General features: G+C 51.8%; 65 protein-coding genes, 1 tRNA gene, 1 other RNA gene and 1 pseudogene (1 of these 68 cut by a window edge). 33 read left to right on the top strand and 35 right to left on the bottom strand.

The window, feature by feature from the left end; translation table 11 throughout:
• Positions 1-670: pseudogene (locus ABJM21_RS07215) on the bottom strand (hypothetical protein); the annotation flags it as partial.
• A gap of 199 nt (positions 671-869) precedes the next feature.
• Here ABJM21_RS07215 and ABJM21_RS07220 point away from each other — a divergent pair.
• Together ABJM21_RS07220 and ABJM21_RS07225 are read left to right on the top strand one after the other, a co-directional pair.
• The gene (locus ABJM21_RS07220; protein WP_348303666.1) at positions 870-1349 is read left to right on the top strand and encodes a hypothetical protein; all 480 of its coding nucleotides are present in this window, start codon (positions 870-872) and stop codon (positions 1347-1349) included.
• Between the two features lie 195 nt (positions 1350-1544).
• Positions 1545-1979 carry a TfoX/Sxy family protein gene (locus ABJM21_RS07225; protein ID WP_348303664.1) on the top strand — a complete coding sequence of 145 codons (435 nt, stop codon included), beginning with the start codon at positions 1545-1547 and terminating at the stop codon, positions 1977-1979.
• Here the strand turns inward: ABJM21_RS07225 and ABJM21_RS07230 are convergent, their stop codons facing one another.
• The 3 genes from ABJM21_RS07230 to ABJM21_RS07240 all read right to left on the bottom strand — a co-directional run bounded on the left by ABJM21_RS07230 (position 1980) and on the right by ABJM21_RS07240 (position 5180).
• A complete protein-coding gene (locus ABJM21_RS07230; RefSeq protein WP_348303662.1) occupies positions 1980-2414 on the bottom strand; it encodes a DUF6010 family protein in 435 nt (144 codons plus the stop codon).
• A gap of 98 nt (positions 2415-2512) precedes the next feature.
• The gene (locus tag ABJM21_RS07235) at positions 2513-3778 is read right to left on the bottom strand and encodes an acyl-CoA dehydrogenase family protein (RefSeq protein WP_348303660.1); all 1266 of its coding nucleotides are present in this window, start codon (positions 3776-3778) and stop codon (positions 2513-2515) included.
• A 1-nt stretch (position 3779) separates the two neighbouring features.
• Positions 3780-5180: a phosphotransferase family protein gene (locus ABJM21_RS07240; RefSeq protein ID WP_348303658.1), complete on the bottom strand. Its 1401-nt coding sequence runs from the start codon at positions 5178-5180 to the stop codon at positions 3780-3782.
• 147 nt (positions 5181-5327) lie between these two features.
• On the opposite strand from ABJM21_RS07240, the gene fabD reads away from it, so the two are divergent.
• From fabD to ABJM21_RS07275, 7 genes are all read left to right on the top strand, one after another.
• Positions 5328-6263, top strand: a complete 936-nt coding sequence (gene fabD / locus ABJM21_RS07245) for an ACP S-malonyltransferase (RefSeq protein WP_348303656.1) — start codon at positions 5328-5330, stop codon at positions 6261-6263.
• A 33-nt stretch (positions 6264-6296) separates the two neighbouring features.
• On the top strand, positions 6297-7040 hold the full coding sequence (fabG, locus tag ABJM21_RS07250) for a 3-oxoacyl-[acyl-carrier-protein] reductase (protein ID WP_348303654.1): 744 nt from the start codon (positions 6297-6299) through the stop codon (positions 7038-7040).
• A gap of 11 nt (positions 7041-7051) precedes the next feature.
• A complete protein-coding gene (locus tag ABJM21_RS07255; RefSeq protein WP_348303652.1) occupies positions 7052-7588 on the top strand; it encodes a hypothetical protein in 537 nt (178 codons plus the stop codon).
• A gap of 108 nt (positions 7589-7696) precedes the next feature.
• Complete coding sequence (locus ABJM21_RS07260; protein WP_074205387.1) at positions 7697-7933, top strand: acyl carrier protein; 237 nt, start codon at positions 7697-7699, stop codon at positions 7931-7933.
• A gap of 155 nt (positions 7934-8088) precedes the next feature.
• A complete protein-coding gene (fabF, locus tag ABJM21_RS07265) occupies positions 8089-9345 on the top strand; it encodes a beta-ketoacyl-ACP synthase II (RefSeq protein ID WP_348303650.1) in 1257 nt (418 codons plus the stop codon).
• A gap of 7 nt (positions 9346-9352) precedes the next feature.
• Positions 9353-10324, top strand: coding sequence for an endolytic transglycosylase MltG (mltG, locus tag ABJM21_RS07270; protein ID WP_348303648.1), 972 nt, complete (start codon positions 9353-9355; stop codon positions 10322-10324).
• Positions 10325-10333: 9 nt separating this feature from the next.
• On the top strand, positions 10334-10771 hold the full coding sequence (locus tag ABJM21_RS07275) for a hypothetical protein (protein WP_348303646.1): 438 nt from the start codon (positions 10334-10336) through the stop codon (positions 10769-10771).
• A 6-nt stretch (positions 10772-10777) separates the two neighbouring features.
• Here ABJM21_RS07275 and ABJM21_RS07280 read toward each other — a convergent pair whose 3' ends face one another.
• The 3 genes from ABJM21_RS07280 to leuA all read right to left on the bottom strand — a co-directional run bounded on the left by ABJM21_RS07280 (position 10778) and on the right by leuA (position 14148).
• On the bottom strand, positions 10778-11368 hold the full coding sequence (locus ABJM21_RS07280; protein WP_348303644.1) for a hypothetical protein: 591 nt from the start codon (positions 11366-11368) through the stop codon (positions 10778-10780).
• 45 nt (positions 11369-11413) lie between these two features.
• Positions 11414-12385 carry a nitronate monooxygenase family protein gene (locus tag ABJM21_RS07285; protein WP_348303642.1) on the bottom strand — a complete coding sequence of 324 codons (972 nt, stop codon included), beginning with the start codon at positions 12383-12385 and terminating at the stop codon, positions 11414-11416.
• A gap of 104 nt (positions 12386-12489) precedes the next feature.
• Positions 12490-14148: a 2-isopropylmalate synthase gene (gene leuA, locus ABJM21_RS07290; protein WP_348303640.1), complete on the bottom strand. Its 1659-nt coding sequence runs from the start codon at positions 14146-14148 to the stop codon at positions 12490-12492.
• Between the two features lie 341 nt (positions 14149-14489).
• Between leuA and ABJM21_RS07295 the strand changes: the two genes are divergently transcribed.
• From ABJM21_RS07295 to ABJM21_RS07310, 4 genes are all read left to right on the top strand, one after another.
• Positions 14490-14975, top strand: a complete 486-nt coding sequence (locus ABJM21_RS07295) for a YHS domain-containing (seleno)protein (RefSeq protein ID WP_348303639.1) — start codon at positions 14490-14492, stop codon at positions 14973-14975.
• Between the two features lie 61 nt (positions 14976-15036).
• Positions 15037-15330 (top strand): hypothetical protein, encoded by a 294-nt coding sequence (locus ABJM21_RS07300; RefSeq protein ID WP_348371894.1) that lies wholly within the window; start codon positions 15037-15039, stop codon positions 15328-15330.
• 77 nt (positions 15331-15407) lie between these two features.
• A complete protein-coding gene (locus ABJM21_RS07305) occupies positions 15408-15947 on the top strand; it encodes a YHS domain-containing (seleno)protein (RefSeq protein WP_348303635.1) in 540 nt (179 codons plus the stop codon).
• A gap of 126 nt (positions 15948-16073) precedes the next feature.
• Positions 16074-16472: a BLUF domain-containing protein gene (locus tag ABJM21_RS07310; RefSeq protein ID WP_348303633.1), complete on the top strand. Its 399-nt coding sequence runs from the start codon at positions 16074-16076 to the stop codon at positions 16470-16472.
• A gap of 38 nt (positions 16473-16510) precedes the next feature.
• Here the strand turns inward: ABJM21_RS07310 and ilvC are convergent, their stop codons facing one another.
• The 5 genes from ilvC to miaA all read right to left on the bottom strand — a co-directional run bounded on the left by ilvC (position 16511) and on the right by miaA (position 21268).
• Positions 16511-17530: a ketol-acid reductoisomerase gene (gene ilvC / locus ABJM21_RS07315; protein WP_348303631.1), complete on the bottom strand. Its 1020-nt coding sequence runs from the start codon at positions 17528-17530 to the stop codon at positions 16511-16513.
• Between the two features lie 15 nt (positions 17531-17545).
• Positions 17546-17917 carry a hypothetical protein gene (locus ABJM21_RS07320; protein WP_348303629.1) on the bottom strand — a complete coding sequence of 124 codons (372 nt, stop codon included), beginning with the start codon at positions 17915-17917 and terminating at the stop codon, positions 17546-17548.
• Positions 17914-18429 (bottom strand): acetolactate synthase small subunit, encoded by a 516-nt coding sequence (gene ilvN, locus ABJM21_RS07325; protein ID WP_108810166.1) that lies wholly within the window; start codon positions 18427-18429, stop codon positions 17914-17916. Before ilvN ends, ABJM21_RS07320 begins: the two co-directional genes overlap by 4 nt.
• Positions 18429-20174 carry an acetolactate synthase 3 large subunit gene (locus ABJM21_RS07330; protein WP_348303627.1) on the bottom strand — a complete coding sequence of 582 codons (1746 nt, stop codon included), beginning with the start codon at positions 20172-20174 and terminating at the stop codon, positions 18429-18431. The genes ilvN and ABJM21_RS07330 overlap by 1 nt, the downstream gene beginning before the upstream one ends.
• A 146-nt stretch (positions 20175-20320) precedes the next feature.
• Complete coding sequence (gene miaA / locus ABJM21_RS07335; protein ID WP_348303625.1) at positions 20321-21268, bottom strand: tRNA (adenosine(37)-N6)-dimethylallyltransferase MiaA; 948 nt, start codon at positions 21266-21268, stop codon at positions 20321-20323.
• On the opposite strand from miaA, the gene serB reads away from it, so the two are divergent.
• Positions 21261-22142, top strand: coding sequence for a phosphoserine phosphatase SerB (gene serB / locus ABJM21_RS07340; RefSeq protein ID WP_348303624.1), 882 nt, complete (start codon positions 21261-21263; stop codon positions 22140-22142). The two genes, miaA and serB, sit on opposite strands and share 8 nt — an antisense overlap.
• A gap of 19 nt (positions 22143-22161) precedes the next feature.
• Here the strand turns inward: serB and ABJM21_RS07345 are convergent, their stop codons facing one another.
• Positions 22162-23211 carry an SPOR domain-containing protein gene (locus ABJM21_RS07345; protein ID WP_348303622.1) on the bottom strand — a complete coding sequence of 350 codons (1050 nt, stop codon included), beginning with the start codon at positions 23209-23211 and terminating at the stop codon, positions 22162-22164.
• A gap of 263 nt (positions 23212-23474) precedes the next feature.
• Here ABJM21_RS07345 and ABJM21_RS07350 point away from each other — a divergent pair, with 263 nt between their 5' ends.
• The 3 genes from ABJM21_RS07350 to ABJM21_RS07360 are packed head-to-tail and all read left to right on the top strand — an operon-like array spanning position 23475 to position 26389.
• Positions 23475-24197, top strand: a complete 723-nt coding sequence (locus tag ABJM21_RS07350; protein WP_348303620.1) for a ParA family protein — start codon at positions 23475-23477, stop codon at positions 24195-24197.
• A 17-nt stretch (positions 24198-24214) separates the two neighbouring features.
• A complete protein-coding gene (locus tag ABJM21_RS07355; protein WP_348303618.1) occupies positions 24215-24922 on the top strand; it encodes a hypothetical protein in 708 nt (235 codons plus the stop codon).
• A gap of 36 nt (positions 24923-24958) precedes the next feature.
• Positions 24959-26389 (top strand): SPOR domain-containing protein, encoded by a 1431-nt coding sequence (locus ABJM21_RS07360; RefSeq protein ID WP_348303616.1) that lies wholly within the window; start codon positions 24959-24961, stop codon positions 26387-26389.
• Between the two features lie 36 nt (positions 26390-26425).
• Here ABJM21_RS07360 and ABJM21_RS07365 read toward each other — a convergent pair whose 3' ends face one another.
• The 4 genes from ABJM21_RS07365 to ABJM21_RS07380 are packed head-to-tail and all read right to left on the bottom strand — an operon-like array spanning position 26426 to position 30267.
• Positions 26426-27646 carry a dihydroorotase gene (locus ABJM21_RS07365; protein ID WP_348303614.1) on the bottom strand — a complete coding sequence of 407 codons (1221 nt, stop codon included), beginning with the start codon at positions 27644-27646 and terminating at the stop codon, positions 26426-26428.
• The gene (locus tag ABJM21_RS07370; protein WP_348303612.1) at positions 27643-28659 is read right to left on the bottom strand and encodes an aspartate carbamoyltransferase catalytic subunit; all 1017 of its coding nucleotides are present in this window, start codon (positions 28657-28659) and stop codon (positions 27643-27645) included. The genes ABJM21_RS07365 and ABJM21_RS07370 overlap by 4 nt, the downstream gene beginning before the upstream one ends.
• Before the next feature lie 22 nt (positions 28660-28681).
• Positions 28682-29143, bottom strand: coding sequence for a Holliday junction resolvase RuvX (gene ruvX / locus ABJM21_RS07375; protein ID WP_348303610.1), 462 nt, complete (start codon positions 29141-29143; stop codon positions 28682-28684).
• A complete protein-coding gene (locus tag ABJM21_RS07380) occupies positions 29143-30267 on the bottom strand; it encodes a DUF3089 domain-containing protein (protein ID WP_348303608.1) in 1125 nt (374 codons plus the stop codon). Before ABJM21_RS07380 ends, ruvX begins: the two co-directional genes overlap by 1 nt.
• 129 nt (positions 30268-30396) lie before the next feature.
• Here ABJM21_RS07380 and gatC point away from each other — a divergent pair, with 129 nt between their 5' ends.
• From gatC to tig, 5 genes are all read left to right on the top strand, one after another.
• Entirely contained in the window at positions 30397-30684 is a 288-nt protein-coding gene (gene gatC, locus ABJM21_RS07385) for an Asp-tRNA(Asn)/Glu-tRNA(Gln) amidotransferase subunit GatC (protein WP_348303606.1), read from the top strand.
• Positions 30684-32168 (top strand): Asp-tRNA(Asn)/Glu-tRNA(Gln) amidotransferase subunit GatA, encoded by a 1485-nt coding sequence (gene gatA / locus ABJM21_RS07390; RefSeq protein ID WP_348303604.1) that lies wholly within the window; start codon positions 30684-30686, stop codon positions 32166-32168. Before gatC ends, gatA begins: the two co-directional genes overlap by 1 nt.
• Before the next feature lie 2 nt (positions 32169-32170).
• Positions 32171-33667 carry an Asp-tRNA(Asn)/Glu-tRNA(Gln) amidotransferase subunit GatB gene (gatB, locus tag ABJM21_RS07395; RefSeq protein WP_348303603.1) on the top strand — a complete coding sequence of 499 codons (1497 nt, stop codon included), beginning with the start codon at positions 32171-32173 and terminating at the stop codon, positions 33665-33667.
• 114 nt (positions 33668-33781) lie between these two features.
• Positions 33782-33866, top strand: a tRNA-Leu gene (locus ABJM21_RS07400).
• A 54-nt stretch (positions 33867-33920) separates the two neighbouring features.
• Entirely contained in the window at positions 33921-35474 is a 1554-nt protein-coding gene (gene tig, locus ABJM21_RS07405; protein ID WP_348303601.1) for a trigger factor, read from the top strand.
• 73 nt (positions 35475-35547) lie between these two features.
• Here the strand turns inward: tig and ABJM21_RS07410 are convergent, their stop codons facing one another.
• Complete coding sequence (locus ABJM21_RS07410) at positions 35548-36159, bottom strand: ATP-dependent Clp protease proteolytic subunit (protein ID WP_348303599.1); 612 nt, start codon at positions 36157-36159, stop codon at positions 35548-35550.
• 222 nt (positions 36160-36381) lie between these two features.
• Between ABJM21_RS07410 and ABJM21_RS07415 the strand changes: the two genes are divergently transcribed.
• From ABJM21_RS07415 to ABJM21_RS07425, 3 genes are all read left to right on the top strand, one after another.
• Positions 36382-37008 carry an ATP-dependent Clp protease proteolytic subunit gene (locus ABJM21_RS07415; protein ID WP_108810148.1) on the top strand — a complete coding sequence of 209 codons (627 nt, stop codon included), beginning with the start codon at positions 36382-36384 and terminating at the stop codon, positions 37006-37008.
• A gap of 140 nt (positions 37009-37148) precedes the next feature.
• On the top strand, positions 37149-38420 hold the full coding sequence (clpX, locus tag ABJM21_RS07420) for an ATP-dependent Clp protease ATP-binding subunit ClpX (protein WP_348303597.1): 1272 nt from the start codon (positions 37149-37151) through the stop codon (positions 38418-38420).
• Positions 38421-39130: 710 nt separating this feature from the next.
• Entirely contained in the window at positions 39131-39634 is a 504-nt protein-coding gene (locus ABJM21_RS07425) for a GNAT family N-acetyltransferase (protein WP_348303595.1), read from the top strand.
• Positions 39635-39696: 62 nt separating this feature from the next.
• On the opposite strand, the gene mtgA is transcribed toward ABJM21_RS07425, so the two are convergent.
• The 3 genes from mtgA to ABJM21_RS07440 all read right to left on the bottom strand — a co-directional run bounded on the left by mtgA (position 39697) and on the right by ABJM21_RS07440 (position 42423).
• Positions 39697-40401 carry a monofunctional biosynthetic peptidoglycan transglycosylase gene (gene mtgA, locus ABJM21_RS07430; protein ID WP_348303593.1) on the bottom strand — a complete coding sequence of 235 codons (705 nt, stop codon included), beginning with the start codon at positions 40399-40401 and terminating at the stop codon, positions 39697-39699.
• Between the two features lie 85 nt (positions 40402-40486).
• Complete coding sequence (gene rpoH / locus ABJM21_RS07435) at positions 40487-41395, bottom strand: RNA polymerase sigma factor RpoH (RefSeq protein ID WP_348303591.1); 909 nt, start codon at positions 41393-41395, stop codon at positions 40487-40489.
• A gap of 74 nt (positions 41396-41469) precedes the next feature.
• The gene (locus tag ABJM21_RS07440; RefSeq protein WP_348303589.1) at positions 41470-42423 is read right to left on the bottom strand and encodes an RluA family pseudouridine synthase; all 954 of its coding nucleotides are present in this window, start codon (positions 42421-42423) and stop codon (positions 41470-41472) included.
• Between the two features lie 16 nt (positions 42424-42439).
• Here ABJM21_RS07440 and ABJM21_RS07445 point away from each other — a divergent pair, with 16 nt between their 5' ends.
• From ABJM21_RS07445 to rnpB, 4 genes are all read left to right on the top strand, one after another.
• Positions 42440-42871 carry a M67 family metallopeptidase gene (locus tag ABJM21_RS07445; protein ID WP_348303587.1) on the top strand — a complete coding sequence of 144 codons (432 nt, stop codon included), beginning with the start codon at positions 42440-42442 and terminating at the stop codon, positions 42869-42871.
• 27 nt (positions 42872-42898) lie between these two features.
• Positions 42899-43537: a histidine phosphotransferase family protein gene (locus ABJM21_RS07450; RefSeq protein WP_348303585.1), complete on the top strand. Its 639-nt coding sequence runs from the start codon at positions 42899-42901 to the stop codon at positions 43535-43537.
• A 34-nt stretch (positions 43538-43571) separates the two neighbouring features.
• Entirely contained in the window at positions 43572-44258 is a 687-nt protein-coding gene (locus ABJM21_RS07455) for an N-acetylmuramoyl-L-alanine amidase (RefSeq protein WP_348303670.1), read from the top strand.
• A 6-nt stretch (positions 44259-44264) separates the two neighbouring features.
• Positions 44265-44642: RNase P RNA component class A (gene rnpB / locus ABJM21_RS07460), an RNA gene on the top strand.
• Between the two features lie 113 nt (positions 44643-44755).
• Here rnpB and ABJM21_RS07465 read toward each other — a convergent pair.
• Complete coding sequence (locus ABJM21_RS07465) at positions 44756-45814, bottom strand: DUF4238 domain-containing protein (protein WP_348303583.1); 1059 nt, start codon at positions 45812-45814, stop codon at positions 44756-44758.
• 145 nt (positions 45815-45959) lie between these two features.
• Here ABJM21_RS07465 and ABJM21_RS07470 point away from each other — a divergent pair, with 145 nt between their 5' ends.
• A complete protein-coding gene (locus ABJM21_RS07470) occupies positions 45960-46496 on the top strand; it encodes a DnaJ domain-containing protein (protein ID WP_348303581.1) in 537 nt (178 codons plus the stop codon).
• Here ABJM21_RS07470 and ABJM21_RS07475 read toward each other — a convergent pair.
• The 12 genes from ABJM21_RS07475 to ABJM21_RS07530 form a co-directional block, all read right to left on the bottom strand.
• On the bottom strand, positions 46493-46879 hold the full coding sequence (locus ABJM21_RS07475) for a hypothetical protein (protein ID WP_348371911.1): 387 nt from the start codon (positions 46877-46879) through the stop codon (positions 46493-46495). The genes ABJM21_RS07470 and ABJM21_RS07475 overlap by 4 nt on opposite strands.
• Before the next feature lie 20 nt (positions 46880-46899).
• On the bottom strand, positions 46900-47307 hold the full coding sequence (locus tag ABJM21_RS07480) for a SufE family protein (RefSeq protein WP_348303578.1): 408 nt from the start codon (positions 47305-47307) through the stop codon (positions 46900-46902).
• A 54-nt stretch (positions 47308-47361) separates the two neighbouring features.
• Complete coding sequence (locus ABJM21_RS07485) at positions 47362-47592, bottom strand: hypothetical protein (protein ID WP_348303576.1); 231 nt, start codon at positions 47590-47592, stop codon at positions 47362-47364.
• Between the two features lie 42 nt (positions 47593-47634).
• On the bottom strand, positions 47635-47895 hold the full coding sequence (locus tag ABJM21_RS07490; RefSeq protein WP_348303574.1) for a hypothetical protein: 261 nt from the start codon (positions 47893-47895) through the stop codon (positions 47635-47637).
• Between the two features lie 30 nt (positions 47896-47925).
• The gene (locus tag ABJM21_RS07495) at positions 47926-48192 is read right to left on the bottom strand and encodes a hypothetical protein (protein ID WP_348303572.1); all 267 of its coding nucleotides are present in this window, start codon (positions 48190-48192) and stop codon (positions 47926-47928) included.
• Complete coding sequence (locus ABJM21_RS07500; protein WP_348303570.1) at positions 48192-48452, bottom strand: hypothetical protein; 261 nt, start codon at positions 48450-48452, stop codon at positions 48192-48194. The genes ABJM21_RS07495 and ABJM21_RS07500 overlap by 1 nt, the downstream gene beginning before the upstream one ends.
• A 10-nt stretch (positions 48453-48462) precedes the next feature.
• The gene (locus tag ABJM21_RS07505) at positions 48463-48789 is read right to left on the bottom strand and encodes a hypothetical protein (protein WP_348303568.1); all 327 of its coding nucleotides are present in this window, start codon (positions 48787-48789) and stop codon (positions 48463-48465) included.
• A complete protein-coding gene (locus ABJM21_RS07510; protein WP_348303566.1) occupies positions 48789-49088 on the bottom strand; it encodes a hypothetical protein in 300 nt (99 codons plus the stop codon). Before ABJM21_RS07510 ends, ABJM21_RS07505 begins: the two co-directional genes overlap by 1 nt.
• 28 nt (positions 49089-49116) lie before the next feature.
• A complete protein-coding gene (gene pspC / locus ABJM21_RS07515; RefSeq protein ID WP_348303564.1) occupies positions 49117-49497 on the bottom strand; it encodes an envelope stress response membrane protein PspC in 381 nt (126 codons plus the stop codon).
• Between the two features lie 2 nt (positions 49498-49499).
• A complete protein-coding gene (gene pspB / locus ABJM21_RS07520; RefSeq protein WP_348303562.1) occupies positions 49500-49799 on the bottom strand; it encodes an envelope stress response membrane protein PspB in 300 nt (99 codons plus the stop codon).
• Positions 49799-50470, bottom strand: a complete 672-nt coding sequence (pspA, locus tag ABJM21_RS07525; RefSeq protein ID WP_348303560.1) for a phage shock protein PspA — start codon at positions 50468-50470, stop codon at positions 49799-49801. The genes pspB and pspA overlap by 1 nt, the downstream gene beginning before the upstream one ends.
• Before the next feature lie 149 nt (positions 50471-50619).
• Positions 50620-50802, bottom strand: a complete 183-nt coding sequence (locus tag ABJM21_RS07530) for a hypothetical protein (RefSeq protein WP_348303559.1) — start codon at positions 50800-50802, stop codon at positions 50620-50622.
• A 167-nt stretch (positions 50803-50969) separates the two neighbouring features.
• Between ABJM21_RS07530 and pspF the strand changes: the two genes are divergently transcribed.
• Together pspF and ABJM21_RS07540 are read left to right on the top strand one after the other, a co-directional pair.
• Complete coding sequence (pspF, locus tag ABJM21_RS07535) at positions 50970-52019, top strand: phage shock protein operon transcriptional activator (protein WP_348303557.1); 1050 nt, start codon at positions 50970-50972, stop codon at positions 52017-52019.
• Between the two features lie 116 nt (positions 52020-52135).
• Entirely contained in the window at positions 52136-53494 is a 1359-nt protein-coding gene (locus ABJM21_RS07540) for an acyltransferase (protein WP_348303555.1), read from the top strand.
• A 73-nt stretch (positions 53495-53567) separates the two neighbouring features.
• Here the strand turns inward: ABJM21_RS07540 and ABJM21_RS07545 are convergent, their stop codons facing one another.
• Complete coding sequence (locus tag ABJM21_RS07545) at positions 53568-54134, bottom strand: urate hydroxylase PuuD (protein ID WP_348303553.1); 567 nt, start codon at positions 54132-54134, stop codon at positions 53568-53570.
• A 176-nt stretch (positions 54135-54310) separates the two neighbouring features.
• Between ABJM21_RS07545 and ABJM21_RS07550 the strand changes: the two genes are divergently transcribed.
• Positions 54311-54355, top strand: the start of a protein-coding gene (locus ABJM21_RS07550) for a superoxide dismutase (RefSeq protein WP_348303551.1). Its footprint extends 561 nt past the window's final position; the window shows 45 of its 606 coding nt (coding positions 1-45); the start codon lies at positions 54311-54313; its stop codon lies off the right edge, out of view.

Consider the following 54355-nt stretch of genomic DNA (forward strand, 5'->3'; position numbering starts at 1 on the left):
ACTCCTCACAATCTGCGATATTCAGATCCGACACATCAATATCCTCCGGTGCCATCGCCTGTATCCGATCGCGTTCGGAATGGAGAGAGATGGTCGCTAGCAAATCGCTATTAGACAGGGATGGTTGTGGCGGCGAACTGGTTGTCCGGCCAGCCCCATCAATCTCGTTTACCAGCTCTGCGCAATCATCGCCCTTGCCAATGCCCTCTAACAAATCATCAAACTTCTCTGCTGCCACCCGTGCCGGCTTGCCCGCCAGGTCAACCCCGTCCGCCATCTTGTCGAGCCGGGATAGCGCTGCGAGAAACAAAGGCGCGCTCCAGCGCTCTCTGGTCCCCACTTCCTCCCCCTGATGCCACACCGCTTCGTTCCAGCCATTGAGGCCCTTGTCCATCAGCTCATCCTGAAAAATATCCCGCGCATGGATGATCGCTGCATCCCACGCCCGGGCAAAGGCCCGCGCATCGGGCCTGCGCCTGAGCTTATACGCACTCTCCCGCGACAGCCCGGCATAGCGCGCCGCCGCCCTAACATTGCCGGTCCGCGCCAAAGCTTCGAGAAACACCACCTGCCTATCCGGCGACCAGCCATCATGGCGCTCCCGGGGCTGGGCCAGATCATCGGCATCAGGGATGTCGGTGAAATCTTCATGAGAAGGTTGATCGGTCATAGCTTATGTTCCTTATGTTGGGGGGGACAGACAGATATAACCTATATGGTACATTGTAGGAAAGAGGTTGGGGGAAGAGAACGATTGACGGATGGCGCAGCGTGAAAACGGGTTTTAGATCTGTGTATGTTGCTTGATCATTTATAGGTGATTGTTCATTGCCCAGATGCCTATTTATCGGTCGCAAAGGAAATCCAGGTTGGCTTCAGAAGACGACATACTCAAAATTTTCGAACCAAGACGATCTAGGAAGCCAATCGAAACTGTTTCGGCTCTTGCAAGTTGGATGAGCAGCGAATGCGCAAACAAGACCAGTTATGGAATAGGCTGGGATATTAGCGAAGGAATGAGGATAGATAGATTTGGCGCGACTTGGCGCTGGCAGTATACTGAGCGCAGTGAAGTGCGAACAATAAAAACCTTTGAATCGGAATCAGAAATCGCGGCTTGCGCTTATGAGCAAATCAGAAAGGATCCATGGGCTTGGACCCATTGCGTAGGATGGTTCAAATTCGAGTGCCATAAAAAGGCGTACACAGAGACATTGGAAGATCGAGGCATTGCGTTTTACCAGGATCAAATTCCTTTTGGCGGGCCTGAAGACCCTAGATATCGGATTTTTGTTTTTGGTCGCGATGTTTTGGAACTGAAAAAAGTCAACTCAATATATGGCAACTGACATCTGCTTATTTATCCACAAAAACCCCTGCCAATCCGGTAGTGACGGCGGTGGTGGTAGATATGTTTGAACGTTTGATGACAAGAACAGCCCGAAAGCAGACGCTCGCCTGAAGTGTGAATTATTCAAAACACCTTTTCGGGCTTCAAATTCAGATCCCGGAATCGAAGGATGATCAAGATCACTTAACATGTTATGGCTGGGCTTAGTCGAACAAGTGGGCGATCAAACATCTTTGAAATATGGGAGTACTGGATGCCCGTCAGCCCTGAATATAAAGAATTTTTGCAAGAGCTATTTGAACCACTCGGCCCGATCAAGACAAAGAGCATGTTTGGTGTGGACGGCGTTTTCATAACGCTGCCTGACGGTGATTTGATGTTTGGCCTAATCGCAAGCGAAACTCTCTACCTAAAGGTCGATGATACCAACAGGGCGGATTTCGAAGCAGAAAACAAGCGGCCATTCGTTTTCGAATCAAAGAACGGAAAACAGGACGTAAAATCCTACTATGAATTACCCGACGCGCTGTATGATGAGCCTGATGCGTTCACGGATTGGGCGAGAAAGTCCTTTGATGTGGCGCTACGGGGAAGAAAATCCAAGAATAAGCGCAAGAAGGAAAGGTAATCAGAGAGAACTTACATTTCCTTGATGCGTGGCATGCAGAAGCGTCTGCGATCTGGCTAGCAGGTAGATTCCGACCAAAATGTCAAAGCCAAGGCACATAGGTGCGGCCCATTCTGGCATGTAGCTTACATCCGAAAAATGGGGACTGGCAAAATCCCAGGTGGCATGGATCATCCAGCCAATGCCTGGGAAAAATAGAGACCGAGTGAACCCCAAATAGCCCAGAACTGCGAAAAACAATCCACCTAAGACTTGTGGGATTAGCGCGGTCAGCGTCGCCCCTTCGAAGATACCGAAACCCAAATACCAGAGGCCAATGCTCATAAGGAGGCCTGCGCCTAACAGCTTTTCGACCACAGCGGATTTGCTTGCAGACCAGATGTAAAGTGTCGCCAAGCCGATGCCTATCCAAAAAGCCGTTGCGAAACTAAACATTGAAATTGCCCCCCTTGATCAATCCATTGTCATTTATCGCATAGTTGATATCTGAAGACATCCTTTGTCAGCAAATGGGACGGATGCAGAAACCTGCATCACTTGATAAATTTAAACATATGCCCACCAATTTTGCGCATCTGGATTTCTTCCGAACCCTCGGTAATCCGGTAGCGGCGGTGGTGGCGATAGATATGTTCGAACGGTTTGTGACGGGAATAGCCCATGCCGCCATGGACCTGCATCGCGCGGTCGGCGGCGTCGCAGCATAGGCGGTTGGCGCGATAGTTACACATGGAGACCTGTGCCGAGAGATATTTCGCGACGTCAACCTTGGGCATGCCGTCCATTTGTGACGCGGTCTTGTAGATTAGCTGACGGAGCATTGCTGCCTCTGTATGCAGCTCAACCAAAGGGAATTGGATTGCCTGATTGACGGCCAATGGCTTGCCGAACGGTTTGCGTTCTCCGGCATATTTTACCGATTCATCGATGCAATATTGCGCGGCACCCAAAGAGGATGCGGCTTGGCGGATGCGGTTTTCATGCACAAAATGCTGGGCTGCGGCGAGGCCCATGTCGAGGTCACCCAATATCTGGTCTGCAGGGATCCAGACATTGGTAAAGCTGCATTTCGGGTGGTCGGTGGGCATGTTGAATGTCCACATATATTCGCCAACTTCAAAGCCCTCGGCGTCGGTCGGGACGATGAAGCAGCCAATGCCTTGCGCGTCGCCATCCTTGCCACGGTGGCGGGCAAAGGTCATCACATGGCTCGCGACGTGCAGGCCGGTAGTCCACATTTTATTGCCGTTGATCAGCCAGCCATCGACGCCATCGCGCTGCTCGGGAACGGCCGTCGTGTCCATCCATGTGGCATCGGATCCGTGATCTTCCTCGGTCAGGCCAAAGCACCATTTCATCTCGCCCGCAAGCATGGCGGGGATGCATTCCTGCTTCTGCTTGTCCGTTCCGAAATCGCGGACCATCAAGGGCTGGACGAGATTACCGACGATCGAGTTTTCATTCTGCAGATCATTGTGGAGGCCAAGTCCCTTGTGTGCGAGATGCTCGCGGATCCGGGCCATGCCAAGGTTGGAGCCGTCCTGGCCACCAAATTCCTTGGGCAGAGCATAACGGAAATGGCCGGCGGCATCGGCAGTGCGCCGCATTTCGTCGAGCAGATCTTCCCATTCCTTGGTCGGTAGCCCCTGATTGTCCCAATCGGTCCGGCTGTCTTCGCGGCGATGATCGAAAAAGCGGATATTGTCGTCGCGCTGCTCAATCGGCTTGATTTCAGCTTCGATAAAATCGTCGAGAACGGTGAGATAATCTTCGATGTCCTGGGGAATTTCAAAACTCATATCATGGCTTCCATTTGTTGAGGGCGACGGCGAGGCCGGCATATTTGGGCTGGTCGATAGACAGGCGTTCCAGTGCGGATAGCCTGAGATGATCCCACAGGCCCGGATGACCCGCGTCTATGCTTCCTTCTGATAGGGCGGCACAAAGCTGTCCATGGTCAAATCCAATAGCGGCAAGGCGCTGGTCTGAGGCGTCACGAAAGCCCGGACCAAAGCTGGCCTGCCGCGTTGCGATACCCAAAGCATTGCCTGCCACTCTCGACTGGAACCGATCATGCCCTTTCAGATCAGGTTGAACTATATCCTTGTTCCACTCGGAAAGCGCCGTCAGCAATTCATCATAACTGGTTTCGCCTTTGATATCTTGCGCTTCGGGCATTTGCCAATCCAGCGGAGCGCAGATATTTGCTGGTAAAATATCCTCGAACAATAGTGCGAGATCAATTTCGACCTCGGAAACGCGGCGGCCAATAACGGTGCGTTCCAGAGACCGATCACCGCCAGTGCGCCATATTTCACCCATCACCATACAGGCGACGCCCCACCATAATGTCGAGTAGATCAGCCAGAAGCGGAAGCGGGCAGGGTCAACGCTTTCACCACTATATTTGGCATAGGCAGCAAGAAAGGTCTCTGCAGTGTCAAAGCCGCCAGCGATTTTTTCATAATGGCCGAAACGCCAGCTAGGTGTGCAAAGATAGGCGAGATCCTGTACCGGATCGCCCAATCGCGCCAATTCCCAATCTAACACGGCCGAGATACCCGATTGGGTTATCATAAGGTTGCCCATCCGAAAATCACCGTGCACCAGCTTTTTGGTGTCACTATCCGGCGCGTTTTCTTTCAGCCAGTGAAACGTATATTCATAGATGGGTATCGCGCCGCCAATCTCGTCATATTTGTCTTTCTGAAGGTTGATAAGCTCCAGCGGTGAGAAATATTCCAGCGTATCTGGGGCGTCTTCAGGGTCAATATTGTGGATATTCCAGAGTTCCGCCGCGCATTGATCGGTCAGTTTGCTCTCGGCTTCGGCAAAGTCCGGGTTGCCGAGAATTTTATGGGGCAGGGTTTCTCCCTCTGCCTTGTCCATGATGAACCCTTCGCCAACACCATCTTCGGGCGCTAACCGCCCGCGAACGGTAGGTGCAGTCACGCCGGATTGTACTGCGACGTCGATGATATCGGCCTGGGTTGCCAGCGATATGCCGCGCAGTCCTTCGTCATCCGGTGAAATTCCGCTCGGCAATCGGCGCAGGACAAAGTCTTCCTTGCCATAGGAAAAGGCCCAGCTTTCCATGCTGGCCCCGCCAGAGAGTCGTTTCAAACCGGAAAGGCGGCCACTAGCGTCAAATATTTTGTCGCAAAAAATGGCTAATTTCTGTTCGAAATCCGATTGGTCCATAGGCAAGGCTTAATTGGCCAATTAAAATTTGGCAATCGTAATAGTGCTAGCGATTTACGTCGTGATACTTGATGGTGATACTTGCATGCTGGGCCAATCCCTCTTACCTGCGGCTACAGTAAATTGAAAAACTGATAAGGGGCGACGATGAGGGCGTTTATTTTTCCGGGACAGGGCAGTCAGGCCGTCGGCATGGGCAAAGCTCTGGCTGAGGCCAGCAATACGGCTCGCGAAGTCTTTGAAGAAGTCGATCATGCGTTGGAGCAAAATCTCTTCAAGCTCATGTGCGAAGGGCCGGAAGATGAGTTGACCCTCACGGAAAATGCGCAACCAGCCATCATGGCCAATGCCATTGCAACATTGCGGGTCATGGAAAAAGAAGGCGGTAAATCGCTTGCGGACCTATGCTCTTATGTGGCGGGTCACAGTCTAGGCGAATATACCGCGCTTTGTGCTGCCGGAGCCTTGAATTTGACCACGACGGCCGAACTTTTGAAACTGCGTGGTCAATCGATGCAGAAAGCGGTTCCAGTGGGTGAGGGCGGTATGGCGGCTCTCTTGGGCGCTGACATCAAAAAAGCTGCGGGGCTTGCGAAAGCGGCGGCACAAGGTGATGTTTGCACCGTCGCCAATGATAATGATCCAACACAGGTGGTCATTTCTGGTCATATGGCAGCAATTGAGCGTGCGATTGCTCTGGTAAAAGAGCATGAAATTAAGCGTGGCGTGCTGTTACCTGTTTCTGCGCCTTTTCATTGTTCGTTGATGAAACCCGCTGCCGAGGCGATGGAGGAAGCACTGGCGGAAGCCAGCATCCTGCCTCCGGTTGTACCCGTCTTTGCTAATGTCACTGCGAATGCTGTCGCGGATGTCGATGAAATTCGCCAGTTGCTCGTGGAACAGGTGACAGGGACGGTGCGCTGGCGGGAATCTGTGGTCAATCTTTCAGATGCCGGTGTGGATCAATTTGTCGAACTTGGCGGCAAGGTGCTGAGTGGCATGGTGAAACGGATCAACAAGGAAGTGGAAACAACCAACTTGATCTCCATGGAAGATATTGAAGCCTTTCTGGCTTCCGTTTGAACGCTTTTCCGATATTTTTAGATAGGAACGAAAATGTTTGATCTCACAGGAATGACAGCGCTGGTAACCGGTGCATCTGGTGGAATTGGCTCGGAAATTGCCAAGGCTTTGGCGGAACGCGGTGCGACGATCGCATTGTCGGGTACGCGTAAGCTGACACTGATGGATCTGATTCCGGAGTTAAAAGGCGAAGGTCATATCGTTGTACCGTGCAATCTTTCTGATGCAGAAGAGGTCAACGGACTGGTTCCCGAAGTCATCGAAAAGCTGGGCAAGCTTGATATATTGGTCAACAACGCCGGTATCACCCGCGATGGTCTGGCGATGCGGATGTCAGACGAAGACTGGTCCGATGTCCTGAACGTTAATCTAGAATCTGCTTTTCGCCTGGCTCGCGCGGCGGCACGGCCAATGATGAAGGCCCGTTTTGGCCGGATCATTTCGATTACCTCTGTTGTTGGTGCCACGGGCAATCCGGGGCAGGTCAATTATGTTGCCTCAAAGGCGGGTCTGGTGGGCATGTCCAAGGCATTGGCACAGGAACTGGCCTCGCGCGGCATCACAGTAAATTGCGTGGCCCCCGGGTTCATTGCCTCTCCCATGACTGATACCCTGACGGACGCGCAAAAGGACGACATTAATCGAAAGATTCCTGCTGGAAAAATGGGCGCAGGCGAAGATATCGGTGCGGCTGTGACTTATCTTGCCAGTAACGAAGCATCTTATGTCACAGGACAGACGCTGCACGTGAACGGCGGCATGGCGATGATCAGTTAGGACCACTTGAAATGTCCTTCAGCCTTTTCCTGATGGCGATGGTCGCAAACCCTCAACCGCCTTTGCCAACGGACGGATTGTTGACGGTCGAAAATCTCGATTGTGTGAGTAAGAAAGTTTCGGCAGATCAGGCGCAATCTTATTATGCCATGGCACGCAAGGGCAAAGAAATTGATGCCTTTCAATCTGCCAGTACGCTGACAAAGGCCTGTCAGGCCAAATATGGCTGGACCGATATCCAGACCCGGAGCGCATTCAGGATTTCCATGATGGATGGTTGGCTGCTGCAGGAGGGCTTAGTCGGAAAAATTCAGGCTTTGGGTGATTTCAAGCCATTTCTGGACCGATATTATCGCGATAATGTGAAGCCAACGGGTCGGTATATGCTGGAGGATGTCTTCCTATCCGGCAAAATGGACAAGGATTTGACCGCGGCAGGCTATCCGGAAGACAAGGAATTGCGTGAACTGGCGTATAATTATTGGGAATGGCGCGGTGCGCTTTTCGGTATCGAGGAAGATTTTCGGAACGGCGAACTGCGACAATAGCCAGTAATGTTATACATACATTCACAAAGCCGCGCTTGCCCTCTTGCAAGCGGCGCGCCATGCCACTAGGACAAAATGGAAATTAATACCAAAGAAGAAGGAACTCTCATGAGTGAGACTGCAGACCGCGTAAAAAAGATTGTTGTTGAGCATCTCGGCGTTGAAGCCGACAAAGTGACCGAAGAAGCGGCATTCATCGATGATCTGGGCGCTGACAGCCTCGACATTGTTGAGCTTGTGATGGCTTTTGAAGAAGAATTCAGCGTCGAAATTCCTGACGATGCAGCTGAAAAAATCGCCACCGTCAAAGACGCGATTGATTTCATCGACAACAATAAGGGCTAATTGATTTTGGAATGCAGCCTGATATCCGGGCTGCTATTCCGGGGCCAATGATCGCTAAATGATTACAAAGCGGCTCACCGGCCTGGGAAGCATTTCCTGAACCGGTGGCCGCTTTTGAATTGGGGCTTAGCTAAGCCTGAGATAAGGAGCAGAACATGCGTCGTGTTGTAGTGACCGGACTGGGTTTGGTAACGCCTCTTGGCGGAGATGTAGAAACAAGTTGGAGCAATATTCTGGCTTCGAAATCCGGTGCCGGGAAGATCACGCGCTTTGATGCTTCCGATCAGAAATGCCACATTGCCTGTGAAGTCAAACCCGCCGACCATGAATATGGTTTCGATCCCAATTTGCGCGTCGATCACAAGGTTCAGCGTCAGGTTGATCCGTTCATTGTTTACGGCATTGATGCTGCAGGACAGGCATTGGAAGATGCTGGCCTGACCGAGATGAGCGATGAGGATAAACTGCGTACCGGTTGCTCTATTGGCTCAGGTATTGGCGGATTGCCGGGGATTGAGAAAGAATCACTCGTTCTCCATGAGCGCGGTCCGGGCCGCGTTAGTCCGCATTTTGTGCATGGGCGGCTGATCAATCTGATCTCTGGTCAGGTTTCGATTAAATATGGCCTGATGGGCCCCAATCATGCCGTCGTCACAGCCTGTTCTACAGGGGCGCACAGCATTGGTGATGCAGCCCGGATGATTGCGCTGGATGATGCCGACGTGATGTTGGCTGGCGGCGCAGAAGCGACAATTTGCCCGATTGGTATCGCGGGGTTTGCGCAGGCCAAGGCGCTGTCCACAAAACGCAATGATGATCCGACAGCGGCGTCTCGGCCTTATGACAAAGACCGCGATGGTTTTGTCATGGGCGAGGGCGCCGGCGTGGTTGTTCTGGAAGAATATGAGCGGGCCAAGGCACGCGGCGCGAATATCTATGCCGAAGTTGTTGGTTACGGCCTTTCTGGTGATGCCCATCACGTAACGGCGCCGCATCCTGATGGCGTAGGTGCTTATCGTTCCATGGAAATGGCACTGAAACGCTCTGGTCTGACCACGGCGGATATTGATTATGTCAATGCGCATGGCACCTCGACCATGGCGGATGTGCTGGAACTGGCCGCCGTACGCCGCCTGTTCGGCGATGACATCGCGACCATGTCGATGAGTTCGACGAAATCCGCCATTGGCCATTTGCTTGGCGGTGCCGGTGCTGTGGAGGCGATTTTCTCTATCCTTGCACTACGCGACCAGACCGTGCCGCCGACATTGAATCTGGATGATCCGGAGGAAAGCTGTGCTGACGTTGATCTAGTGCCGCATGTCGCGAAAAAGCGCGAAGTCAAGGCGGTGCTTAGCAACAGCTTCGGCTTTGGCGGCACCAATGCCAGCGTCATCATGAAGGCGGTATAGAGCTATCATGCGGCGCTTCGGTTGCCTGATCCTGATTATTGCAACGGTTATCGTTGGCCTGATGGCGGGCAACTTTATTTACGGTTGGAACGCTGGCGGACCGCTGGAAAATGAACGTCAAATTATTATCAAGGCGGGCTCCAGCCTTGGCATGGCAGCCAACACCCTAGAGGAAGAGGGAGCGATCAAGTCCGCCGATGCTTTCCTCAATCGCGCCAAGATTTTCGGTGGATCCGAACCGATAAAGGCCGGCGAATTTGTTATTCCTGCTGGTGCCAGCAATGCTTCAATCTTGAGCATCCTGCAGGGCGGAAAAACAGTGCAACGACTTATCACCATTCCAGAGGGTACGCCGTCCATCATCGTGCATGAAAAGCTGATGGCGGAAAAACTGCTGACCGGTGACATCTCGGTCCCGGCGGAAGGGTCGATATTGCCCGACAGCTATAGTTTTGAGCGCGGTGAAAAGCGGGCAGCTGTGGTCGGGCGCATGCAAAAAGCGATGAAGGATACGATGGCCGAGCTATGGCCCAAAAAGACGGCTGCCAGTGTCGTGAAGACCCCGGAAGAGGCGATCATATTGGCGGCGATTGTCGAAAAAGAAACAGCTCTGGCTCGCGAGCGGCGGACTGTTGCTGCGGTATATAGTAACCGGGTTACACGCAATATGATGTTGCAGGCTGATCCGACGATTATCTATCCGATTACAAAGGGCAAGCCGCTGGGACGCCGCATAAGACAATCCGAAATTGCCGCGGTAAACGACTATAATACATATTCGATGGTTGGGTTGCCCAAAGGCCCCATTGCCAATCCTGGTCGTGCGTCGATTGAAGCCGTGCTCAACCCGGCCAAAAGTGATTTTCTGTTCTTTGTGGCAGACGGCAAAGGCGGGCATGTTTTTGCCAAAACACTAGCTGAGCACAATGCCAATGTCGAAAAATGGTTCGCGATCCGCCGCCAACGGGGCGAGATGTAGGAAAAATTTATGGCAGGTGTCTTGATCAGTAGTTTTATGACATCGATACTGGTTTTTTTTGGGCCTCAATCGCTCGATAGCTCTGATAAAATGCCTGATGAAAAGGTTCAAACCTCTCCGGATGAGCGGGATTCTGAAGCATCGCAAAAACTGCTGGGGCGCTATTATTTGCGCGGTGCAATGGAAACTGCCTCAGGCTTGCAATTGGCAGAAGATCGCAGTTTTCTATGGTATCTGAGCGTTGGAGCTCTGGACATTTTGACAGGTGGTCGCTGGAGCCATCAAGAGGGCCAGGTAACACTGGTCTATGATCCGCCCAAAGAAGGCGCACGATATGACCCTCTCGGTACGGTGATCATGAAAATCGAGGGTGATAATCTCGTTCCGCCGGGCAATATGAGCGGCGGCGTATACGTAAAAGCAAAGCCCCGACCCGAGAGTGAGTGAGTCGCGTCAGTCTTCTTTGCTGTTGACGCCCGCGGCTACAACAATGAGCCCCGCGTCGACCATTTTCTGATCTTCCACACCATCTGTGGGCATCACCACCATTCTGAGCCCCGACCTGCCATCTTCATCAGGCGCACGCCATGACATCGTATGGAGCGGTGAAAAAGGTCCGGGCATATCGTTTTTGGTCATACCAGCGGCATCGGCGCGCTTGGACAGTCTTTCAGGAAAACCGGCCCGTTCGACCCCTAGCATCATCGGTCGGTCGGAAGGCCGTGATGTGAGGAGGATGCAGTAACGATCCTCACTATCCTCTCCCCAAGCGACGACATAGCGGTCGGAAAAAAGATGATAAACTGGTCCGCTCTCGGCGTAGCGAGCGCGCAGCATATCTTTGCCTTTGGCGGTAATGGGTAACAGCGTCAAACCTTCAAAAGGTGCAACATCCTTGTAGACGAAGCTGAGACAATCATCGAAAATGATCCGCATAACTGTCGGTTCATTGTCTTCTATTGCTTGCGGCTCAGATGCGGATACCGATGGGCTAGCTAGAATAGATCCCAACAGGGTTAGTCCCGCCCATTTTGATCTTTGCATATCAATTGCACTCCATGCCCAATCCTGAGCATATCACGAATATGATCAGTAGTTAAAGCGGGTCGCCAAGCTATCCCGAGCTTCCTGATATTCGGAAATCAGAATATCTACCATATCCTGAACCGACCGGACCTCATCAATGGCACCGATGCCCTGACCACTGCCCCAGATATCTTTCCAGGCCTTTTTCTCGGTATTGCCACCGGAACCGAAGTTCATCGTCTTATAGTCACCTTGCGGAAGGTCATCGGGATCGAGACCGGCATTTTCAATCGAACCGCGCAGATAGTTGCCGCTGACGCCAGTAAACAGGTCGGAATAGACAATGTCCTTTGCGCGTCCTTCGACAATACCGTCTTTATAGCCTTGATCGGCATTGGCTTCCTTGGTCGCGATAAAGGCAGAACCCATATAGCCGAAATCAGCGCCCATGGCTTGGGCGCCCAAGATGGAGGCGCCGCAACCGATGGAACCAGACAGCGCGACGGGACCGTCGAACCACTGACGAATTTCCTGCATCAGCGCGAAAGGAGAGATAACGCCCGCATGGCCGCCAGCGCCCGCAGCGACCGGGATCAGGCCGTCGGCGCCTTTTTCAATCGCTTTATGGGCGAAACGGTCGTTGATAATGTCGTGCATGGTGATGCCGCCCCAGCCATGAACGGCGGTGTTGAGATCTTCAATGGCACCCAATGACGTGATGATCAGCGGTACTTTCCACTTTTCGCAAGTTGCCATGTCCTGATCCAAACGATCGTTGGATTTATGGACAATCTGATTCACGGCAAAAGGCGCAGCAGGCTTGTCGGGATTGTCCCGGTTCCATGCGGCCAGTTCTTCGGTAATCTGGTGCATCCACTCATCGAGCAGAGTTTGTGGCCGCGCATTGAGGGCAGGGAAGGAACCAACGATACCGGCTTTACACTGCGCTATGACCAATTCCGGGCCCGATACGATAAAAAGAGGTGAACCGATAAGCGGCAGGCGAAGATTGTCGAATATGGCAGGTAAAGTCATAAGGTCCCCAATAGAAAAGGCTAAACAGAAAAGCTTAGAAGTCCGACATACCGAAAGCGGCAGCGGATTCCACTGTTATTTTAATCGATTGCTTAATCTAGGCGTTAAATCCGGTTTACGGCGCTGAGTAACGCTTCAACCGAGGCTCGTGCAACGTCGCTGTTGATCCCGACGCCATAGAATTCCTGACCATCACCCGTCTTGCATTCGACATAGGCTGCTGCCTGTGCATCTTTGCCCGATCCCAGCGCATGTTCCTGATAATCCATGATTTCCAGCGTGATGCCAAGCGAAGAGGTGAGGGCGTCGACGACGCTAGATATCAGGCCATTGCCGCGACCACTGACCGAAGTCTCTCCGTCCGGTCCCTTAACCTTGCCGACAAAGATACGTTCACCGCCTGTCTGGCTCTCCTGATAATCGATCAGGCTATACTTGCCGCTGCCGTCAAGATGATATCGTTTTTGGAAAGCGCCCCAGATATCCTCGGACGACAATTCTCGGCTTGTCTCGTCGGCCAACTCCTGCACCGTGCGGCTAAAATTGGCTTGCAAGCGCTTGGGCAGCTTCAACCCCTGATCCTGTTCCAATATCCAGGCGATCCCGCCTTTGCCGGACTGGCTGTTGACGCGGATCACCGCCTCATAGTCACGGCCAATGTCACGCGGATCAATCGGCAGATAAGGAACATTCCACAACTCGTCATTGCGCTGTTCCTGCGCCGCAAAACCCTTTTTGATTGCGTCCTGATGGGAACCGGAAAATGCGGTAAAGACCAGCTCACCGGCATAGGGATGCCGCTCTGGCACGGGGAGTTGATTACAATATTCCACGGTGTTGACGATTTCATCCATATCGGAAAAATCAAGTTTCGGGTCAACGCCCTGCGTGTACATATTGAGGCCCAGCGTCACCAGATCGACATTACCGGTACGCTCGCCATTGCCGAACAGACAACCTTCCACGCGGTCCGCCCCAGCCATCAAGCCGAGTTCCGATGCCGCAATGCCAGAACCACGATCATTATGTGTGTGGAGGCTGACCACAACGTGATCGCGCTTGCTGATATGCTTGCACATCCATTCCACCTGATCGGCATAGATATTGGGTGTGGAAGCTTCGACCGTCGCAGGGAGGTTGAGGATCAGCGGTTTTTCAGCCGTCGGCTCAATAATATCCATCACCACTTCGCAGACTTCCAGACTGAAATCGATCTCTGCGGTGGAGAATGTTTCCGGCGAATATTCAAAATGCCAGTCGGTGTCAGGATATTTTTCCGCTTGTTCACGCAGGATTGTCGCGCCTTCTTTGGCGATATCCTTGACGCCTTCTTTGCCCAACTTGAACACAACGTCCCGCCACGCCGGGGATACGGCATTATAGAGATGAACAATGGCCTGTTTGGCGCCTTCGAGGCTGGCGAAGCTGGTTTCGATCAGGTCACGACGCGACTGGGTCAGCACCTGCACCATGACATCGTCGGGAATGCTGCCTGATTTCACGAGGCCCGAGATAAAATCAAAATCTGTTGCCCCTGCTGAAGGAAAGCCGACTTCAATTTCCTTGATCCCGATTTTGACCAGCAGATCAAAGAAACGCTGCTTCTTTTGCGCATCCATCGGATCGATCAGCGCCTGATTACCATCCCGCAGATCGGTGGAAAGCCATCGCGGGGCTTTTTCTATGGTACGGGACGGCCATTGCCGGTCAGGCAAATCAATCTGGCCAAAGGGGTGATATTTTTGGGATGGAATAGGATGCATGGTCGATACTCTTATGCTGCAAGCCATTTCGCGCAAGGCGGAAATTGCTAGTTAATTTCAATTTTCTGAAAAAATAATCCCTTAGACGGGGCCGCCGCATCATGCAGCAGCACAGCTACGCCTAAGGGCGCATAAGTCGGTGTAGCTCTAGGTTTGAGACACTTGCCATAACCATTGTTCATATCTTTTGCGGTGCAAAAATCAACCATGCAGGTGAATTTATTTTGCGGTCGGTGAAACTTTTTTGCCCAACCTCGCGAAACCATCAACGAGCATGACGGCTCAACGAAATTATTTTTACCCTCCATCACATGAACTTAAATCTTACCAAGGATCAAAAAATGAAAAACTTCATTGTACCATTGGCCCTAGCACTGGCCGCGACCACCGGAACCTTCGCTCTTCCAATTGACGCGGCCATCGCTGGCCCAACCTACACCGGCGTAAAAGGCGGTAACACAGCAGTTGGCGGCTATGACGTCACCTCTTACTTCACTGGAAATGGTGTTCCAGTCAAAGGCAGCAAGGCGCATAAAGTGACCTACAAGGGCGCTGACTATTTTTTCAGTAACGCCGCCAACGCCAAAAAATTCAAAGGAAAGCCAGCACAATTTGCACCACAATATGGTGGTCACTGTGCATGGGCTCTTTCCCGTGGTTCGCTCGCACCGGGTGATCCGCTGGTCTACAAATTGGTGAACGGAAAACTCTATTTCAACGTTAATAAACAGGTTCAGAAAAACTGGCTGACCGACATTGCCGGATTCATCAAAAAGGCCGACATCCAATGGCCGAAATTCCCGGATGATGCCAAATTTGGCGGTTGATCCGGTCCCCTATTCGTCACGTAAACTTCAAACTTAGACTGAAAACTCAAAGGAAAATATCATGAATAATCAACGCAAACTCTCCGCAATGCTTGCTGTCATGGGCGGCCTGTCTCTTGCAACTCCTTCCGCAGCTCTTGCTACCTGTACGGCTGCTGCTCCGGCGGCCCAGGCTGCTTGTAGCGCCTGTGCAGCGGCGGCATGTGCCGCATCTTGCGGGGCTTGTGCCGCAGCGGCCTGTGGAGCGTGCGCAGCCGCAGACTGTTCCGCCGCCGCATGTGCCGCATATGCCGGAGCCTGCGCTGCTCAACCCGCCGCTTGTGGTGCATGTGCCGCCGCCTGTGCACCTCAATAATTAACAGTAGTTTGAGGGGGTTAGGTTGTGTTAAGAAACAACTCCCCCTCAGTTAAATTGCTTTAAAGGACTTACCAATGAACAAAACATTTCTAGCAGCGATCATGATGGCCACACTGCCGATCGCTTGTTCAGCCCCTTCGTCTGAAACGGCAGAGACAACAGAAACGGTTGAAGCTGCGATCGCAGAAGTTTCCGACGATATGAAACTCCCCGTCTTCACCGGTCCTGCTGGATCTGAAAATGTTGCTGTCAGCGGTTATGACGCGGTCAGCTATTTTGAAGGCGACGGTGTGCCGGTTGAAGGCAGCAAAGACCATCGCGTTAAATATAACGGCGTTGAATATCATTTCGCTTCTGCAGAAAATGCAGCGAAATTCCAAGCTGAGCCAGCCAAGTTTGCTCCCCAATATGGCGGACACTGTGCTTGGGCTGCATCTCGCGGTAAGCTCGCCTCCGGTGATCCAACACTCTACGCAATTGTCGACGGCAAGCTGTACCTGAATTTCAATCAGAAGGTTCAGGATACCTGGAACGAAGATATCCCCGGCTTCATCGAGAAAGCTGACAAGGCGTTTCCCGAAATTCCTGCGGATGCGCGTTACGACGACGCTTAATCGCGAAACCAATAATCATGAAAAGGCGGTGGAACATTGTTCTGCCGCCTTTTTTTGTTTTGAGGATAGGTGAAAATTAACGGATACCGATTAAGCTCGCTCTCCCAAGAGTTTATAGGGTTGATTATGTACAGGCTCGTCTACATCAGCACACCAAAGCAGGATATCAGCCGAGTAGAAGTGGCAAGTATTTTGCGGGCTGGCCGCAAGAATAATGTTAAAAATGGCATTACCGGGCTGTTGATACAGGACCGGCGGCGCTTTCTGCAGTATTTGGAAGGCGAACAGACAGATGTGGAACAGACATTTGCTCGCATATCGAACGACCGGCGGCATTCGGCCATAATCCCGCTAAAAAGCGGTTATATTGGTCGCCGCCAATTTCCAAAATGGGAAATGGCTTCGAAATATGTCGATGCTGAAACCGACCTCTTACCAGTTGTTAGAGAGTTGGTGAGAGACTGTGATCGTGATGTGGCGAGTGAGTTAATGAGCTTCGCCGAAGCACGAGACCGCGCCGCATAGCTTTTACAGCTGACGCAGGCACGGTCTGGTATGTTGGCTTAGTTCTTTGCTTTATCGACCAATTGATTAGCACCAATCCATGGCATCATAGCGCGAAGCTCTGCACCGGTTTTCTCGATTGGATGCGCTTCGGCCTGTTTCCGGGCTGCCTTCAATTCTGGCTGGCCAGCACGATTATCGAGCACGAAGTCTTTGACGAAACGACCAGACTGAATGTCGGCCAATACACGTTTCATTTCCGCTTTCGTCTCATCGGTGATAATCCGCGGACCGGTTGTGATATCGCCATATTCAGCAGTGTTGGAGATGGAATAGCGCATGTTTGCAATTCCGCCTTCATAAAGCAGGTCAACAATCAGCTTGGTTTCGTGCAGACACTCGAAATAAGCCATTTCAGGGGCATAACCAGCTTCGGTCAGGGTTTCGAAGCCTGCCTGGATCAGATGGGTGATACCGCCGCATAGGACTGCTTGCTCACCGAATAGGTCGGTTTCACACTCTTCGCGGAAATTCGTTTCGATAATGCCTGAGCGACCGCCGCCAACGCCGGAAGCATAGGCGAGGGCAACATCATGGGCATTGCCGCTCTTGTCGGCGTGGATAGCGACAAGGCAAGGAACACCGCCACCGCGCTGATATTCGCTGCGTACCGTGTGGCCGGGGCCTTTTGGTGCGATCATGATGACGTCGAGATCGTCGCGCGGTTCTATCAGGCCGAAATGTACGTTGAGGCCATGAGCGAAGGCGAGGGCGGCGCCCGGTTTCATATTGTCGTGATAATCTGCGGCATAGATGGCGGCCTGATGCTCATCTGGTGCCAGGATCATAACAATATCGGCCCAAGCGGCGGCGTCTGCGTTGCTGAGCACTTTGAAATCAGCGCCTTCGGCCTTTTTAGCGGTCGCTGAACCTTCACGCAGAGCAATCGCGACTTCTTTGACGCCGCTGTCGCGCAGGTTTTGTGCGTGGGCATGACCTTGGCTGCCATAGCCGACAATCGCGATTTTCTTGTCTTTGATAAGGCCTAAGTCGGCATCTGCGTCATAATAGACTTTCATTTTTCTTCCTTATATTCAGATATATAGAGCAGTGAATGTAACAATTCCAACGCTGGACAAGATGATCCAGCCTGGATGTTTGAATTTAGCTAAAACCGCGTTGGCGGTACCAAGGCAGACGAAGGTTACCGCTATGGCCGCTAACAAGATGTCGTTGCCATTGGTGAAATCGCCAGCGACTAGCGCCAGATATAGTGCAATCAGCAGGAGCAGGGCCGTTGTTGAATGCCAACCGAAATAGATAATCGCCCGCCATGTCGGATCAGACAATATTTCGGTGTTTTCTTTTAACAGGGGTCCAATGAGCGCTTTCTGACCGGCTATCGAATGAAACAGTGCCAGAATGACTATTATGCCAGCTGCAATAAAGAGGAGCGTACCGCTCATGCCGAATCTGGTCCCCGGCCAATGGCGACAACGCCGGTCCGGCCAACTTCAACCAATCCAACTTCACGCATCAGTCCAACAAATGTCTGAATTTTGTCAGGAGCTCCGGTAATCTCGAAGACAAAGCTCTCGGTCGTCGCATCAACGACGCGTGCACGATAAACATCAGCGAGACGCATAGCTTCGATACGATTTTCACCTTTGCCCGCGACTTTAACCAACGCCAGCTCGCGCTGCACATGGGGACCTGCTTCGGTCAAGTCACGGACACTGTGCACGGGAACCAACCGATCGAGCTGCGCAATAATCTGCTCAATCACATGCGGCGGGCCATTGGTGGCAATCGTAATCCGGCTGATTGCGTGGTCAGCGCTGATGTCGGCCACGGTCAGGCTTTCAATATTATAACCGCGCGCGGTAAACATACCGGCGATGCGGGCCAATATGCCTGCTTCATTGTCAACCAATACCGCGAGAACGTGGCGTTCGACTTGCTCTTCTTTGATATGCATTATACCAGCGCCTTTGCGTTATCGTCCATCGTGCCTTTGACATCTTCGGGTGTCAGCAGCATTTCGGTATGGGCGGCTCCAGACGGGATCATCGGGAAACAATTGGCCAGTTTCGCGACGCGGCAGTCGACCAATACTGGTCCATCGGTTTCGAGCATTTTCTGGATACCGGCTTCTAGGTCAGCAGGATCTTCAATCAAGATACCGGTCCAGCCGTAGCTTTCAGCTAACTTGATAAAGTCTGGGAGACTATCGGAATAACTGTTTGAATAACGGCTTTCATAGGTCAGTTCCTGCCATTGCCGGACCATACCCATATATTCGTTATTGAGGATGAAAATCTTCACGGGCAGGCGATATTGGCTCGCCGTACCCAGTTCCTGAATATTCATCTGGATGGACGCTTCACCGGCAATATCAATAACCAGAGCGTCGGGATCACCCAGCTGCGCACCAATGGCTGCGGGCAGGCCATAGCCCATGGTGCCCAGACCACCGCTGGTCAGCCATTTATTGGGTTTCTCAAAATCAAAATGTTGCGCCGCCCACATTTGGTGCTGGCCAACTTCGGTGGTGATAATCGGATGACGCTCATGTGTAGCGTCCCATAGTTTCCGAATAGCCTCTTGCGGCATGATTTCGGTCTTGCTTTCCGGATAATCAAGACAATTGGTCGCGCGCCAGCCTTTGATCCGCGCCCACCATTCTTCATAATCAGGAGCGCTGAACTTCCGGCCTTTGAGGACCGCGAGCAATTGTTCCATCACCCGGCCAACATCGCCAATAACTGGGAGATCAACGCGGATTGTTTTGTTCACGGACGACCGATCAATATCGACGTGGATTTTCTTGCTATTGGGGGAGAAAGCATCGATCCGGCCTGTAATCCGGTCATCAAAGCGTGCGCCCAAGCAGACGACAAGATCGGCCCTATTCATAGCCATATTGGCTTCATAGGTGCCGTGCATGCCAAGCATACCTAGCCATTGTTCGGAAGCCGCGGGAAAAGCACCAAGGCCCATGAGCGTTGATGTCACTGGCGCGCCCAGAAGTTTTGCCAGTTCGCGCAAGGTTTCACTGGCTTTCGGGCCACTGTTGATGATGCCGCCGCCGGTATAGAGTATCGGCGCTTTGGCCTGCATGATCATCTCAGCAGCTTCGTTTATGGCTTTGAAATCGCCATCAACTTGCGGCTGATAACGGGAGTTTACTTTTCCGTTATGAGAGCGGAATTCAGCCTCCGCGACCTGAACATTTTTTGGAATATCGACAACAACAGGTCCGGGACGGCCTTCCGTTGCGATATGGAATGCCTCATTCAAAGTACCAGCCAGATCAGATGGCTGCTTCACCAGATAATTATGTTTGGTGCAGTGGCGCGTAATGCCAACCGTGTCCGCTTCCTGAAAAGCATCCGAACCGATCAGATTTGTGGCAACTTGACCGGTAATCACAACCATGGGGATGGAATCCATCAAAGCATCGGTGATGCCGGTAACCGCATTGGTCGCGCCGGGGCCGGATGTGACCAGAACAACGCCGGGTTTACCAGTTGAACGCGCATAGCCTTCCGCGGCATGGGTTGCGGCTTGCTCATGGCGGACAAGAATATGTTTTATCTTGGGATGATCATAAAGCGCATCGTAAATCGGTAGCACAGCGCCGCCGGGATAGCCGAATACAGTGTCGACACCCAGATCAAGCAGCGTTTGAACCAATATTTCTGCACCGCTTTTTTCGGCCACTTTAAGCTCCATTACCATAGTTAAACCCGCGGGTGGGCGGGCGTTTGATAGGCGATGCTGCACTGCAAGGCAATCTACAAGATTAGGCGCAGCATCCGCTCGAACTGGGCGGCGCTACATATTTATATATATTATGTCAAGGATGATTATTGTAATAATCTAACAATATTATTAAGATTATCATTATTTATATTCTCATCCCAGCGTGGCCAATTGGCCGGACATTGATTGCGAAACCAGGTATATTGGCGTTTCGCATATTGGCGGGTAGCGGCCATGGTCTGCGCCGCAGCTTCCTCCTGACTGCTATCTCCCTTAATCATTGCGATAATCTCTGGAACGCCGATCGCGCGCATGACCGGGCAATCTTTCGCCAAATTCCGATCTAGCAGCTGCGCGACTTCGTCGCGGGCGCCACTATCCAGCATGATCTGAAACCGGCGATCGCAGCGTTCATAAAGCCAGTCTCGTGGCGGGAGTAGGACCAGCGGATGCAAAACTATCTGGTCAGCTATGCCGCCGGCCATATGAGCGTGCCAATAATCCATAGGCTTACCGGATGACCGCACAACTTCCAGGGCGCGCATGATCCGGCTCGAATCACGGGGTTTTAATTTCCCGGCAGATACGGGATCTTCTTCGAGCAGGACTTCATAAGCATCCGCGACCTCCAGATCGCGCACTTGCGCGCGAACGGCGGGGTCAATTTCGGGAATGGGCGCAATACCATCCAGTAGCGTTCGGACATAAAGCCCCGTACCGCCAACCAATATCGGCAACTCGTCGCGATCATGGGCGGCGGCTATCTCTGCCTTTGCATCGCTGGCCCAACGAGCGGCGGAACAGGTGTCTGCACCGTCAATATAGCCGTAGAGCCTATGCGTTATGCCTTCCATTTCCTCTTCGCTCGGCCGCGCACTGAGGACTTGCAGATCAGCATAAACCTGAGCACTGTCCGCATTGATGACCACAGAGGGTTGCTTTTTGGCGAGCTCCAGTGCCAATGCGGATTTGCCGCTGGCCGTTGGGCCAACGATCAACGCCACGTCCTTTTTATCTTTTGGCTTTTTATCTTTCGGAGAATATATGCTCATCGCCACGCTAATAGCAGCAGATCAGTTGCAAAAGGGAGAGCTAAGTTCGGCTGCCGATCGATTGGTAGATGCGGGCGGGCAAATTACCCGCACAGGAGATATTATCGACGGTAAGGTGGCCGATATTTTCTTTGATGGTGACTTGGCGGCGGCGCGGCATGCATTGCCGATAACAAGTGCTGCGATAGATTTTGTCGTCCAGCCTGCCGAGAATCGCGAGAAAAAGCTGCTGATATCCGACATGGATAGCACGATGATCACGGTCGAGTGTATCGATGAACTGGCAAGCTATGCGGGTATTAAGGACCAGATCGTGGAGATTACCGAACGCGCGATGCTTGGTGAGCTTGATTTTGAAGAAGCACTTAGGGGCAGGGTGGCTCTGCTCGCAGGGCTTGATCTTTCGGCAATTGATCGGTGCCTTGATGAAAAAGTCAAAATCATGCCAGGCGCTGAAATACTGGTTCAAACCATGGCTGCGCGGGGAGCAAAGACTATTTTGGTCTCTGGCGGTTTCACCAGATTCGCTGATCCCGTTGCAAAAACCATCGGGTTCGACACTGCAGTGGCAAATATATTGGCCGAAGCAGACGGAAATTTGACCGGCAAATTAGACGGGGCGGTCGTCGACGCGCAAAGGAAAGCCGAATTGCTGCAGCATAGCGCCCAGTCTGCAGGACTTTTGCTAGATCAGTGTATGGCTGTGGGCGACGGCGCCAATGACATACCGATGATCGCTATGGCTGGCATGGGCGTGGCCTATCACGCCAAGCCAAAGGCAGCCGCTGCGGCTGATGCAGCCATCAAGCATAACGACCTCAGCGCGCTGCTGTATATACAGGGTATTGGATCGGCTGATTGGGCAGCAAGCTAAGCTAGACGCTTAGCTCAAATTATCGGGACTTTACGATACAGTCATTGCCAGAGGCTTTGACGGAGCCGCAAACCTTGCTTGCTTGCGCCTTGGTAGCAAAGGGCCCCGCTTGCAATCGGGTAATTTTACCAGCAGCAACCAGATAAGGTTGCAAACTGTTCAAGGCGGAAACTCGTTTTTCCAGATTGTTCCAGAGCACCTTGGCTTTGTTCTGATCACCAAAGGCTCCCAGTTGAACGCGCCAATTGCCAGTAGCGGCTGTGCGCACCGGTGCTGGGGCCGGTTTCTTGACAGGTGTTGCTACTACAGGGGCAGGTGCCGGTTTAACCACTGGAGGCGCGACCGGTTTTGGCGTTGGCAGTGGCGTTGGCGTTGGCGTTGGTGCCGGGACGGGAGCTGGCGTGATAGCTTTTGAGGCAGGCAATTGGGCGGTTTGAATCGCTCCGCTCGACGGCGCTGCTCTCAAACCGCCGACTTGCGCCGTGCGGACGCGCTTTTCATTTTCTTCCATTTGACCGGCCAGTTGTATGGCGCTGCGCCGTTGATCGAGTGGAATATATTTGTCCATTTGCGCCATATTGGATGTCGCTTGCGGCAAACCGGCAGCAGAAGCGCGAGTCATCAAGGCGTAAGCCTTGATCCAATCCTTTTCGACAAAATCACCATTAAAATGTCCGGTACCCAATACATATTGCGCGCGCGGCTCACCGCGATTGGCGGAGGCCTGCAAATAGGGCAGGGCGTCTTTGCGGCGCTTATTCTGGAACAGGATGAGGCCATAATTATCACTGGCTTGCAGGTGACCTTGATCGGCGGCCTTTTTATAGTAGCTTTCCGCCTTGACCAAATCCATTGGTACACCGCGGCCCAGCTTATAGGCCTGCGCCATATTAAATTGTGCGTCCGCGTCGCCAGCGTTTGCCGGATCGCGCCATTCGGCAACAGCAGCTTTATAGTCACCGCGACCCCAGGCATCTACGCCATCCTTAACGTCCGCAAATGCAGGCGTTGCCAATCCGAAGATGGCGGAAACCATTAATAGGTGGCGTGCTGTTTTGGAATTTTTCATGCGTTAGGCCCTTGGTCTGCAATTTTTGAGGACATCATATTATCCGTAATTTGTCCTTAACGCCAATTTGCAAATTATTCGTAACCTTGTTCAAAAAAACCAATGGCATCCGATTCCCAATCTAACGCCGTGTAAAATAGTATTTGGGCTCCGAAAAAACATCACAATGTTGTTAACCCTATTTTAGCCCTGTTCTGTCAGAGAAGGCGATGAACGTAATTCAGACGTCCTGATCAACCCGAGAAGAGACTAAGGGGAATAGAGTGCGAGTTCTAGCAATGGCATCCCAAAAAGGTGGTTCCGGCAAAACAACTTTGTCGGGCCATTTGGCCGTACAAGCGCAATTGGCCGGAGCTGGCCCAGTTGTCCTGATTGATATCGATCCACAAGGCTCGTTGGCCGATTGGTGGAACGAACGTGAAGCGGAATTGCCTGCATTCGCACAAACCACGGTCTCGCGTTTGGCTGCAGATCTCGCGATATTGCGTCAACAGGGTTTTAAGCTAGCCGTTATTGATACGCCGCCAGCCATTACCATGGCGATCCAGTCGGTGATCTCGGTCGCAGAACTCATTGTCATCCCAACGCGTCCCAGCCCGCATGATCTGCGTGCCGTGGGCGCTACGGTTGATCTTTGTGAGCGCGCTGGCAAGCCGCTTCTATTTGTTGTTAACGGCGCTACGCCGAAAGCGAAAATCACCTCGGAAGCCGCAGTTGCCCTGTCACAACATGGCACCGTTGCTCCGATTACCGTTCATCATCGTACCGATTTTGCCGGATCGATGATTGATGGTCGTACCGTTATGGAAGTCGATCCTGACGGTCGTTCTTCTCAGGAAATCCAGCAGCTTTGGGGTTATATCTCTGACCGGTTGGAGAAAAATTTCCGCCGCACCGTATTTTCATCACCTGCCATGGCGCCGACGACCAGCGTCGCCGCCTCGCGTCCGGGAAGTAATTTCGGACGCCGGGTCATCGGGTCCTAATGGGAGGAGCAGAGAATATGAGCGAACCTAAACCATTAGCATCCCTGTCATCCTCTCTTCTGGCACGTAAAGGCGGTGCAAAACCAGCCATGCGACGCCAGGGAATGGCTGTTCCGTCGGAGCCTGATCACGAAAATGAAGATCTGGGCTGGAACGACATGGGTTATGACACCAATCCTGATCACGAAGCTACTCCAGCCGGCTCACAAGGCCCTGTTGATGCGGATCAGTACCATTACAATCCTTTGGCAGGAGCGATTCCTGACGTTGTTCCAGCGGTCAAGAAACAGCAGGAAGAAATTGCTGCAAAACTCAGCCAGCATCCAAAACGCGAAGAGGTCGTGGCCGAACCAGAGCCAGTACAACAGGCAAAGCCGGTTTCGGCAGAACCCGTTGTTCCAGTTCCACTTTCAATTTCTCGCGAAGTAGCTCCCGTTGCTGAAAGTTCCAGCATTGGCGTTGCACCTCCACCGCGCAAAAAGGCAGCTGAAGCCAAGAATGCTACAAAAACACGTCGTCCAGCACAGAAGTCGCGGACACGCAAAGCGAAAGCCGCGTTTACCTTACGGTTGGACGCTGACAGGCACCTAAAACTGCGGTTGGCGACGGCTGTGAAGAATGTTTCTGCACAGCAGTTGGTAACCAAAGCCGTGGATGAATATTTGAGGTCTATCCCCGAACTTGAAGACTTAGCAGAGCGCATTCCGTCACGCGGCGCTGCTTAAACTGAAGATATAGAATTTAATTGCGAGGGCATTGAAATGAAACGCGATACGATATTGAAACTGGCCGCTTCGACCATGGTTATTACAACAACCCTGACCGGTTGTGGTCCATTTGGAGGTGGTTCGGTCGCATCTTCATCGAGCAAACCGGCTACGGTTAAAGATGGCGCGAAATATGCCAAAAAAGCTGAAAAGGCTTTGCGTAAGGGCCAGGTTGAGAAAGCCATAGCTTTTGCAGAGCGGTCTGTTGCCGGTGTGGGCAGCGATCCTGAAACACGGGCATTGCTTGGTCAGTCTTATATGGCTGCTGGCCGTTTCTATTCCGCGGAACGTAGTTTTCTGGATGCGATGGAACTGGGACAAAACGATGCGCGCACCATTTTGAGCCTGAGCCTGTCGCAATTGGCCCAAGGTAAAGCCAATAAAGCGAAGCAGCTGATTGAGAATAACCGTCAGTCCATTCCAACCGCCGACTATGGTCTGGCATTGGCTCTGACAGGTGATTCCAAAGCCGCCATTGCTACGTTGGAAGAAGCTATCCGCAGTTCCAACGTAACCGGCCGTACCCGCCAGAATCTGGGCCTTGCCTATGCTTTGGATGGCCGTTGGAAAGAAGCCAAATTAATGGCGATGCAAGATATGACACCGGCTACTGTCGACAATCGTATCATGCAATGGGCGCAAATGGCCCGTCCCGGTGCCTATGAAGTGCGTGTTGCTTCTTTGTTGAATGTAGAGCCAGTTGCTAATGATCCGGGTCAACCGGTTCGTCTCGCGCTGAACGCGGCGCCAGCTATGCCAGCTGTTGCAGCAGCAACGCCTGCACAAGATTATAACCGCGAAGTCGCCAGCTTTGATCGCGATACACCATTGCCAGCCGTTGGCCCTGCGCCAGTAGCTGATTCCGAGGTCGATTTCATGGCCAAGGAAAACAACGTCAAAGTGACCAAAGTTGCCGTTCCAGCCAGCAAACCTGCTGTGAAGGCCCCTGTTGCAAAGCCAGCACCTATTGCTCCTAAGAAGAAATTCATAGTGGAAGCTCCTGCTGCAAAGCCAGCGGTAACAAAACCAGTTTCGGTTGAAAGTGCAGCGATACAGGCTATCTCGGCTGTGAAGCCAGTGATGCAGAAAGTTGCTTTCACACCGCGGGCACGGTCGATTTCTGGTAGCAAGCACCTTGTTCAACTCGGTGTATTTTCTTCACCTGAGAACGTGAAGCGTGCTTGGGGCATCCTGTCTGCACAGAATAAGGATCTGGCATCTTTCCAACATGCAAGCTCGACAATTCAGCGGAACGGTAAAACGCTTTATCGTCTCGCCGCTATGGGCTTCGGCAACGAACAGTCTGCTAAAGACATGTGCGTCGGCATCAAGGCCAATGGCGGTGCTTGCATCGTGCGCAATGTGAAGAATGTTCGCCCAACTCAGATGGCTAACAAAGCACCACGGAAACTAGCCGCGCGCTAAAGTTTCCAAAAATTAAGTTTCATTGGGGCGGGAAAGCTAAAGTGCTTTTCCGCCCTTATATATGGCGCGCACCCGACCTTGCACGGGCAGCTTGTCAAAAGGGGTGTTGCCAGCAGATGCTGCCATCTTGCGCGTATCAACCTGCCACGGTGCCTCCTGATCGATCAAAATCAGGTCTGCTTCGTAGCCTTTCGCGATCTGCCCGGCTTCCACGCCCAATATCTTGGCGGGTGTTGTCGAAAGCAGTTCAAACAGGCGGTGGATATTGATCAGCCCGTCTCGAACGAGGTTGAGCGAGAGCGCCAATAATGTTTCTGCACCTGCTGTACCGGATTGGGCCTCGGCAAATGGCAAACGCTTGTCTTCAGGGCCGCGGGGGTCATGGCCAGAGGAAATGACGTCTATCGTGCCATCCTTAATCGCGTCCAGACAAGCTTGCCGATCTTCTTCGCTACGCAAGGGCGGCGACAGTTTTGCAAAGGTTCTAAAGTCGCTGGTGGCAATATCGGACAGGAATAGGTGGGCCGGAGTGATCCCGCATGTCACTGGCAAGCCTTCAGCTTTTGCGGCGCGAATCAGATCAAGACCTTGGGCCGTCGTTACTTGCCGAAAATGCACGTGAGCGCCACTTTCCCGAACCAGTGCGATATCACGAGCGATAGACAGCGCTTCCGCCGACGCTGGCGCGCTGGACAGGCCCAAGCGGGTCGCCGTTTCGCCAGCGGTTGCAACGGCGCCTGCGGTCAGACCGCTATCTTCGCTATGTACAATCACTGGCATATCCAGTGAATGGCAATAGTGCAGAAGCTTGAGCATGATACCGCTATCGGCGATCCAGCTTCTACCGGTGGCGACAGCACGAGCACCCGCTTGTTTCATCAGACCGATTTCTGCCAGTTCGGTGCCTTTCAGTCCTTTTGTGGCAGCGGCGAGGGGATGAGACCAAAGGTCTGGCTTTCCTTCCGATGCGTTATGTTTGATCATCGCAGGCAAATCGAGCACCGGCGACTGATCCGGCATCAGGGCTGCGCGCGTGATACCGCCATAGTGAAACGCCGGTTTGTCGATCGCAAAAACACCGAGGTCGATGATTCCGGGAGCAAGCAAATGCCCCGTGCAGTCAACGATATCATGATCCTGCCCGTCTATGTCCAGACCAACTTCACAAATATGGTCGCCCGCTATGCTGACCTGAACCGGCTCCGGCAATTCGGCTCCGGGGCGCAAGACCTGGGCATTGATAAAAAGCTTTTTCATGACCAGCCCTTCACGCCACGAGATCTTCGGGTCAGAACGTCTAGGCATGCCATTCGGACGGCGACCCCCATTTCAACTTGTTCGGTAATGGTCGATCGATCGGGATCGTCGGCTATATCACTGCTAATCTCGACGCCGCGATTCATAGGTCCGGGGTGCATCACCAATGCATCAGGTTTTGCCACAGCAAGGCGTTCTCTGGTCAAACCATAAAGGTGATGAAATTCTCTTGGGCTGGGAATAAAATCACCGTTCATACGTTCGCTTTGAAGCCGGAGCATCATCACAACATCTGCACCTTCAAGAGCTTCATCGAAATTTGAAAAAGCTTCAACATTCATGCGATCGAGAGCTGCTGGCAAAAGCGAGGTTGGCGCGCACACTCTTACCTTTGCGCCCAAGGTCGTCAGGCAATAGATATTAGAGCGGGCCACGCGGCTATGCATAACATCACCGCAAATAGTCACGGTCAGGCCGCTAATATCCCCTTTGCGGCGCTGGATAGTAAGCGCGTCGAGCAGGGCTTGTGTGGGATGCTCATGACTACCATCGCCAGCATTGAGGACAGGGCAGTCCACTTTGTCAGCAATCAGCTGCACCGCGCCAGAGCTGGCATGGCGAATCACGATAGCATCGGCACGCATCGCATTGAGCGTTACCGCTGTATCAATCAACGTTTCGCCCTTTTTAACGCTGGATTGCGCTGCATGCATATTGACCACGTCCGCGCCCATTCTTTTGCCGGCAATCTCGAAAGACAGCAGCGTGCGCGTACTATTCTCGAAAAAAGCATTGATGACCGTCAGGCCGTCAAGCCGGTCGGCATGTTTGCTGGATTGGCGGTTCAGATCGACCCATTGCTCCGCCTCTTTCAGGAGAAATAATATCTCCCACGGCTGCAATCCGGCGATACCCAATAGATGGCGATGTGGAAAAGCGTCCGATCCAGCGGGAAACTGATGTCCGGCGGTCTGCCCTGTGGTCGGCGGTGAACCTGTTTGCTGCGATGTCATTAAAGCCAGCCCTATAGAGCCATCATTCTATCGCGGCAAGCCCGTCAATCGCTCCCTGCAATATATAAGCGGCTGCCATTTGATCGACCACTTCGCTGCGGCGTTTCCGGCTGACATCGGCGGCAATCAGATCGCGTGTAACCGCCTGTGTGCTCCAGCGTTCGTCCCACAATAATATCGGCAGTCCAACGGGCCGTAAATTTTGCGCGAAGGATTTGGCTGCCTGTGTCTGTTTGCTCTGGCTGCCGTCCAGATTAAGCGGCAGGCCAACGACAAACCCGGTGACATATTGGTTCGCAATGACGGCCTTGATTCGTTCGAGATCTTTCGAGAATTTGCGTCGTTCTATTGTCTCGGCAGCCGTTGCGATCATCCACTGGGCATCGCACAGCGCCATACCCACGGTTTTGGTCCCGACATCAAGGCCAAGCAAGCGTCCGCCATTGGGCAGGGCTGCGCGAAAAGCCTTCCGGTCGTCTGTCATTAACGCGAGAGAAATGCAGTCATCCTTTTCATCACATCCTCGCGGACGTTACGCCAGAACAGGCTGTAATCATAGACGTGATAATTATTGCCGGGCAGGGTGTAGGGACCCAGATCAGGCGGATCGCCGATGAGCAGGAAACCGCGATCATCGCAGCGCGCAGGAACAGCACCCTCAACCAGTGTCGCATCGCTCAGCTCATCATTGGGGACCAATGTTCCCAGATTGAGTTCCGCGGCTGATTCGGAATTGATGTTGCCATTGATCGGGTTGCTGCACAGCAATTGAGTGTCTTTGCGTGGCTCACCGTTAAACCCGATAGTTGTGTCGTAAACCTCAATGATTCGGCCATAATCAGCGGGTTCGGCAAAGCTTTCCCAACTCAACAGGCAATTGGACTGGTCGGCAGCTTCGCACACGTCGAGACCCAAGGCCGGAACGTCTGCTTCAACCGATACCGGCCAGCCGACGACATAAGCCGCGACGATCCGGTTTGCCAGCGGCGTGCCAGCTACCCGGTCTTTCAGCAAATTAGTCAGATGCAAGCTACCTTGGCTATGACCCGCCAATATGATCGGGCGATCATCGGGGACTTCGCGGATGAAATAGTCGAAGGCGATTAGGACATCCTGATAAGCTGCATCCAGAGCTTGCTCTCCTTCTTTCTTCTCTGTCAGAAAAGCGCCGAGCGTAGCTTGACGGTAACGTGGGGCCCAAACATCCCCGGCTTTGTTAAAGGCGCTTGCCTGTCCCCGAAGGAAGATTTTCGTACGATCTTCTGTTTCTTTATGCCCGAGAGGCGCATTCCATTTTGATTTGTCGATAAAAGATGTCGGATGGACAAAGAATATCGCCGCTCGCTCGTCATCTCTAGGTGCGCTTCCTGTCGGCTCATAGCCTTGCGGCAGCCACAGGGCCGGATTGCCTTTTTTTATCTCGGGCCGCGCATACCACATTGAAACATCAGCATAAATACTGTCTTCCAACACTTCTTGGGCTTGAAATTCGGTATCAGGCACGAATACAACTTCGGCCAGTTCTTCTCCATAGACGTTCAAGATGAACGCGCCCGCGATGACCAATACGATCATGACTGCAACGAAATAGAGAAACTTACGTACCAATTATTTTACTCCAATTTGGGCTTATGCCGCTCATTCACCTTGAAGCGGCCTCGCGCCAATGCTAGCGGCGCGAAGTACACAATCATTGCGCCCTTACCCGAAAAAAGATGAACCGATAAAGAATGAATCATGTCAGTCGATAAAGAAACCGTCAAAAAGATCGCAAGCCTGTCTCGGATCGCCGTAACTGAGGCAGAAGCCGACGCATTGGTGCCAGAGCTCAACAATATCCTCGGATGGGTAGAACAATTGAGCGAAGTGGATTGCTCCAACGTCGAACCAATGACCGCGGTAATCCCCAATAAGCTGCGCTTGCGCGATGATGTTGTGACCGATGGCGCAGTTCGCGACAAGGTGCTCGCCAATGCGCCAGCGGCGGAACATGGCTTCTTTGCCGTACCGAAGGTGATCGAATAATGGCTGAGATTTTTGAACTGGGCATTGCGGGCATCCGCAGCGGTGTGGCTTCGGGCGATTTTACCGCCAAGGAAGTGGCCGAGACATTCATATCGCGGGTTAGTGCAGCGAAATCATTAAATGCGGTTCTGGTGGAGACGCCAGACCACGCGCTGGCTGCAGCGGAAGCGACCGATAAAGCCAAAGCGGCGGGCGAAGTGCTTGGAAAAATGGCGGGCGTGCCGATTGGCATGAAAGACCTGTTCTGTACCGAAGGCGTTGCAACGACGGCAGGTAGCTTGATTCTCGACGGGTTTACCCCGCAATATGAATCAACCGTGTCGGCTAATCTGTTCAAGGCTGGCGCAGGGATGCTGGGCAAACTGAATATGGACCAGTTTGCTATGGGCTCTTCCAATGAAACCAGTGCATTCGGCAATGTGATTTCACCATGGCGCCGCAATGATGGCGGCAATACAGATTTGGCTCCTGGCGGTTCCTCGGGCGGCAGCGCAGCTGTGGTTTCGGGGCGGATCTGTCCAGCAGCAACCGGTACCGATACCGGCGGGTCTATCCGTCAGCCAGCGGCATTTGTGGGTATTACCGGATTTAAACCTACTTACGGTCGTTGCTCACGTTGGGGCACGATTGCCTTTGCCAGTTCGCTCGATCAGGCAGGACCTATGGCTCATGACGTTCGCGATTGTGCGATCATGCTGGAATCGATGGCGGGCTTTGATCCCAAAGATTCAACCTCGCTCGATCTGCCAGTTCCTGAATGGGAAGCGGGCCTGAAAAGCGATCTTGCAGGCAAACGTATCGGTATCCCGAAGGAATATCGCGTCGATAATATGCCGCCAGAAATTGATGCTTTGTGGCAACAGGGGATCGAGTGGCTCAAAGATGCGGGCGCGAAAATCGTCGACGTGTCGCTGCCGCATACGAAATATGCTCTGCCCGCTTATTATATCATCGCGCCAGCAGAGGCGTCGTCCAATCTCGCGCGCTATGATGGCGTGCGTTATGGCATGCGCGATCTGCCGGATGGGGCAGGGCTGCAGGACATGTATGCAGCGACCCGCGAATCCGGCTTTGGCCCAGAGGTGAAGCGCCGGATCATGATCGGCACCTATGTGCTGTCGGCGGGCTATTATGACGCTTATTACACACAGGCGCAGAAAGTGCGGACGTTGATTTCGCAGGATTTCGACAAGGCCTGGGAAAGCTGCGACCTGCTGCTGACACCAACTGCACCCAGCGCGGCCTTTGGATTGGGTGATAAAAGCGATGATCCGCTGGCCATGTATCTGAACGATGTGTTCACGGTACCGAGCAGCTTGGCGGGATTGCCAGCTATATCCGTTCCAGCTGGACTGGACGGGCAGGGGCTTCCTTTGGGATTGCAGATTATTGGTAAGGCACTGGACGAACAGAGCGTGTTTAACGCGGGTCTTGCTTTAGAAGAACGAGCCGGCTTTGTAGCGAAGCCGGAGCAGTGGTGGTGAGTATGACTGAATCAACCTACAGAATCCAGGGCTCAACGGGTGAATGGGAGGTCGTAATCGGCCTTGAAGTTCATGCGCAGATAACCTCCAATGCAAAACTGTTCTCTGGTGCATCCACCGAATTTGGCGCAGAACCGAACACGCAGGTAAGCCTTGTCGACGCGGCAATGCCCGGCATGCTGCCCGTGCTGAATAAGGAATGTGTCCGTCAGGCCGTGCGCACGGGCTTGGCGATTAACGCGCAGATTAACAAATATTCGCGTTTTGACCGGAAAAATTATTTCTACGCCGATTTGCCGCAGGGCTATCAGATTTCCCAGCTTTATCACCCGATTGTTGGTGAAGGAAAAGTCGAGATTTCGCTTGATGAGAAAGATCCTGATGCTCATGGCAAAACCGTAGGTGTTGAGCGTATCCATATTGAGCAGGACGCCGGCAAGTTGATGCATGATCAGCATCCAACAATGAGCTATGTCGATCTGAACCGCTGCGGCGTGGCGTTGATGGAAATTGTATCCATGCCGGATATGACATCGCCCAAAGAAGCAGCGGCTTATGTCCGTAAGCTCAGATCAATTCTCCGTTATGTTGGCAGCTGTGACGGCAATATGGAACAGGGTAGCATGCGCGCCGACGTCAATGTTTCCGTCCGTAAACCCGGCGACGAACTAGGTATTCGGACAGAAACGAAAAACGTTAACTCTCTGCGCTTCATTCAACAGGTCATCGAATATGAAGCCCAGCGTCAGGTCGATGTTTTGGAAGAAGGCGGTGAAATTGTTCAGGAAACCCGCCTGTTTGACCCCGACAAGAACGAAACCCGATCCATGCGCTCCAAAGAAGATGCGCATGATTATCGCTATTTCCCGGACCCGGATCTGCTTCCGCTGGAGTTGGAAGATGACTTTATCTTCGATTGCAAAGCGAGTCTGCCCGAGCTTCCGGACGAAAAGCGGGCACGGTACAAAAATGTTCTGGGCCTAAGCGCCTATAACGCTGCCGTTCTTACCGCCGAGCATGAAACCGCTCTATGGTTCGAAGAATTGCTGGAAACCACCGACGAGCCTGAGAAAATAGCGAGTTCAGCGGCTAATTGGTTGACCTCCGAACTATTCGGTGCGCTGAATAAAATGGGGCTATCTATCGAACAAAGCCCTGTTTCACCGCAGCAGGCTGCAGAACTTCTTGGACTGATCGCAGATGGCACAATTTCAGGAAAAATCGCCAAGCAGGTGTTCGAGATCATGCTCGAGACCGGCAATGGAGCAGCCAAAATCGTCGAAGAAAAGGGCCTTAAACAAGAATCTGACACGGGCGCGATCGAGAAAGTCATTGCTGACGTCATGGCGGCAAATGAAGATAAAGTTGCCGAATATCGCGGTGGTAAGGATAAATTGTTCGGATTTTTTGTCGGCCAAACTATGAAAGCGATGCAAGGGAAGGCCAATCCACAGGTTGTGAATGAGCTTTTGAAAAAGACGCTCGGTCCAGCAGGTTAATCGGGCAGGATAGAATAGCGACGCGAACGCGCAAAGTGGGCTTGCCCTTTGGGCAGTGATCCGCTAGGCGCACGCGTCAATCAAAATTCGATAGTGTTTGACGGTGGAACTCGTGCGGGCGTGGCGGAATTGGTAGACGCGCCAGATTTAGGTTCTGGTATCTTCGGGTGTGGGGGTTCGAGTCCCTTCGCCCGCACCAAATTCACCGAAAAACAGATCGAAATAGAAATAATGAAGGCATTAAAGGGTAATCATGCAGATTGTTGAAACGCTGAACGAAGGTCTGAAACGGGCCTATGACATCAAAATCTCCGCGAAGGACATCGAAACGCGTGTGGATAATGAGGTCAAGAAACTGGCTCCTCAGGTCAATATGCCGGGTTTCCGTAAAGGCAAAGTTCCAGTGAATCTGGTTCGCAAGATGCATAATGATGCCTTGATGCAGGATGCTCTGAGCAGCACCGTGCAGGAAAGCGTTGAAAAAACTATCGCCGATAATAAGCTGCGTCCCGCTATGCAGCCCAGTGTTACGCTGGCTGATGGCTACGAAGCCGGTAAAGATGCTGAAGTTAAAGTTGAGCTAGAGATTTTACCTGAAGTTCCGACACCATCCGTTGATGATATCAAGCTGGAGCGCTTGCAGGTCGAAGCGGACGAGAAAACGGTTCAGGAATCACTTGAGAAATTTGCTGAAAGTCAGAAGCAGTTTGAAACGGCTGCCAAGAGCCACAAAGCCAAAATCGGTGACCAGTGTCTGATCGACTTTGAAGGTAAAGTCGACGGCGTGCCATTTGATGGTGGTAAAGGCGAGGGCATGGCGATTGAGCTTGGTTCTGGCCGCCTGATCCCTGGTTTTGAAGACCAGTTGGTTGGCAAAAAAGCCAATGACGAAGTGCTGGTTAAAGTGACCTTCCCGGAAGACTATAATGTTGAGACCCTGAAGGGCAAAGATGCGACATTTGATGTTGTTATCGGTGAAGTGCAGACGGCCAAAGCGTCGAAAGCTGATGATGAAATGGCGAAAGCCATGGGCCTTGAAGGTCTCGAGCAGCTTACGGAATTGCTCAAAGGTCAGATCGAGCAAGAGCTTAACGGCCTTACCCGCACGCATATGAAGCGCAAATTGCTCGACCAATTGGCTGCGTCGCATGATTTTGAAGTACCACCAACCATGGTGGAAGCCGAGTTCAACCAGATTTGGCAGCAGCTGGAACAGGAAGCCGCTCAGGAAGAAGATCCAGAAGCTGCGAAGAAAGAGATGGAAGACGAGAAGGACGAGTATCGCGAGATCGCCGTCCGCCGGGTTCGCCTTGGTCTGCTCCTTTCCGAAATTGGACAAGCCAATGGTGTGGAAGTCAGCCAGCAGGAAATGTCCATGTTGATCCAGCAGGCAGCCCAGCAATATCGCGAAGAAGACCGCCAGCGGTTCGTGGAATATATCCAGCAAGACCAGATGGCTGCTGCCCAGCTTCGTGCACCAATGTACGAAGACAAGGTCGTCGACTTCCTGTTCGAAAAAGCTGAAATTACCGACAAGACGGTAACCCGCGAACAGTTGGAAGAGGCCATCGAGGCGGAAGACGAAGCAGAAGCCAAGCCAGCTAAGAAAAAGGCGCCGGCGAAAAAGGCTGCTGCCAAGAAGCCAGCGGCCAAAAAGCCGGCAGCGAAGAAGCCAGCCGCAAAAGCAGCACCTGCTAAAAAAGCAGCTGACAAAGCGCCAGCCAAAAAGGCTCCAGCCAAGAAAGCTCCGGCGAAAAAGCCTGCTGCTAAGAAGCCAGCAGCCAAGAAACCTGCAGCGAAAAAATAATTTTCAATTTATAAACTAGCCGGAAATGCCCGAATATGCGGGGCATTTCCGGCTAGTGATACTCACGGCGGCGTTAAAAGCTTACTTCGCTCGCCTTGTTGATGACAGTGCCTAATATCCCATATTCTTTGGCCTCATCAGTCGACATCCAATAGTCCCGGTCAATATCTTCAAGCACGCGGTCAATCTTCTGACCGGTCGCTTCCGCTATTTTTTGGGCTATTCTTTCTCGCATTTTTACGATTTCCTCGGCTTGAATCGCAATATCCGAGGCCTTGCCGCCTGCTCCGCCAGAGGGCTGATGGATAAGAAAACGCGTATTGGGCAAGCAAAAGCGCTGTTTTGCAGGAACCCCGAGAAAAATGTGGGTCGCGATGCTGGCCACCCAGCCCGTACCGATCACAGCCACGGGAGCGCTAATATATTCGATAAGGTCGTGAATTGTATCGCCCGACTCCACATGCCCGCCCGGTGAATTGATGAGCAAGCGGATGGGTTCGTCGCTGATATGGTCGAGATATAGCATTTGTGCTGAAACCCGCTCCGCCAGTTTTTGATCGACACCGCCGAAAATCATCACTGTTCGCGTTTCTAGCAGCCGTTTCATCATGAAGGCCATTGGGTCACCCGCGCCATTATCTTCTTCGGCTTGAAATTCGGGGATGGATGGCGAGTATGAAGGCATAAATTTCTCCTGAAGAACGGGATTGTTTTGATCTTTTACGTTCATAGCGAGCGGGCAATTGATGCGCAACGGCATCAAATTATCAATATCGTCTGGAAAAAATCCTTAATCGACTTGAACATTGTTTAAGATACACCGATGTAGGGCTCAACGGGTGGGGACTCCGTTTGACGGCGCTCCCTATTTTTAAATCCTGACTTTTACAGAAGGCACAAAACTACCATGCATGATCCGATCGTCGACGCTCTTGTTCCCGTCGTTATTGAACAATCCAACCGCGGAGAGCGCAGCTTTGACATTTTCTCGCGGTTACTGCGGGAGCGCATCGTCTTTGTAACTGGTCAGGTTGAGGACGGAATGGCCTCGATCATTACCGCCCAGCTATTGTTTCTGGAGTCGGAAAATCCAAAGAAGGACATTTACCTCTATATCAACTCACCAGGCGGCGTTGTGACTGCTGGCATGGCGATCCATGACACGATGCAATATATCCGTCCTCGTGTTGGCACGGTTTGTGTCGGTCAAGCGGCTTCTATGGGCAGCTTCCTGCTTGCTTCCGGTGAACCCGGGATGCGCATGGCAACAACCAATGCCCGTATCATGGTGCATCAGCCTTCTGGCGGCGCACAGGGCATGGCATCCGACATTGAAATTCAGGCGAAAGAAATCTTGCGGATTCGCAGCCGTATGAATGAGCTCTATGCGAAATATACCGGTAAGCCGATTAAAGAGATCGAAAAGGCGATGGATCGTGATACGTTCCTGGAAGCCGATGAAGCTAAGGCTTTTGGAATTGTTGACGAAGTATACGATAAACGGCCAAAGCCTGCTGATGAAGATGCTAAATAAGGCGTTATCGCGGGCCTAAATGAAAATTAAGCCGCTTTTGATAGACTTATCACCTGCTGTTAAGGACGCTAAAAAAAGCGGTAGCATTTTGTATTTTGAGGGTTAGATTGCTGTTTCTAGCCTATTTTTAAGGACTTTTTATGACGAAATTGACGGGATCTGATTCGAAGAGCACGCTGTACTGCTCGTTCTGCGGAAAGTCCCAACATGAAGTCCGCAAGCTGATTGCTGGACCTACCGTTTTCATTTGCGATGAATGTGTTGAGCTTTGCAACGACATTATCCGCGAAGAAACCAAAGGCGCAATTACCGGCAAAAAAGATGGTGAAGTGCCATCGCCGCAGGAAATCTGTGATGTCTTGAACGACTATGTGATTGGTCAGGACCGGGCGAAGCGCGTGCTGTCTGTGGCTGTTCACAACCACTATAAACGTCTCAACCATGCCGCGAAATCTGGCGATATTGAGCTGGCGAAATCGAACATTCTGCTCGTTGGGCCTACTGGCTGTGGTAAAACGCTTCTGGCGCAGACTCTGGCGAAAACCTTTGATGTACCTTTCACAATGGCTGACGCCACGACATTGACCGAAGCCGGTTATGTTGGTGAGGATGTCGAGAATATCATCCTGAAACTGCTGCAATCGTCCGACTATAATGTTGAGAAAGCGCAGCGCGGCATCGTATATATCGATGAAATCGACAAAATCAGCCGTAAGGCGGAAAATCCCTCCATTACCCGCGATGTATCAGGTGAGGGCGTTCAGCAGGCCTTGTTGAAGCTTATGGAAGGCACAACCGCCAGTGTTCCACCGCAGGGTGGCCGTAAGCATCCACAGCAGGAATTCCTGCAAGTGGATACAACAAACATCTTGTTCATTTGTGGCGGTGCTTTTGCTGGCCTGGAAAAGATCATTGGTGACCGCTTGGAAGCCAAATCAATCGGCTTTGGCGCCCATGTCGCGGCACCGGAAGAACGCAAGATTGGCAAGCTGCTGGCCGATGGCGAGCCAGAGGATCTTTTGAAATTCGGGCTTATTCCTGAGTTTGTTGGTCGTTTGCCAGTCATTGCAACGCTGGAAGACCTCGATATCGATGCGCTGGTTCAGATTTTACAGGAACCGAAAAACGCACTGGTCAAACAATATGCAAAACTGTTTGAACTGGAAGATGTTGGCCTGACTTTCACCGACGATGCGCTTGTCGCGATTGGTAATAAAGCAATCGAACGGAAAACCGGCGCACGTGGCCTTCGGTCCATCGTTGAGAACATCCTGCTGGATACCATGTTCGACCTTCCTGATCTGGAAGGTGTTGATGAGATTGTTATCGACAAGGATGTGGTCGCTGGAACCAAAGAGCCGGTGAAGGTGATTGCGAAGAGCAGCAAAGCCAAGAAGGAAGACGCGGCTTAGTTCTTAGGTCATTCCTTCAGAAGCGCAGACTTTATTTAGCGCTTCTTTATGTCTGCTTTATACCGAAAGCGGACAATAAGATCGGCTCAACTTAAAGTCATATTGAAGCCTTCGGTATATTCTCTGCGAATTGAGCTGCGCCGTTATGTGATCGATGCCATGGTGGGGCAGAAGCCATCCAAATGTCGGCTTCGACAGCAAAACCCGACGGATCTTCGAGAGCACCAACTTTTATCGCGATAAGTTCAGGATTGCTGTCAGGGCGTGAAAAAATTTGCACGCCACAATTGTCACAAAAAAAAGTGCCGCCGTTATGAGAGTTTGCCTTGAAACATTTCGGGCTGCCTTGTTCTATCGTAAATTCAATGCTTTCGAAAACCCATGTTAAGTTGGCAGCTCCACCCGATGCGTATTGGCAGTCGCGGCAATGACATGCGACTCCCCCCAACGGTTCTCCCGCAATGCTGAATTTAATTGCTCCACATCGACAGCCTCCCGTTCGCATTTCAGCCCCCTAGTTGGTTCAAAAAATCCAGCGATGATTATCAACGAATTTTGACGGAAGTATGAATAAACTCGCCTTGAATAAGGCCAGAGCCGGTAGGATCACGATGCCCATGGCTGCATATCCCGACAGCGGACACTAGGAGCAACCAAATTATAAAATCAATCTTTTCGATTGTTGATGGATGGGTTAGCTTTGGTTCGTTATGGAACTAACGACCCAGCGTTTGTTGATCAGAACGTTCAAAAGAGAGGACGTTGATCAATACGCTGACATAGTCGCCGATTGGAACGTCGTACGTTTCTTGGGTAACGGCGAACCTCACAGCCGTGAACGAGCACAAAATTACGTTTTTGATTGCATTGCGCGTGAGAAGGCATCGGGAATTTCCCGCTATGCCGTTTTGTTAAAAAATTCGGAAAAATTGATAGGATTCAGCGGCTTCAAACAAATGGAGGGATACGTTGACTTTGGATATCGGTTCGCATTCGATCAATGGCGGCACGGGATTGCCACCGAAGCAGGTCGAGCCGTGATCAACTTCGGTTTCAATAAGTTCCAAATTGATCAAATTATAGCAGGCGTAATGCCCGAAAATCTCTCGTCGATGAAAGTCCTCGATAAGCTTGGGTTCTCAAAGCATACCGACGCACAGAACTTTGATAAAAAATTCAGATGGTATGTCTTGCCTAGGTCCAAAGTCGTTTAGTTTCCGAACAATACTAATGTCCGCTTTTGCGCCCAAAGCGGACATTAGCAACCGCCAAAGAGCTACTCATAAACGCAGTTATCCAATCCTTCACGCTTCACCACATTAATCCGCGCCGCAATCGTATTGCCATAACGCCGTGTAAAGCCGCTCGCGCTGATAACGGCGCGTTTCTTGGGTAGGGGCAGGGCGGCTGCAATACGTGCGGCTTCGATCTTGGTCAGTTCTGAGGCGTCTTTCTTGAAATAGCGCTGGGCACCGGCTTGCGCGCCATATGTCCCTATCCCGGTCTCGGCGACATTGAGATAGACCTCCATAATTCGTTTCTTGCCCCAGATTTTCTCGATCAGGAATGTGAAATAGGCCTCCAACCCCTTGCGGAAATAGCCGCCCCCTTGCCAGAGAAAGACATTTTTCGCGGTTTGCTGGGATATCGTGGAGCCGCCGCGGATACGGCCTCCCTGGGCATTGCGCTTGATGGCCGAGCGTATGGCTTCGCGATCAAAGCCGTCATGGCTGCAAAATTTGCTGTCTTCGGCCGCGATGACCGCGCGCGCAAGATTGGGGGATATGGATTCCAGCGGTTCCCAATCCTTGGTAATGCTGCTTTCGTCCATGATCATTGTTGCGGTGATCGGTGGCGGCACGAAGGCCAGTAATCCGACCCAGGCAATGGTTATTAACAGGAAATAGATGATCAGCCGGAAAAGCAGCTTGATGAGGCGCAAGGGCAGGCCTTTTGTTTTTCGGCGGGATTTTGTTGCCATGACTATCAGATAATGAAAAAGCGCCCCGAAAACAAATGCTGTTTCGGGGCGCTAAAACCTTTAGAAATTGTTGGAAGTTGAAGAATCAACCCGCTGTAAGCAGTTGTTTTTCTCCAGCAATACGCAGCATCGCTTTTTGCAGCTTCTCAAATGCACGCACTTCAATCTGGCGAATCCGTTCGCGGCTGACTTCATAGACCTTGCTCAGGTCTTCCAGCGTCTTTGGATCTTCCGACAACCGCCGTTCAGCAAGGATATGCTGTTCGCGTTCGTTGAGCGATTCCATTGCTTCGGTCAGCATATCGTGGCGGAAATCAGCTTCCTGCGCGTCAGCAATTTGCTGATCATGCAGTGGACCGTCATCTTCGAGCGTATCCTGCCACTGAGCGCCTTCGCCATCTTCTGACAAAGTTACGTTGAGCGAAGCATCGCCGCCCATGGACATGCGGCGGTTCATATTGACCACTTCATGCTCAGCAACGCCCAGATCGGTGGAAATCTTGTTCACGTCTTCGGGTGACAAATCGCCGTCTTCAAAGGCTTCGAGATTGTTTTTCATCCGGCGCAGGTTGAAGAAAAGCTTCTTCTGCGCGGCGGTTGTACCCATTTTTACGAGGCTCCAGCTACGCAATACATATTCCTGTATCGACGCGCGGATCCACCACATGGCATAGGTTGCCAGGCGGAAGCCTCTATCGGGTTCAAATTTCTTGACGCCCTGCATCAAGCCGACATTGCCTTCGGAAATCAAATCCGAGACGGGCAGGCCATAGCCGCGAAAGCCCATGGCGATTTTGGCCACGAGTCGCAGGTGAGACGTTACTAGCTGAGCCGCTGCTTCCTGATCTTTATGTTCAGAATAGCGTTTCGCCAGCATATATTCTTGTTCGGGTTTCAATAACGGAAATTTACGGACTTCCGAAAGATAACGGTTCAGGCTCGCGTCCCCCCCTAAGGCAGGGATTTTTGCCGGAACATTGCTATTATTAGCCATTTTTGTTCCTTCTCTGGTTTGCCGCCGGGCCTCATCAAGCACCCATTGGTCTCATTCCATATAGTATCTAATATCTATACACGCAACTTACTGAATAGTTCCTGCATATCGGGTGGAAAGTTACAGTTAAATAACAATTTTTCATCCGTTATGGGGTGAACAAATCCAAGAATAGCAGCATGTAGGGCCTGCCGGCAAAATCGAATATCTTTTCTGCCGGAAAGCAATGATTTTCGACGAGTACCATATAGCGGGTCGCCGATAAGACTATACCCGATATGGGACATATGGACCCGCACCTGATGGGTGCGCCCTGTTTCCAGAGTACATTCGACCAAAGTGGCACCATTTAGGGGTTCCTTGGTCGTATAATGGGTCATGGCCGGCTTGCCTTTATCATCACCTACAACAGCCATTTTCTTGCGATCAACGTTACTGCGCCCAATATTGCCTTCAATCGTCGCCGAATGCGGATTCGGACGCCCATTGCAAATAGCTAGATAGCGCCGCTCGATATCATGGGCCGCAAATAAAGCGGTCAGGCCCTGATGGGCTTTGTCGGTTTTGGCCGCTACCATCAATCCGGAAGTATCCTTATCGATCCGGTGGACAATCCCGGGGCGCGTCACCCCGCCAATACCGGATAACTGGCCTTTGCAATGATGGAGCAGGGCGTTGACCAACGTGCCATCGGGGTGACCAGCGGCAGGGTGGACCACGAGGCCCGCTGGTTTGTTGACGACGATCAGATGATCATCTTCAAATACCACATCCAGCGGGATATCTTGCGGTTGGGCTGGGCCTTCAATCGGGGCGGGTACGGTCAGCGCAAAGGCCTTGCCAGCACATTTCTTGGACGCGGGATCGGTACAGGTTGCGCCATCGATCAGCAGATTACCGCTGGTGATCAGGTTTTTGATGCGCTCACGGGATAGATCATCGAGAAAGCCAGCCAAGGCTGCGTCGAGCCGCTGTTTCTTCTCTGTTTCGGGCACTATGCCGGATTTTATGGATTGCCCCGCTGTCATCGCCTAGATGTGGGCTATGAAACTGGTGTTATCAAGCGCGATATTGGATGATTTGCAGGAACTTGCCCGTCAAGCAGCTCCAGAGGAGGTTTGCGGATTACTATTTGGCTATAATAGGACAGTTTCCAGCTTTAAGGCGACAAAGAATGTTGCGGAAAATCCCCTGCGTCATTTTGAAATCCATCCCTCTGACCTAATCGCTGCCGAACGGGCGATGCGGGATGGCGGACCAAATATCATCGGCTACTATCATTCCCATCCTTCGGGCAGCGTGCGGCCTTCAAAAACTGATGCTGTCATGGCAGCAGCAGATGATCGGATATGGCTTATCGTCGATGGTCAGCAAGCTGCGGCATGGCGGGCGGTCCAAAAGGGCGAAATATATGATCGGTTTGATCCAATCACCCTTGATTGCCAAAGCACAAACGGCCAAACAGCGGTCAATTGAGTTTTCATAAGTTAAGGGCCCATTCCCATGTCTGAATCCGGTGTCGATCTCGCTGCATTGCTTTGCTCCAAATTATGCCATGACCTATTGAGCCCAGTCGGTGCGATTAACAATGGACTGGAGCTGCTGGAAGATGAAACGGATCCGGAAATGCGCGACCGTTGCCTTGATCTACTCGCGGATAGCGCCCGGGCATCAGCGGACAAGCTGAAATATTTCCGGTTGGCCTTTGGAGCAGCAGGCGGATTTGGGGATGAAGTTGATCCTGCCGAAGCGAAACAACTGGTTGAAAGCCTGGTCGGTGATCAGGGCAAAATCACTTTGGGGTGGGCCGTACAAGACGGAACATTGCCGAAAAAGGCGATCAAGATATTGCTCAACCTCGCGCTGATTGCCAGAGAAGCACTGGTTCGCGGCGGGCAATTGGACGTGGGGGCAGAGCAGGGCGATAACGGTATCGAAGTGGTTGTCCGTGCTGAAGGCCCGAAAATCGCTCTGGATGATGGTATTCGCGCTGCATTGGAAGGCACGTTACCGCAGTCGGAACTGACCGCTCGCACGGCCGCTGCATGGATGTCGCGTGAGCTGTCTTGTGAGAATGGCGGCGATTTGCGGGTCTCGCCACAATCCGGTACCGAGCTCCTATTAGGTGCGATTGTCACTTGATTGCAGTGATTGAGGGAGGGCATTGACCATGGACATGATCTGGACGCCTTCTCCTAATTTTGACGAGCGCAAGCTACCGGTTAGCATCTTGGTCATGCACTATACGGGTATGAAAGACGCAGCGTCGGCAATTGGTTGGCTCGCCAATCCCGATGCCAAGGTATCTGCTCATTATGTGGTGACCGAGGACGGTCAGGTTGTCAGCATGGTGAAAGAAGAACAGCGCGCCTGGCATGCCGGGCGTGGCTATTGGCGCGGTATTGAAGACGTGAACAGCGCGAGCATCGGTATTGAAATCGTCAATCCGGGCCATGAATGGGGTTATGTGCCGTTTCCTGAGGAACAAATGGATGCGGTGACGCGGCTCGCGCATGATATTGTCAAACGCCATGACATCGTACCGTCCAATGTGATCGGGCATAGCGATCTGGCGCCTGCGCGAAAGCAGGATCCGGGCGAGCTATTCGATTGGGACCGGCTTGCCAGACATGGCATTGCGCTAAAAAAACCATCTTTGAACCGGGGTGAACCACCGTGGACGGATGGCGGTTTCATGCTGGCGCTGGAGCGTTTTGGCTATGATATTACCGCCGAGAAGGACGCGGTTGTCGCTTTTCAGCGGCGCTTTCGCCCAAAAAACATCGATGGTGTCATCGATGGTGAATGTCGTGCGCTATTATTATCTTTAATGCTCGACAGAGAGCGCGGAATCACTAAATAGAGCGCACCAGAGGGTCGGCCAGTCGCGGGAATATGCAAATATTCGCGAGGAAAGTCCGGGCTCCACGATTTAAAGGTGCCGGATAACGTCCGGCGGGCAGGGGAGAGATCGCCTGTTCAGGGACAGTGCAACAGAAAGCAGGTCGCGACGCCTTCGGGCCCGTGACGTTGAAAGGGTGCGGTAAGAGCGCACCGCGGATTTGGCAACAGATCTGGCACGGTAAACCCCACCTGGAGCAAAACCAAATAGGGGCGGCATATGGCTATTTCGGCCTGCAGCCCGGGTTGGTTGCTAGAGCGGCGCAGCAATGCATCGCCGAGATGAATGACTGGCTATTCTTCGCAAGAAGATGGACAGAACCCGGCTTACAGACCCTCTGGTATTCTCGGCCAAAAGGCCATTTTGAATCAGTAGTACATCTTCGAAACCAATGACCGCATTATCCCGAAAGCGGACAATGAAAAATGTTCAAGACAACTAAATGTGGTTGCTTGACGCTAAACAATGGAGCCAAACCCTTTGTGATCATGTTCCGAGCTTGTGTCCAAAAACTTACGCGCCAAAGCAAAGTCCGAATTCTTGCAAATCACAAATTGTTTAGCATAATTCATTTGAAGTGAGTTATAGAAATCCATATTGTTAGTGTCGCAAAGTATCGGCGTTCCGCTGTCGAAATTGGTAATCAACTCTGTCACTGGCGTTACGATACAATCGGCATATTCTAGGTATTCTTTCATTTGCAACATTGTAATTTTTCCGGCTGTAACACCTGAAAACGCTGTTGCCTTGGCTTCTTTAGCCTGCTGAATCTGGGTTTTCCGCAATCCCTCAATGATAGAAGGGCACCATGCACAAAGCATCAATTTTGACGATAGCGGCATATATAGTTCTATGCCCGTTACGCTTAAACCTATGTTTCCCAAGAAATCTGATCTCGGTTTGAGAGAGTTGTGAAGGCTGACGGGATTGTCGCCTAAATAGAAAGCACGGCCTGCTGGGGCAGACATCAGAAAAAAATCCTTTCCCGCGATTATTTCAGTGAATTCTTTTATCGAGCTTTGTATAAAATCAATATGCTGAACCTTCAGGTCATCTTCGGTCGACGGCGCATAACCAAGTCCACTGATGTCTTCGAGTGTTTGCCCATCCTTGCACAATTTATCCGACAATTGTTGCTCTAGTTCTAAAAACCTATCGCGTGATGCGCGTGTTCTGAGAAACTGGAAGGCCAAAAAAAAAACCAAATATGATCGTTCTTCGTCACTCCTGTTCAGTTTACCCTGCTTAACGATCCGACTATACGTCTCAATAATGAGATCTTCCATTTTGCCAGCTACGCCTTCGAAGCTGGCAAAGTGATCATCGTCCACCGCAAATTCGTGAAATCTACGTTCCGCCATTATGTTTTTGATTTGAGTTATAAAGCCGCGACCGGTCGACTTTTCAAAAACTGACACTCTCTCCTTGTCTTCATTCTGGAGAAAGTTTCGTAGAATGAATTTGGGAACATAATGCTGGTTTTGCGCACCATCTGTAGAGTTTTTATCGGAAGACATTGCGTGTTTGCATAACCCACGGGTCGGTTAACGACCAGAATTTTCTTACTAGCATCCATTAAGGTTGGTGTCCGTTTTTGCGCCCATAGCGGACATCATAAAATTACCGCTGGCAGTGATCCCGTAGCCTTGCTAAAAGTCGCAAATGCCAAAAGCAAAACGATCCGACAATTGGGGGTTTCCCCGCTGGGGCAGCTATGAAAGCTCTCGTGAAGCGCAGCAGGTCAAGCTGTGCGACCGCCATGGTTGTAACGAGGCCGGTAATTGCCCAGCGCCCAAGTCACCAAATAGCCCGGAAAAGTGGTTTTTCTGCCAAACTCACGCAGCCGAATATAACCGCGGTTGGGATTATTTCGAAGGCTTGGACAAAGAAGAACGTAAGAAGCGTGAAGCCGACGAACAGCGCGATGCCAATGCCTATCAGGAAGCGAAACATTATAGCTGGATGGGATCAGGCGATGGCAGTCGGTCCCGTGACGAGATGACCGCGCTGGAAATTTTTGACCTGACACCCGATGTTGATTTTGAAGCGGTGAAAAAAGCCTGGCGCGCGATGGCCAAGGAATTTCATCCTGACGTTAATCCGGGTGATGAAGAGGCTGCGAAAAAGTTTCAAGCAGCGCAGGCGGCTTTTGATGTCTTGAAAATTGCCGAAGAACGGCGGGTCTGGAAGCCGGTTTAAGGTTCCTCAGATATCTCGGTATTTTTGTTCATCCGGCTTTGTAATTCGGTGATCTCTTCTATCGTATATCCGCCAGAAACCTGTGCCGTTCGCCCGTATATATACTCATTTAATACTGGCGTACTCAACAGCTTATCTTCGAAGCAAAAGGCAAATTTCTTCCCAATGCGGCCTTTCTGAACGGCGGCAAATTTGTCGTAACCGGTCTCAGAAAATTCGATATTTAATACAGGTTCGTTCGAATATGAACCAAAGCCCATCCCGGCATATTTGATATCTGAAGCGACAAGCCGAAGCTCGAAATTCCGAACGGGTTGCGCCGAACAGTCATGCTCATAACCGGGTTCTTCTACTTCAACATCTGAAGCATCTGGTCCTGCCATAAGGAGCAAGGCAGTCCAAATCATGACTTATATCGTTCCGCCGTTTCATTGATCAGTGCGATCATGTTCGGTATGCCTTGGGTGCGATTAGAACTGAGCTGGTTTTTCAAATCAAACGGAGCCAGTTTTTCCGCAATATCTGTTTTAAGAACAGCATTAATCCCTTGGTCCTGAACGGTTTCGAGGACCAGTGCGATAATACCCTTAGTAATGGCGGCATTGCTGTCGGCGAGAAAATGCAACCGGCCATCGTCTAACTGCGTCGGATAAACCCAGACCGAGGCGGAGCAGCCGCGTACCAAAGTTGCATCGGTTTTGAGGGCATCTGGCATGGTTTCGAGTTCCTTGCCTAGATTAATTAGAAGCCGATATCGGTCATCAGCTTCCAGAAATTCATATTCTTCTACAAGATCGTCTATTTTGCTCATCCCCGCCCGCTAGCAGGGCAGGAGATTCGCGTCATCCCTTTTTAGGGTCGGTTGTTAAAGCTCCACTCCGGCGGCAATTGCTTCCAACTTGCGGATGCGTTCCTTGAGGTCCGCAACTTCGATACGAGAGGTCGCACTGGGGGGATTTTCGTCGCGCTGTTGTTCCAATTCCTTGGTTTTGAGCGCGATCCAGTCGCGCCATCCACGCAAGGCGATCAGCGATACGGCTGTAAGGCCAATCAAGGTAAAGGCCGCAGTCATCAGGTAAAAACTGGGTTCTGGCATGATGCTATCCTTCTTCTCTTCCTGCTTTCTTGAGGAACCGTCCTATTGGTTCCGCAATTTCTCAATTTCATTTTCAAGTTCACGAGCGCCGCGATCATCGGTGGCAATTTTTTCCAGAACGGCGACTCGTTCCTTGAGATATTTAACCTCTTCGCGAAGCCGTCCGGCATCGGGGTCGACCATGGTAACAGGGTTGCCCTCTTCGTCTGAAGCAATGCCATGCTTGGCCTGAATGCGGGTACTGACTACCTTCCCGACCGTGATGACGATGATGATGGCTACAACCATTTCAAACGGGTTCATTTATTCTCTTCCCTCCAGTTTCTTGTTTGCTCAGCTGTCTCTCAGCTTCGCGATTTCACTCTCAAGTTCGCGAGCGCCGCGCTCATCGGTCACTATTTTTTCCAACGTAGCTACGCGCTCTTTCAGATATTTCATGTCTTCGTTCATCCGCCGACCGTCTTCGTTTTGTGGCGCGTTTTTGCCGAGCAGAAGCAGTTCTTTCTGCTTGTCCACCATATTGCTCTGATGGCGGGTCCAAATCCAAAGACCACCAAGGCCAAAAGGGGCCAAGGGGATGAGTAAGGCTAACCAATCCATTAGTTCAGTTCCTTCACTTCAGGCTGATCGCGAAGATCTTCAATCTGACCGGCTAAATCAACGCCCTTGTCCGTAACAATCCTTTCCAACACGCGGACGCGCTGTTCCAGTTTTGCATTATTGGCTGCATATTGCGCTGCTTTCTCGGCCGAAATCTCGGACTGCATCTTCATCATCTTTTGTTGATGACTGGTCCAGATTGCGAATACGCCTACGCCAATGCCGGCAAAGGGGATCAATAGGGCTAAATATTCTATCATTTTGATCTCCTCAATTCTTGGGTGCGCGTAGCGCTTCGATTTCGTTCGTCAGTCTGTGGCTGTCGTCAGTCACGATCCGCTCGACATTCGCGAGGCGGTCTTTCATCGATCCAACTTCAGCGCGAAGCTCTGCATTTTCGGTCGTTAGCAATTTGACTCGTTCGACCGCTTCCTGATCCGTTTTGGGATGGAGCGCATTACCCCAGCTCCCTTCAAGCGGATATCCGTTTTTGATCCGCATCCAGGTTGTCACCACCCAACCGGTAACCGCAAAGCCGACAATTACGGAGGCGTAGGGTAGTATTTCCAATATGAATGCTGCCTTGTCCGGTTCCATCAACCCTTCTCCCGCAATGCTTCTATTTCATCTGCTGTCCGTTTGGCAGGATCGGTAGCGATCCGTTCCAGTACAGCAAGGCGCTCTTGCAGCCGGTCAATTTTGCCGACCAGTTCTTCATTCTCATTGGAAAGCAACTCGATTTTGCGTTCGGCCTTCGGATCGCCCCTATCGGTTGTTCCGCCCCATTCATCTTCGAGTGGGTAGCCATGTTTTGCTCTGATCCAGTTGTTGATAATCCAGCCAGCATAGCAAACTGCGATGATAGCGATTACAAATCCCGGTCCACCCCAATTCATATTAACCTCCTTAAATCTCTTATATCTCTTAGCGCAGTTGCTCAATCTCGTTCGAGAGCGCGCTGTTGTTGCTTGTATAGTACATTTCCATGTCGGCCAGGCGGCGATCTATCTCGCGGAACCGTGATTTCACGTCGCGTGCTGTCCGGCGAGGGGATTGGCGAACACCTTGCCAGAATTCCCGTTCTTCTTTGTCGCCATATAGTTCCATTGGTTTCGCATCAGCAGATTTTGCGGCGATCCAATAAGCGATCAAGGTCCAAGGAAAAGCAAATGTTACGGTTGCTATGACAGCTGCCAATCTGACCCATACGACGTTGATGCCGGTATAGTCCGATATTCCGGCACAAACACCACTCCATTTGGCTCGTTTTTTATCAAGATAAAATTTCGTCCTTGTAGAAGTCATGTTCAGCGCCTCTCTTTTTTCAAAAGGTTATCGAAGTTTTCAAGTGTCGGTTTAGGGTCATTGCTTGCGCCCGGTAGCGCCGATTGACGCCAGTCAGGATTATCTGCAGCCATGATCCGCTCAATCGTTTCCATCCGGTCATCCAGCTTGCGAGCCATGCTGTGTAATTCGTCCAGTAGTTGCTCGTCTTCATTGGTGATGGTCGCAGCGGTCTTCCATTTGGTAACATAGTGAAAGATGATCCAGGGCAGGCCGATAAAGAGCATCCCGACAACAAATATCGGTACGAGTATGTTTTCCATTATTTGTCACCTTTCTTCATGGCCGCCTTCATGGCTTCCAGTTCATCATCAACCTTGTCGCTGCTTTCCAGAGCGGCAATCTGGTTTTCTAGCGTATTCGGCTCACCGCCCATATCCAGGGCATCGGCGCGGCCTTCGGCATAATCTACCTGGCGCTCCAGATATTCAAATTTGGAAAATGCATCCTGAACTTTGTCGCCATTATACATCTCGCGAATTTTATAGCGGTTCTCAGCGCTTTCTAGGCGATTGACCAGGCTGCTCTGACGAGAGCGTGCTTCCTGCAGTTTCTTTTGCAGCTTGGCGATATCGCCTTCCGAAGCGCGCAGGGCGTCATCCAGTACCTGAATTTCCACCGTTAGCTGTTCGGCCATATCAGAGGCCTTCCGTTTTTCAATCAATGCCGCTTTGGCAAGATCTTCGCGATCCTTGGACAGAGCCAATTGTGCTTTTTCATTCCAATCTTCGGTGAGCTGGTTCAGCTTATCAATATGCCGGCGCATTTCCTTTTGATCAGCAATCGTGCGAGCAGCAGAGGCGCGGACTTCGACAAGGGTTTCTTCCATTTCCAGGATGATCATGCGGATCAGTTTTGACGGGTCCTCCGCCTTGTCCAGCATGTCTGTGACATTGGCAGCGATGATATCGCGTGTTCTTGAAAAAATACCCATGGTTAAACTCCGGTAGTTGCTAGCGTTGTGCCTGGAATGGTTCGAACGTTCAGGCTGGTCTTCAATAAATTCTACGTCTTCAATCTGGAAAGGTGGCCGGGACCGTACTTCGGCAAGGGGAAATGAAGGGGTCCCGGCCATTTCGCCTGTCACGCCTTGTAGCTGACAGTAGGGGAAATTGTACCATCTTCGGAGATGGTCGGGCCTTGCGCTTCGGCAGGGCCCACGGCGCTGATCAAAATCGTCAAGCTGAAAAGCAAGACGGAAATGATCGCAGAAACATCGGTTCTGCTCAAATTTGCAAATTTGCTTGTTTTTGTGGTTGCTGACATTTTGTCCTCCGATTGGTCGATCTCAAGTCCCTTGCGGGTTCGAAACTAACATTGCAGGAGGCGTGCCAGTTTTATAAAGTACTGAAATATAAAGATAATATAAATTTTTACCAAAATGAATATGGTATTAATTGCTATTTAATGGGAATTTGCACTATATATTGGTCATGGAACGCGAAAATCAGTTTATCGGGGAGTCTGGGGCTTTCCTTGATGCCGTCGAAAAAGCAAGCCGGGCGGCCACTCTGGACCGTCCTGTCCTTGTTATCGGGGAGCGCGGCACAGGTAAAGAGCTGATCGCGGAACGTCTCCATCGCTTGAGTATGCGTTGGGATGGTCCTTTGGTGACATTAAACTGCGCTGCCATGCCTGAAACGCTGATCGAGGCGGAATTATTCGGCCATGAAGCAGGCGCTTTTACGGGGGCGACCAAAAACAGGGTGGGGCGTTTTGAAGAAGCGGATGGCGGCACCTTGTTTCTCGACGAACTGGGTACTTTGTCTTCGGCAGCACAGGAACGATTGCTGCGTGCGGTAGAATATGGCGAGATTACGCGTATTGGTTCCTCAAGACCGCAGCGCGTGGATGTGCGGATTGTTGCGGCAACCAATGCTGATCTTCCCAAAATGGCTGATGAAGGAAAATTCCGGGCAGATTTGCTTGATCGGCTGTCCTTCGAAGTCGTGACGCTGCCGCCGCTGCGATATCGTGAGGGCGATGTTCCGGTGCTGGCCGACTATTTTGGACGGCGCATGGCTGCGGAGCTGGAATGGGAGCAATGGCCCGGTTTCGGACAACTTGCCTCCGAAGCGCTGGGACGCCATCAATGGCCCGGCAATGTTCGCGAGTTGCGCAATGTGATCGAACGCGCTGTTTATCAATGGGGTGATTATACGCGGGCTGTTGACCATATTGTCTTTGATCCGTTTGAATCGCCGTGGAAGCCCAAAGAAATGCCATCGCTGCAAACACAGCCCGCTGAGGCTGATCACGCGCCTGACAAAATCGAGGAGGTTCCAGCGCCTGCTGCTCCTGCCGCGGAACCGACTTATGCAGCGGTAGATGATATGAAGGAAGCCGTGGAAGCCTTCGAAAAACGCATATTGGAGGCCGCTTTGGCGAAATCACGTTATAACCAGCGGCAAACCGCCAAAGCGCTCAATCTGACCTACGACCAATTGCGCCATTCCCTGAAACGCCACGACCTATTGGGGTAGCTATTTGTTAGCATTACGGTCTTAGCCTCACACCATGCTTCCCTTGAACCGGGCCTTGAACCGGGGCAGGCAATGATTACGTAAATATCTGTTACATTGGGATGTGAGGGCATTATATGAGCGAAGGCGTTGAGACGGCGGCGAAACGGACTTTATGGTCCCGGGCCGAAGAAATGGCCCGCAAAGCGCCACCTGAACGCAATCGCTATGTCGATTTCCTGCGTGCCTTTTCAATCCTTGCTGTTGTGGTCGGCCATTGGCTGGTCGCGGCCCCTTATATCGAAGACGGTGCCGTTCAGGGTGGTCATCTGCTTGGCATATTGCCTTGGACGCAATGGCTGACCTGGGGTTTTCAGGTGATGCCGATTTTCTTCCTTGTCGGGGGCTTTTCCCATGCACTGTCCTGGTCTGCCAACCAGCGGAAAGATGGCAGCTATGCAGGCTGGTTTACCGGACGATTGCGACGCCTGATCAACCCGGTCCTCCCGCTTTTTCTGATTTGGACTGGTTTTGCCTTGTTTGGCACAGCAATGGGCGTGGACCGGAAGATCGTTGAGCTTGCTGCCCAACTGGCCCTGATTCCAGTATGGTTCCTAGCTGTCTATCTTATGGTCAGCGCAGTGGTCCCGTTGACCCATGCGGCGTGGAAACGCTTTGGCATGGCCTCTTTCTGGGGTCTCCTAGCTGGCGCGGTCTTGATCGATGCCGCGACTTTCATGCTCCAAATAGCTCATGTGAATTTTGTGAACTTTGCCTTTGTCTGGCTGGCCGTACATCAGCTTGGCTATGCATGGAGTGAAGGTTATTTTTCCAACCCCACAAAGGCTTTGGCATGGGGCATTGGCGGTTTGACGGCACTGGGATTGCTGGTCGGCTTCGGCCTTTATCCTGTTGCGATGATAGGCGTACCCGGCGAACCAGTGAGCAACAGTATGCCTCCGACCATCGCCCTGTTAGCGCTTGGCATTGCGCAAACCGGTATTGCGCTCGCATTGGAACCGATAGCTCGGCGCATGCTGGACAACCTGAAAATCTGGACCGGCGTCGTGCTGGTCAACGGCATGATCATGACCACCTATCTCTGGCATTTAACGGCCTTTGTCTTCGTCATGGTTGCGGCCTGGCTGCTGGGCGGAGTTGGTCTGGAAGTCGCTCCTGGAAGCGGTGCCTGGTGGTTTGCGCGACCAATATGGTTTGCGCTTTACATCGCAGCTTTGCTCCCACTGATTATGATCTTTGCGAAATATGAGCAAGCTGGAGCCGGCGGAGGGGGCGATAGAGATGATCTCCCACACTGGCGGCTAATTGTCGGTTTGCTGTTCGTTTGCGCTGGCCTAGCGTCCACTGCGGCAATTAGTATTGCAAGTCCGCTGGGTGTGACAGGTGTTCGTCTATGGGTTGTTGCCATGCCATTTATCGGTGCAGCCTTTATCGGCTTTGGCCCGGCCCATAAGTTGGCAAAGCGGCTTAGTTAGTTCTGGTCACCGACAAACAAGCCAAAAAAAAGAGGGCTGCAAAGCCCTCTTTCCGTAATCGTTTGTATCCAGATTAGCCGCCGAGATTGGCATTCACCATGCAATAGAGCATCGGCAAGGACAGCAGAGTATTGGTCCGCGATGCCGCCAATGCGATTTTGGCTGCAGAGGCCTTCGCATCCGCATCTGCTTCAACCATGCCGAGAACCTTCTTCTGGTTTGGCCAGATAAGGAACCAGACGTTAAAAGCCATGACCAGCGCCATCCACATACCAATACCGATTAGCAGATAACCTTCCTGCAGAAGCAGCGCCTGGGTTAGATAGCCAGTCAGATGTGCGACGACCAATCCGGTAATGACGGTGAACAAAGCGGCCCAGCGGAAATAGAACAGAGCGCTCGGTGCGATATGCTTGGACACCGCCGGTTTAGCTTCGTCTGGAATATTAGGCATTTGCGGGACTTGAACAAAGTTAAAATAGTAAAGCAGGCCGATCCACAGAACGCCGAAAAATGTGTGCAGCCAGCGGAAAAGACCGTTGGCTTGATCACCGAGTGGCCCAATCCCAACAATGACCAAAATGGCGAGCAAAAGGCCCACCAACATCACCAAATTCAAATTTCCAAAAAACTTCGCCATTTTCTTCTTCCCCCAAAAAAGCTTGTAACAATGCTGTAATATTATGCCTTCAAGCCGTTTTTGTCACGGAAAAACACTGTTACTTGTGCTCATGCTCTAAAGGGCAGTTGCTCACGGACCCTTTTGACACCATATGCGCTGTCTGAAAGTCATTCTAACCATGGAGAAAATTCTCAATGTCCTTTGAACTCCCCCCGTTACCTTATGCGAAAACTGCTTTT

The organism is Parasphingorhabdus sp. (genome assembly GCF_039977335.1).
In the GTDB taxonomy this organism is placed as follows: domain Bacteria; phylum Pseudomonadota; class Alphaproteobacteria; order Sphingomonadales; family Sphingomonadaceae; genus Parasphingorhabdus.

Bases quoted from the DNA above. Each gene is read 5' to 3' on its own strand.
- ABJM21_RS07225 (WP_348303664.1), top strand. From the start codon at position 1,545: ATGGCTGGGCTTAGTCGAACAAGTGGGCGATCAAACATCTTTGAAATA.
- ABJM21_RS07230 (WP_348303662.1), bottom strand. From the start codon at position 2,414: ATGTTTAGTTTCGCAACGGCTTTTTGGATAGGCATCGGCTTGGCGACA.
- ABJM21_RS07235 (WP_348303660.1), bottom strand. From the start codon at position 3,778: ATGAGTTTTGAAATTCCCCAGGACATCGAAGATTATCTCACCGTTCTC.
- ABJM21_RS07240 (WP_348303658.1), bottom strand. From the start codon at position 5,180: ATGGACCAATCGGATTTCGAACAGAAATTAGCCATTTTTTGCGACAAA.
- fabD (WP_348303656.1), top strand. From the start codon at position 5,328: ATGAGGGCGTTTATTTTTCCGGGACAGGGCAGTCAGGCCGTCGGCATG.
- fabG (WP_348303654.1), top strand. From the start codon at position 6,297: ATGTTTGATCTCACAGGAATGACAGCGCTGGTAACCGGTGCATCTGGT.
- ABJM21_RS07255 (WP_348303652.1), top strand. From the start codon at position 7,052: ATGTCCTTCAGCCTTTTCCTGATGGCGATGGTCGCAAACCCTCAACCG.
- ABJM21_RS07260 (WP_074205387.1), top strand. From the start codon at position 7,697: ATGAGTGAGACTGCAGACCGCGTAAAAAAGATTGTTGTTGAGCATCTC.
- fabF (WP_348303650.1), top strand. From the start codon at position 8,089: ATGCGTCGTGTTGTAGTGACCGGACTGGGTTTGGTAACGCCTCTTGGC.
- mltG (WP_348303648.1), top strand. From the start codon at position 9,353: ATGCGGCGCTTCGGTTGCCTGATCCTGATTATTGCAACGGTTATCGTT.
- ABJM21_RS07275 (WP_348303646.1), top strand. From the start codon at position 10,334: ATGGCAGGTGTCTTGATCAGTAGTTTTATGACATCGATACTGGTTTTT.
- ABJM21_RS07280 (WP_348303644.1), bottom strand. From the start codon at position 11,368: ATGCAAAGATCAAAATGGGCGGGACTAACCCTGTTGGGATCTATTCTA.
- ABJM21_RS07285 (WP_348303642.1), bottom strand. From the start codon at position 12,385: ATGACTTTACCTGCCATATTCGACAATCTTCGCCTGCCGCTTATCGGT.
- leuA (WP_348303640.1), bottom strand. From the start codon at position 14,148: ATGCATCCTATTCCATCCCAAAAATATCACCCCTTTGGCCAGATTGAT.
- ABJM21_RS07295 (WP_348303639.1), top strand. From the start codon at position 14,490: ATGAAAAACTTCATTGTACCATTGGCCCTAGCACTGGCCGCGACCACC.
- ABJM21_RS07300 (WP_348371894.1), top strand. From the start codon at position 15,037: ATGAATAATCAACGCAAACTCTCCGCAATGCTTGCTGTCATGGGCGGC.
- ABJM21_RS07305 (WP_348303635.1), top strand. From the start codon at position 15,408: ATGAACAAAACATTTCTAGCAGCGATCATGATGGCCACACTGCCGATC.
- ABJM21_RS07310 (WP_348303633.1), top strand. From the start codon at position 16,074: ATGTACAGGCTCGTCTACATCAGCACACCAAAGCAGGATATCAGCCGA.
- ilvC (WP_348303631.1), bottom strand. From the start codon at position 17,530: ATGAAAGTCTATTATGACGCAGATGCCGACTTAGGCCTTATCAAAGAC.
- ABJM21_RS07320 (WP_348303629.1), bottom strand. From the start codon at position 17,917: ATGAGCGGTACGCTCCTCTTTATTGCAGCTGGCATAATAGTCATTCTG.
- ilvN (WP_108810166.1), bottom strand. From the start codon at position 18,429: ATGCATATCAAAGAAGAGCAAGTCGAACGCCACGTTCTCGCGGTATTG.
- serB (WP_348303624.1), top strand. From the start codon at position 21,261: ATGCTCATCGCCACGCTAATAGCAGCAGATCAGTTGCAAAAGGGAGAG.
- miaA (WP_348303625.1), bottom strand. From the start codon at position 21,268: ATGAGCATATATTCTCCGAAAGATAAAAAGCCAAAAGATAAAAAGGAC.
- ABJM21_RS07345 (WP_348303622.1), bottom strand. From the start codon at position 23,211: ATGAAAAATTCCAAAACAGCACGCCACCTATTAATGGTTTCCGCCATC.
- ABJM21_RS07355 (WP_348303618.1), top strand. From the start codon at position 24,215: ATGAGCGAACCTAAACCATTAGCATCCCTGTCATCCTCTCTTCTGGCA.
- ABJM21_RS07360 (WP_348303616.1), top strand. From the start codon at position 24,959: ATGAAACGCGATACGATATTGAAACTGGCCGCTTCGACCATGGTTATT.
- ABJM21_RS07365 (WP_348303614.1), bottom strand. From the start codon at position 27,646: ATGAAAAAGCTTTTTATCAATGCCCAGGTCTTGCGCCCCGGAGCCGAA.
- ABJM21_RS07370 (WP_348303612.1), bottom strand. From the start codon at position 28,659: ATGACATCGCAGCAAACAGGTTCACCGCCGACCACAGGGCAGACCGCC.
- ruvX (WP_348303610.1), bottom strand. From the start codon at position 29,143: ATGACAGACGACCGGAAGGCTTTTCGCGCAGCCCTGCCCAATGGCGGA.
- gatC (WP_348303606.1), top strand. From the start codon at position 30,397: ATGTCAGTCGATAAAGAAACCGTCAAAAAGATCGCAAGCCTGTCTCGG.
- gatA (WP_348303604.1), top strand. From the start codon at position 30,684: ATGGCTGAGATTTTTGAACTGGGCATTGCGGGCATCCGCAGCGGTGTG.
- gatB (WP_348303603.1), top strand. From the start codon at position 32,171: ATGACTGAATCAACCTACAGAATCCAGGGCTCAACGGGTGAATGGGAG.
- tig (WP_348303601.1), top strand. From the start codon at position 33,921: ATGCAGATTGTTGAAACGCTGAACGAAGGTCTGAAACGGGCCTATGAC.
- ABJM21_RS07410 (WP_348303599.1), bottom strand. From the start codon at position 36,159: ATGCCTTCATACTCGCCATCCATCCCCGAATTTCAAGCCGAAGAAGAT.
- ABJM21_RS07415 (WP_108810148.1), top strand. From the start codon at position 36,382: ATGCATGATCCGATCGTCGACGCTCTTGTTCCCGTCGTTATTGAACAA.
- clpX (WP_348303597.1), top strand. From the start codon at position 37,149: ATGACGAAATTGACGGGATCTGATTCGAAGAGCACGCTGTACTGCTCG.
- ABJM21_RS07425 (WP_348303595.1), top strand. From the start codon at position 39,131: ATGGAACTAACGACCCAGCGTTTGTTGATCAGAACGTTCAAAAGAGAG.
- mtgA (WP_348303593.1), bottom strand. From the start codon at position 40,401: ATGGCAACAAAATCCCGCCGAAAAACAAAAGGCCTGCCCTTGCGCCTC.
- rpoH (WP_348303591.1), bottom strand. From the start codon at position 41,395: ATGGCTAATAATAGCAATGTTCCGGCAAAAATCCCTGCCTTAGGGGGG.
- ABJM21_RS07440 (WP_348303589.1), bottom strand. From the start codon at position 42,423: ATGACAGCGGGGCAATCCATAAAATCCGGCATAGTGCCCGAAACAGAG.
- ABJM21_RS07445 (WP_348303587.1), top strand. From the start codon at position 42,440: ATGAAACTGGTGTTATCAAGCGCGATATTGGATGATTTGCAGGAACTT.
- ABJM21_RS07450 (WP_348303585.1), top strand. From the start codon at position 42,899: ATGTCTGAATCCGGTGTCGATCTCGCTGCATTGCTTTGCTCCAAATTA.
- ABJM21_RS07455 (WP_348303670.1), top strand. From the start codon at position 43,572: ATGATCTGGACGCCTTCTCCTAATTTTGACGAGCGCAAGCTACCGGTT.
- ABJM21_RS07465 (WP_348303583.1), bottom strand. From the start codon at position 45,814: ATGTCTTCCGATAAAAACTCTACAGATGGTGCGCAAAACCAGCATTAT.
- ABJM21_RS07470 (WP_348303581.1), top strand. From the start codon at position 45,960: ATGCCAAAAGCAAAACGATCCGACAATTGGGGGTTTCCCCGCTGGGGC.
- ABJM21_RS07475 (WP_348371911.1), bottom strand. From the start codon at position 46,879: ATGGCAGGACCAGATGCTTCAGATGTTGAAGTAGAAGAACCCGGTTAT.
- ABJM21_RS07480 (WP_348303578.1), bottom strand. From the start codon at position 47,307: ATGAGCAAAATAGACGATCTTGTAGAAGAATATGAATTTCTGGAAGCT.
- ABJM21_RS07485 (WP_348303576.1), bottom strand. From the start codon at position 47,592: ATGCCAGAACCCAGTTTTTACCTGATGACTGCGGCCTTTACCTTGATT.
- ABJM21_RS07490 (WP_348303574.1), bottom strand. From the start codon at position 47,895: ATGAACCCGTTTGAAATGGTTGTAGCCATCATCATCGTCATCACGGTC.
- ABJM21_RS07495 (WP_348303572.1), bottom strand. From the start codon at position 48,192: ATGGATTGGTTAGCCTTACTCATCCCCTTGGCCCCTTTTGGCCTTGGT.
- ABJM21_RS07500 (WP_348303570.1), bottom strand. From the start codon at position 48,452: ATGATAGAATATTTAGCCCTATTGATCCCCTTTGCCGGCATTGGCGTA.
- ABJM21_RS07505 (WP_348303568.1), bottom strand. From the start codon at position 48,789: ATGGAACCGGACAAGGCAGCATTCATATTGGAAATACTACCCTACGCC.
- ABJM21_RS07510 (WP_348303566.1), bottom strand. From the start codon at position 49,088: ATGAATTGGGGTGGACCGGGATTTGTAATCGCTATCATCGCAGTTTGC.
- pspC (WP_348303564.1), bottom strand. From the start codon at position 49,497: ATGACTTCTACAAGGACGAAATTTTATCTTGATAAAAAACGAGCCAAA.
- pspB (WP_348303562.1), bottom strand. From the start codon at position 49,799: ATGGAAAACATACTCGTACCGATATTTGTTGTCGGGATGCTCTTTATC.
- pspA (WP_348303560.1), bottom strand. From the start codon at position 50,470: ATGGGTATTTTTTCAAGAACACGCGATATCATCGCTGCCAATGTCACA.
- ABJM21_RS07530 (WP_348303559.1), bottom strand. From the start codon at position 50,802: ATGTCAGCAACCACAAAAACAAGCAAATTTGCAAATTTGAGCAGAACC.
- pspF (WP_348303557.1), top strand. From the start codon at position 50,970: ATGGAACGCGAAAATCAGTTTATCGGGGAGTCTGGGGCTTTCCTTGAT.
- ABJM21_RS07540 (WP_348303555.1), top strand. From the start codon at position 52,136: ATGAGCGAAGGCGTTGAGACGGCGGCGAAACGGACTTTATGGTCCCGG.
- ABJM21_RS07545 (WP_348303553.1), bottom strand. From the start codon at position 54,134: ATGGCGAAGTTTTTTGGAAATTTGAATTTGGTGATGTTGGTGGGCCTT.